56 protein-coding genes and 1 pseudogene (1 of these 57 running past the window's edge) are annotated in these 57671 nt (G+C 45.7%); 53 read left to right on the top strand and 4 right to left on the bottom strand.

From position 1 onward, the window contains the following. The 9 genes and pseudogenes from ACP4IT_RS06630 to rfbB (ACP4IT_RS06670) all read left to right on the top strand — a co-directional run. Positions 1–109, top strand: a pseudogene (locus tag ACP4IT_RS06630) (IS30 family transposase); the annotation flags it as partial. Between the two features lie 298 nt (positions 110–407). Further along, positions 408–1259, top strand: a complete 852-nt coding sequence (locus ACP4IT_RS06635; RefSeq protein ID WP_267160801.1) for a glycosyltransferase — start codon at positions 408–410, stop codon at positions 1257–1259. A gap of 23 nt (positions 1260–1282) precedes the next feature. After that, positions 1283–2152 carry a glucose-1-phosphate thymidylyltransferase RfbA gene (rfbA, locus tag ACP4IT_RS06640; RefSeq protein ID WP_407337159.1) on the top strand — a complete coding sequence of 290 codons (870 nt, stop codon included), beginning with the start codon at positions 1283–1285 and terminating at the stop codon, positions 2150–2152. Positions 2153–2154: 2 nt separating this feature from the next. Further along, positions 2155–2736 carry a dTDP-4-dehydrorhamnose 3,5-epimerase gene (gene rfbC / locus ACP4IT_RS06645; protein WP_015474001.1) on the top strand — a complete coding sequence of 194 codons (582 nt, stop codon included), beginning with the start codon at positions 2155–2157 and terminating at the stop codon, positions 2734–2736. Positions 2737–2745: 9 nt separating this feature from the next. After that, positions 2746–3774 (top strand): dTDP-glucose 4,6-dehydratase, encoded by a 1029-nt coding sequence (gene rfbB, locus ACP4IT_RS06650; RefSeq protein WP_407337158.1) that lies wholly within the window; start codon positions 2746–2748, stop codon positions 3772–3774. Between the two features lie 15 nt (positions 3775–3789). After that, positions 3790–4623 carry a dTDP-4-dehydrorhamnose reductase gene (gene rfbD / locus ACP4IT_RS06655; protein ID WP_407337156.1) on the top strand — a complete coding sequence of 278 codons (834 nt, stop codon included), beginning with the start codon at positions 3790–3792 and terminating at the stop codon, positions 4621–4623. Between the two features lie 37 nt (positions 4624–4660). Then, positions 4661–6082, top strand: a complete 1422-nt coding sequence (locus ACP4IT_RS06660; RefSeq protein WP_267160848.1) for a polysaccharide biosynthesis C-terminal domain-containing protein — start codon at positions 4661–4663, stop codon at positions 6080–6082. Positions 6083–6311: 229 nt separating this feature from the next. After that, the gene (locus ACP4IT_RS06665) at positions 6312–7379 is read left to right on the top strand and encodes an LCP family protein (RefSeq protein WP_407337154.1); all 1068 of its coding nucleotides are present in this window, start codon (positions 6312–6314) and stop codon (positions 7377–7379) included. Between the two features lie 117 nt (positions 7380–7496). Further along, on the top strand, positions 7497–8504 hold the full coding sequence (gene rfbB / locus ACP4IT_RS06670; protein WP_267160898.1) for a dTDP-glucose 4,6-dehydratase: 1008 nt from the start codon (positions 7497–7499) through the stop codon (positions 8502–8504). Positions 8505–8599: 95 nt separating this feature from the next. Here the strand turns inward: rfbB (ACP4IT_RS06670) and ACP4IT_RS06675 are convergent, their stop codons facing one another. Next, positions 8600–9547, bottom strand: a complete 948-nt coding sequence (locus ACP4IT_RS06675; protein WP_024855536.1) for a phosphoglycerate dehydrogenase — start codon at positions 9545–9547, stop codon at positions 8600–8602. A gap of 288 nt (positions 9548–9835) precedes the next feature. Here ACP4IT_RS06675 and ACP4IT_RS06680 point away from each other — a divergent pair, with 288 nt between their 5' ends. The 4 genes from ACP4IT_RS06680 to cydC all read left to right on the top strand — a co-directional run bounded on the left by ACP4IT_RS06680 (position 9836) and on the right by cydC (position 15856). Next, complete coding sequence (locus ACP4IT_RS06680) at positions 9836–11287, top strand: cytochrome ubiquinol oxidase subunit I (RefSeq protein ID WP_139588308.1); 1452 nt, start codon at positions 9836–9838, stop codon at positions 11285–11287. After that, positions 11280–12290 carry a cytochrome d ubiquinol oxidase subunit II gene (gene cydB / locus ACP4IT_RS06685; protein WP_021742718.1) on the top strand — a complete coding sequence of 337 codons (1011 nt, stop codon included), beginning with the start codon at positions 11280–11282 and terminating at the stop codon, positions 12288–12290. Before ACP4IT_RS06680 ends, cydB begins: the two co-directional genes overlap by 8 nt. A 96-nt stretch (positions 12291–12386) precedes the next feature. Continuing rightward, positions 12387–14120: a thiol reductant ABC exporter subunit CydD gene (gene cydD, locus ACP4IT_RS06690; RefSeq protein ID WP_024855538.1), complete on the top strand. Its 1734-nt coding sequence runs from the start codon at positions 12387–12389 to the stop codon at positions 14118–14120. Beyond that, positions 14117–15856 carry a thiol reductant ABC exporter subunit CydC gene (gene cydC / locus ACP4IT_RS06695; RefSeq protein WP_039105295.1) on the top strand — a complete coding sequence of 580 codons (1740 nt, stop codon included), beginning with the start codon at positions 14117–14119 and terminating at the stop codon, positions 15854–15856. The genes cydD and cydC overlap by 4 nt, the downstream gene beginning before the upstream one ends. Positions 15857–16159: 303 nt before the next feature. Here cydC and ACP4IT_RS06700 read toward each other — a convergent pair whose 3' ends face one another. Further along, positions 16160–17137 carry a polyprenyl synthetase family protein gene (locus ACP4IT_RS06700; RefSeq protein ID WP_047021090.1) on the bottom strand — a complete coding sequence of 326 codons (978 nt, stop codon included), beginning with the start codon at positions 17135–17137 and terminating at the stop codon, positions 16160–16162. 108 nt (positions 17138–17245) lie between these two features. Between ACP4IT_RS06700 and ACP4IT_RS06705 the strand changes: the two genes are divergently transcribed. The 13 genes from ACP4IT_RS06705 to ACP4IT_RS06765 all read left to right on the top strand — a co-directional run bounded on the left by ACP4IT_RS06705 (position 17246) and on the right by ACP4IT_RS06765 (position 33642). Beyond that, positions 17246–18154 (top strand): 1,4-dihydroxy-2-naphthoate polyprenyltransferase, encoded by a 909-nt coding sequence (locus tag ACP4IT_RS06705; RefSeq protein ID WP_011668338.1) that lies wholly within the window; start codon positions 17246–17248, stop codon positions 18152–18154. An 86-nt stretch (positions 18155–18240) separates the two neighbouring features. Continuing rightward, a complete protein-coding gene (locus ACP4IT_RS06710) occupies positions 18241–18816 on the top strand; it encodes a xanthine phosphoribosyltransferase (RefSeq protein WP_226769784.1) in 576 nt (191 codons plus the stop codon). A gap of 95 nt (positions 18817–18911) precedes the next feature. Then, entirely contained in the window at positions 18912–20063 is a 1152-nt protein-coding gene (locus ACP4IT_RS06715) for an ATP-grasp domain-containing protein (RefSeq protein ID WP_015473988.1), read from the top strand. A gap of 208 nt (positions 20064–20271) precedes the next feature. Then, entirely contained in the window at positions 20272–22524 is a 2253-nt protein-coding gene (gene pcrA / locus ACP4IT_RS06720) for a DNA helicase PcrA (RefSeq protein WP_011668335.1), read from the top strand. A gap of 25 nt (positions 22525–22549) precedes the next feature. Then, positions 22550–24580, top strand: coding sequence for an NAD-dependent DNA ligase LigA (gene ligA / locus ACP4IT_RS06725; protein ID WP_226769783.1), 2031 nt, complete (start codon positions 22550–22552; stop codon positions 24578–24580). Further along, positions 24567–25748 carry a CamS family sex pheromone protein gene (locus tag ACP4IT_RS06730; protein ID WP_226769782.1) on the top strand — a complete coding sequence of 394 codons (1182 nt, stop codon included), beginning with the start codon at positions 24567–24569 and terminating at the stop codon, positions 25746–25748. Before ligA ends, ACP4IT_RS06730 begins: the two co-directional genes overlap by 14 nt. 639 nt (positions 25749–26387) lie before the next feature. Then, positions 26388–26699, top strand: coding sequence for an Asp-tRNA(Asn)/Glu-tRNA(Gln) amidotransferase subunit GatC (gene gatC, locus ACP4IT_RS06735; protein ID WP_011668332.1), 312 nt, complete (start codon positions 26388–26390; stop codon positions 26697–26699). Continuing rightward, complete coding sequence (gene gatA / locus ACP4IT_RS06740) at positions 26700–28169, top strand: Asp-tRNA(Asn)/Glu-tRNA(Gln) amidotransferase subunit GatA (RefSeq protein ID WP_426855353.1); 1470 nt, start codon at positions 26700–26702, stop codon at positions 28167–28169. Further along, on the top strand, positions 28169–29590 hold the full coding sequence (gatB, locus tag ACP4IT_RS06745) for an Asp-tRNA(Asn)/Glu-tRNA(Gln) amidotransferase subunit GatB (protein WP_011668330.1): 1422 nt from the start codon (positions 28169–28171) through the stop codon (positions 29588–29590). Before gatA ends, gatB begins: the two co-directional genes overlap by 1 nt. Positions 29591–29609: 19 nt before the next feature. Next, the gene (locus ACP4IT_RS06750) at positions 29610–30629 is read left to right on the top strand and encodes a diacylglycerol kinase (RefSeq protein WP_011668329.1); all 1020 of its coding nucleotides are present in this window, start codon (positions 29610–29612) and stop codon (positions 30627–30629) included. Between the two features lie 71 nt (positions 30630–30700). Continuing rightward, positions 30701–32068, top strand: coding sequence for a 23S rRNA (uracil(1939)-C(5))-methyltransferase RlmD (gene rlmD, locus ACP4IT_RS06755; protein WP_015473983.1), 1368 nt, complete (start codon positions 30701–30703; stop codon positions 32066–32068). A 229-nt stretch (positions 32069–32297) separates the two neighbouring features. Continuing rightward, the gene (locus ACP4IT_RS06760; RefSeq protein ID WP_024855541.1) at positions 32298–32729 is read left to right on the top strand and encodes a EutP/PduV family microcompartment system protein; all 432 of its coding nucleotides are present in this window, start codon (positions 32298–32300) and stop codon (positions 32727–32729) included. Between the two features lie 205 nt (positions 32730–32934). Next, positions 32935–33642 carry an MIP/aquaporin family protein gene (locus ACP4IT_RS06765; protein ID WP_011668322.1) on the top strand — a complete coding sequence of 236 codons (708 nt, stop codon included), beginning with the start codon at positions 32935–32937 and terminating at the stop codon, positions 33640–33642. Positions 33643–33694: 52 nt separating this feature from the next. On the opposite strand, the gene ACP4IT_RS06770 is transcribed toward ACP4IT_RS06765, so the two are convergent. Further along, on the bottom strand, positions 33695–34783 hold the full coding sequence (locus ACP4IT_RS06770; RefSeq protein ID WP_021742732.1) for a helix-turn-helix domain-containing protein: 1089 nt from the start codon (positions 34781–34783) through the stop codon (positions 33695–33697). Between the two features lie 311 nt (positions 34784–35094). On the opposite strand from ACP4IT_RS06770, the gene ACP4IT_RS06775 reads away from it, so the two are divergent. The 20 genes from ACP4IT_RS06775 to ACP4IT_RS06870 all read left to right on the top strand — a co-directional run bounded on the left by ACP4IT_RS06775 (position 35095) and on the right by ACP4IT_RS06870 (position 50870). Further along, positions 35095–35373: a BMC domain-containing protein gene (locus ACP4IT_RS06775; protein WP_011668320.1), complete on the top strand. Its 279-nt coding sequence runs from the start codon at positions 35095–35097 to the stop codon at positions 35371–35373. A gap of 20 nt (positions 35374–35393) precedes the next feature. Further along, on the top strand, positions 35394–36209 hold the full coding sequence (gene pduB / locus ACP4IT_RS06780) for a propanediol utilization microcompartment protein PduB (protein WP_015473979.1): 816 nt from the start codon (positions 35394–35396) through the stop codon (positions 36207–36209). 14 nt (positions 36210–36223) lie between these two features. Further along, positions 36224–37900, top strand: a complete 1677-nt coding sequence (locus ACP4IT_RS06785) for a propanediol/glycerol family dehydratase large subunit (protein ID WP_011668318.1) — start codon at positions 36224–36226, stop codon at positions 37898–37900. A gap of 20 nt (positions 37901–37920) precedes the next feature. Continuing rightward, positions 37921–38640, top strand: coding sequence for a propanediol/glycerol family dehydratase medium subunit (locus ACP4IT_RS06790; RefSeq protein WP_011668317.1), 720 nt, complete (start codon positions 37921–37923; stop codon positions 38638–38640). Between the two features lie 12 nt (positions 38641–38652). Beyond that, complete coding sequence (locus tag ACP4IT_RS06795) at positions 38653–39180, top strand: diol dehydratase small subunit (RefSeq protein WP_011668316.1); 528 nt, start codon at positions 38653–38655, stop codon at positions 39178–39180. A 14-nt stretch (positions 39181–39194) separates the two neighbouring features. Next, positions 39195–41045, top strand: a complete 1851-nt coding sequence (locus ACP4IT_RS06800) for a diol dehydratase reactivase subunit alpha (RefSeq protein ID WP_024855543.1) — start codon at positions 39195–39197, stop codon at positions 41043–41045. After that, on the top strand, positions 41026–41379 hold the full coding sequence (locus ACP4IT_RS06805; RefSeq protein ID WP_024855544.1) for a glycerol dehydratase reactivase beta/small subunit family protein: 354 nt from the start codon (positions 41026–41028) through the stop codon (positions 41377–41379). Before ACP4IT_RS06800 ends, ACP4IT_RS06805 begins: the two co-directional genes overlap by 20 nt. A 13-nt stretch (positions 41380–41392) precedes the next feature. Then, positions 41393–41881 carry a BMC domain-containing protein gene (locus ACP4IT_RS06810; protein WP_426855360.1) on the top strand — a complete coding sequence of 163 codons (489 nt, stop codon included), beginning with the start codon at positions 41393–41395 and terminating at the stop codon, positions 41879–41881. Positions 41882–41897: 16 nt separating this feature from the next. Beyond that, positions 41898–42191 (top strand): BMC domain-containing protein, encoded by a 294-nt coding sequence (locus tag ACP4IT_RS06815; protein WP_269218794.1) that lies wholly within the window; start codon positions 41898–41900, stop codon positions 42189–42191. Positions 42192–42219: 28 nt separating this feature from the next. Continuing rightward, a complete protein-coding gene (locus ACP4IT_RS06820) occupies positions 42220–42846 on the top strand; it encodes a phosphate propanoyltransferase (RefSeq protein WP_021742739.1) in 627 nt (208 codons plus the stop codon). A 20-nt stretch (positions 42847–42866) separates the two neighbouring features. After that, a complete protein-coding gene (gene pduM, locus ACP4IT_RS06825) occupies positions 42867–43388 on the top strand; it encodes a PduM family microcompartment protein (protein ID WP_011668310.1) in 522 nt (173 codons plus the stop codon). Next, complete coding sequence (locus tag ACP4IT_RS06830) at positions 43370–43642, top strand: EutN/CcmL family microcompartment protein (protein ID WP_011668309.1); 273 nt, start codon at positions 43370–43372, stop codon at positions 43640–43642. The genes pduM and ACP4IT_RS06830 overlap by 19 nt, the downstream gene beginning before the upstream one ends. A 15-nt stretch (positions 43643–43657) precedes the next feature. Next, a complete protein-coding gene (locus ACP4IT_RS06835; protein ID WP_011668308.1) occupies positions 43658–44233 on the top strand; it encodes a cob(I)yrinic acid a,c-diamide adenosyltransferase in 576 nt (191 codons plus the stop codon). Between the two features lie 3 nt (positions 44234–44236). Beyond that, a complete protein-coding gene (locus tag ACP4IT_RS06840) occupies positions 44237–44716 on the top strand; it encodes a GlcG/HbpS family heme-binding protein (protein ID WP_011668307.1) in 480 nt (159 codons plus the stop codon). A gap of 2 nt (positions 44717–44718) precedes the next feature. Then, positions 44719–46152 (top strand): aldehyde dehydrogenase family protein, encoded by a 1434-nt coding sequence (locus ACP4IT_RS06845; RefSeq protein WP_047021095.1) that lies wholly within the window; start codon positions 44719–44721, stop codon positions 46150–46152. A 3-nt stretch (positions 46153–46155) separates the two neighbouring features. Beyond that, positions 46156–47277, top strand: coding sequence for a 1-propanol dehydrogenase PduQ (locus ACP4IT_RS06850; protein WP_047021096.1), 1122 nt, complete (start codon positions 46156–46158; stop codon positions 47275–47277). Positions 47278–47434: 157 nt separating this feature from the next. Beyond that, the gene (locus ACP4IT_RS06855; protein WP_015473971.1) at positions 47435–48622 is read left to right on the top strand and encodes an acetate/propionate family kinase; all 1188 of its coding nucleotides are present in this window, start codon (positions 47435–47437) and stop codon (positions 48620–48622) included. A gap of 18 nt (positions 48623–48640) precedes the next feature. Next, positions 48641–48985, top strand: a complete 345-nt coding sequence (locus tag ACP4IT_RS06860) for a BMC domain-containing protein (RefSeq protein ID WP_011668303.1) — start codon at positions 48641–48643, stop codon at positions 48983–48985. A gap of 17 nt (positions 48986–49002) precedes the next feature. Then, positions 49003–50067, top strand: coding sequence for an NADH-dependent flavin oxidoreductase yqiG (locus tag ACP4IT_RS06865; protein ID WP_015473970.1), 1065 nt, complete (start codon positions 49003–49005; stop codon positions 50065–50067). A 17-nt stretch (positions 50068–50084) separates the two neighbouring features. Further along, positions 50085–50870: a tyrosine-protein phosphatase gene (locus ACP4IT_RS06870; protein WP_011668301.1), complete on the top strand. Its 786-nt coding sequence runs from the start codon at positions 50085–50087 to the stop codon at positions 50868–50870. A gap of 178 nt (positions 50871–51048) precedes the next feature. Here ACP4IT_RS06870 and ACP4IT_RS06875 read toward each other — a convergent pair whose 3' ends face one another. Beyond that, the gene (locus ACP4IT_RS06875) at positions 51049–51405 is read right to left on the bottom strand and encodes a helix-turn-helix domain-containing protein (protein ID WP_047021097.1); all 357 of its coding nucleotides are present in this window, start codon (positions 51403–51405) and stop codon (positions 51049–51051) included. Between the two features lie 155 nt (positions 51406–51560). On the opposite strand from ACP4IT_RS06875, the gene ACP4IT_RS06880 reads away from it, so the two are divergent. The 7 genes from ACP4IT_RS06880 to ACP4IT_RS06910 all read left to right on the top strand — a co-directional run. Next, positions 51561–51800, top strand: a complete 240-nt coding sequence (locus ACP4IT_RS06880) for a helix-turn-helix domain-containing protein (protein WP_021742746.1) — start codon at positions 51561–51563, stop codon at positions 51798–51800. Between the two features lie 315 nt (positions 51801–52115). Further along, complete coding sequence (deoC, locus tag ACP4IT_RS06885) at positions 52116–52805, top strand: deoxyribose-phosphate aldolase (RefSeq protein WP_011668298.1); 690 nt, start codon at positions 52116–52118, stop codon at positions 52803–52805. A gap of 31 nt (positions 52806–52836) precedes the next feature. Next, entirely contained in the window at positions 52837–54024 is a 1188-nt protein-coding gene (locus ACP4IT_RS06890; protein WP_011668297.1) for a phosphopentomutase, read from the top strand. Positions 54025–54054: 30 nt separating this feature from the next. Further along, positions 54055–54762, top strand: a complete 708-nt coding sequence (gene deoD / locus ACP4IT_RS06895) for a purine-nucleoside phosphorylase (protein ID WP_011668296.1) — start codon at positions 54055–54057, stop codon at positions 54760–54762. A 65-nt stretch (positions 54763–54827) separates the two neighbouring features. Continuing rightward, positions 54828–55787, top strand: a complete 960-nt coding sequence (locus ACP4IT_RS06900) for a sugar-binding transcriptional regulator (protein WP_172757556.1) — start codon at positions 54828–54830, stop codon at positions 55785–55787. 36 nt (positions 55788–55823) lie between these two features. Beyond that, entirely contained in the window at positions 55824–57122 is a 1299-nt protein-coding gene (locus tag ACP4IT_RS06905) for a pyrimidine-nucleoside phosphorylase (RefSeq protein WP_011668294.1), read from the top strand. 159 nt (positions 57123–57281) lie between these two features. Next, on the top strand, positions 57282–57671 hold the 5' end (the start) of the coding sequence (locus tag ACP4IT_RS06910; RefSeq protein ID WP_011668293.1) for a gamma-glutamylcysteine synthetase. Its footprint extends 1128 nt past the window's final position; the window shows 390 of its 1518 coding nt (coding positions 1–390); the start codon lies at positions 57282–57284; the stop codon falls past the right edge of the window.

Genomic DNA, 57671 nt, shown 5'->3' on the forward strand with positions numbered 1-57671 from the left:
AGATTTAACGACGACGTTACTCCAAATTAACCAGCGACCGCTTAAAATACTCGACTGGCAAACACCGTATCAGGTTATGCTGACAAATTTGTCCAAAAATTCGGATTAAATTTGCAATCTACCTTTGATCCAATTTTAGAAATCGATTATTTTTCTAATTTTAAAGCATACTTTGCAGCAGTAAGGTATATTCCACTTATTCGACAAGAATGGAATGACATGAGGGTTATTAATCCGTATGGATTAATAACTAGGCAGTTTTGGAATGAGAAGATTACAGTGAATATTAAACATTATATTAACAGCTCGGAGAGTTTTTTCTTTGTGCTGACATACAAAGAAAAATGGATCAGCGTAATAGATGGAGAAAAAACAGTTCAGCAGTATTTGATTGAGGAGTGTTAGTAGTGAACATTGCAATTGTGCTTAATTATAAAAATTACTCTCAAACAATTGAATGTGCACAGATATTAATTGAAGCGGGTATGGATAGAATTATCATTGTGGATAATGCTTCTCCAAATAATTCTTACTTATTTTTAAAAAAGAATTTCAACAGAAGCCGACAAGTTTTTGTTGTGGAGTCTGAAAAAAATGGTGGATATGCAGAAGGAAACAATTTTGGTTTAGTATTTGCTGAAAAAAAATGGGGAGTCTCGGAAGAGAATGTAGTTTTTATTGTAAATCCGGATGTTGTGGTTAATAGAAAAAGTATCGACAGTATTAGCAATTTTATTTTGGAAAATAAAAAAGCAGCGATAGTTTCTTCTGCTTTAAATGGCACTGTAGATAATGCATGGCACCATATGACACCGATTAGTTCATTTGTGTATAATTTTTGGATACTCAAATGGTTTTTATTAAAATTAGGAATGCGCGAGGGTGGGCACTATACCCTTAACAAGAATAAGGCGTATAGAAGAGTGGACGTAGTTTTAGGAGCTTTTTTTGGAGTGAAACAAGATTTGTTCAAAAACATTGGATATTTCGATAAGGGAACCTTTTTATATTATGAAGAAGAAATCTTATACGCTAAGATGGCAAAAGTTGGTAGGCAGAGTTATATACTCACGGATTCTAATTATAAGCACATTGGAAGAGGTTCTACATCACTGAAAAAAGTTTCCTTTAAAAAAATTAACGATGCTAGTAGGCTATACGTGTTAACGAAGTATTATCATGTTGGAAAAGCTTACCAAATCATAACTAAATTTGTAAATAATTTTGATAATTCTGTTTTGCGAATACTAAATAGGTGAGACGTACTCAAGGAGGTGTTTTTATGAAGGGCATTATATTAGCAGGTGGTTCGGGAACAAGACTTTACCCAATCACCAAAGTCGTATCAAAACAGCTGATACCAGTTTATGATAAGCCAATGATTTATTATCCCTTATCAACGCTTATGTTAGCTGGAATTCAAGATATATTAATCATTTCCACACCAGTAGATACACCACGATTTGAGGACTTGTTTGGCAACGGTCATGACCTGGGGCTAAATATTTCCTATGCTGTCCAAAAGAATCCCAATGGATTAGCTGAAGCTTTCATCATCGGTAAAGAATTTATCGGTGATGATTCAGTCTGTTTAATTCTAGGCGATAATATTTACTATGGTGGTGGCTTGTCGGATATGTTGCAACGTGCTGCAAAAAAAGTTCAAGGAGCTACAGTATTTGGCTATCATGTCAATGATCCTGAACGTTTTGGGGTGGTGGATTTTGATGAGAATATGCATGCCAAGTCTATCGTCGAAAAGCCCAAACATCCTGCAAGTAACTATGCGGTTACTGGCATGTATTTTTATGATAACCAAGTGGTTGACATCGCTCAGGGTATTCGACCATCAGCTCGTGGTGAATTGGAGATCACAGATATTAATCAAGCTTATCTGGCTAAAGATAAACTTGATGTTGAACTGATGGGACGAGGTTTTGCGTGGCTAGATACAGGAACACACGACTCACTTCAGGCTGCTGGTAGTTTCATTGCGACCGTTCAAAAGCGGCAAAACCTAAAGGTGGCGTGTTTGGAAGAAGTTGCTTATCGGATGGGGTATATTGATGCCGATAAAGTTTATGAATTGGCACAGCCACTAAAGAAAAATGATTATGGACAGTATTTATTAAGATTAATCGGGAGGGATTAATTGTGGGCAAACTAAAAATAACGGAAACAAAACTACAGGATGTTAAGATTATTGAACCAGCTATTTTTGGTGATAATCGTGGCTTTTTTACAGAGACTTATTCAGATCGTGATTTTAAGGCTGCGGGTATTAACTTCAACTTCATTCAAGATAACCACTCGTTATCAGCACAGGCAGGGGTTTTGCGAGGCTTGCATTTTCAACGGGGGCAAGCAGCTCAAACAAAATTGATTCGCGTTGTTAGCGGGGCAGTTCTTGATGTGATTGTGGATGTTCGAAAGGGCTCACCTACATATAAGCAATGGGAAGGGTACATCATTTCCGCAAGCAATCATCGTCAGTTATTAGTACCCAAAGGCTATGCTCACGGTTTTGTAACGTTAACAGATAACGTAAATTTCTTATATAAGTGTGACAATTATTACGATGCTGATGCTGATGGCGGTATCACGTTTAAGGACGCTGAGTTAAATATTGACTGGCCGATCGACTTTGATCAAGCAATTACATCTGAAAAGGATGCACAACAGCCAACTTTTGCTGAGTTCGAAAAGGATAATCCATTTGTTTATGGCGAAATTTAGGAGGAAGTCATGAGAAATTTGATTGTGACCGGTGGTGCCGGCTTTATCGGATCTAACTTTGTTCATTATGTTATTGCCAATCATCCGGGAGTGCATGTTACCGTATTAGACAAATTGACATATGCAGGTAACCGGGCTAACCTAGCCGGACTACCGGCCGACCGAGTTGAATTGGTTGTTGGAGATATTTGTGATGCTCAGTTGGTAGATCGGTTGGTTCAGAAGGCTGATGCGGTTGTTCATTATGCGGCCGAAAGTCACAATGATAATTCATTACTAGATCCATCGCCGTTTATCCAAACTAATATTGTTGGCACATATACATTGATTCAGGCCTGTCGTAATCATGATGTTCGGTTCCATCATGTATCAACGGATGAAGTCTATGGAGATTTACCATTACGTGAAGACTTGCCGGGCCACGGTGAGGGTATTGGTGAGAAGTTTACACCGGATAGCCCATATCGACCTAGCAGTCCATACTCGTCTTCAAAGGCTAGCTCCGATCTATTAGTTCGTGCTTGGGTTCGATCGTTTGGTCTGAAAGCTACTATTTCTAACTGTTCAAATAATTATGGCCCATATCAGCACATTGAGAAATTTATTCCTCGGCAAATTACCAATATTCTAAGTGGGATTCGTCCGAAACTATACGGTACGGGTAAGAATGTGCGAGATTGGATTCATACTAATGATCATTCACGAGCTGTCTGGACGATTTTAACCCAAGGTGAAATTGGTGAGACCTATTTGATCGGTGCTAATGGTGAGAAGAATAATCAAGATGTTTTGGAGCTTATCTTGAAGTTAATGGGGCAGCCTAGCGATGCTTATGACCAGGTGAAAGACCGTCCGGGCCACGATTTACGGTATGCGATTGATTCGACTAAGTTACGTGAAGATTTGGGTTGGCAACCTGAATATACTGACTTTGAGACGGGATTACAGCATACGATTAACTGGTACCAGGCGCATGAAGACTGGTGGCGAGCAGAAAAGGCGGAAGTTGAAGCTAAATATGCGCGAAATGGACAATAGGAGTTAACTGATAGTATGAAAATCTTAATCACAGGCGCAAACGGGCAGTTAGGAACAGAACTCCGTCAATTATTAGACAAACGTGGCGTTGACTACATGGCTACGGACTCCAAGCAACTGGATATTACAAAAAAAATGGCAGTTGATACTTACTTTGAAAGCAATCAACCAGATGTAGTGTATGATTGCGCGGCTTATACGGCGGTTGAGGCCGCAGAAGAGGAGCCAGGAAAGACAGCGAATTACGCGGTTAATGTTTCTGGAACACGGAATCTGGCCCAAGCGGCTGAAAAGATCGGGGCGACGTTGGTATATATCAGTACAGATTATGTATTTGACGGGACTAAGTCAGATATGTATTTGGAGACAGATGCCGTTAATCCTAAGAATGAATATGGCTTAGCTAAGTACCAAGGAGAACAAGCAGTTCGAGAAATTATGAGTCACTACTACATTGTTCGAACTTCATGGGTATTTGGCAAGTATGGGAATAATTTTGTATTTACCATGATGAAGCTAGCCCAAACACATGATAAATTGACCGTGGTTAATGACCAGATTGGTCGGCCGACTTGGACAAAGACTTTGGCTGAATTTATGGGTTACGCGGTTGAAGAGAAATTGGCGTATGGGTTATATCAATTGTCCAATGATGACAGTTGTTCTTGGTATGATTTTGCTTGTGAGATTTTAAAGGATACTCAAGTTCAAGTTGAGCCAGTTGATTCTACAGCTTTTCCACAAAAAGCTTATCGACCGAAGCATTCTGTGATGAGTTTGGATAAGGTTAAGGCGACTGGATTTGAGATTCCAACCTGGTCGGAGGCGTTGAAACAGGCAAAATTATAGGACTTACTAGAGTTTCAAAGTAGGGGAGGTAAAGTGCGTGCAAGTCATTAAAAACTATGTATACAATGCGTCCTATCAAGTATTTGTTTTATTAGTTCCGTTAGTTACGATCCCCTACTTAGCAAGAATATTGGGACCTACAGGAGTTGGAATTAATTCTTATACTAATTCTGTTATCCAATATTTTATTCTATTTGGTAGCATCGGTGTGAACTTGTATGGAAACAGGCAAGTCGCTTTTATACGTGATGATAAAGACGCTCTTTCAAGAACTTTTTATGAGATTTTTTTCATGCGTATGTTAACTATACTAATAGCATATCTATTTTTTTTGATTTTCTTGGTGTTAACGAGTCAATACCAGATATATTATCTGGCTCAGTCAATTTCGCTGATTGCAGCGGCATTTGATATTTCTTGGTTTTTTATGGGAGTAGAAAACTTTGCAGTAACGGTGTTGAGAAACTTCATAGTTAAAATCATTACACTATTTTCAATCTTTGTTTTTGTAAGGTCTGAAAGTGATTTGACTAATTATATCCTAATTCTTTCTTTGTCGTTACTCGTGGGGAATTTAACACTATTTCCTAGTCTAAAAAGGTATGTGTATTTGCCAGAACTAAGTAAGTTGCATTTGTGGAAACACTTGTTACCATCTTTAGTCTTATTTATTCCTCAAATGGCGACACAGATTTACCTTATTGTAAATAAAACAATGTTGGGGCTTATGACATCGGTTGAAGCTGCGGGCTATTTCGATCAGTCCGATAAATTGATAAAGATGGTTTTAGCAATTGTAACTGCAACAGGAACTGTTATGTTGCCTCATGTTGCAAATGCGTTTGCAAAAGGTGAGAAAGAAAAAACTAAAATTTACTTATATAGAGGATTTGCATTTGTAAATATTATGGCAGTACCGATGATGTTTGGGCTTGTTGCCGTAACACCCAAACTAGTTCCTCTATTTTTTTCTGACAAGTTCAAAGTAGTTACGTCATTATTGATAATGGAAGCCATTGTTATTTTATTTATCTCTTGGGGAAGTGTAGTTGGTAATCAGTATTTATTACCGACAAAGCAAATGAAAAGTTATACAAGTTCTGTAATACTTGGTGCTTTTGTTAATGTGATAATGAATATACCGTTAATTTATTTTTGGGGAGCACGGGGAGCTGTTATTACAACGGTAATTTCAGAGGCAGTAGTATCAGGATATCAACTGTTTTCTGTCCGAAATCAAGTAAATTTCCATCGAATGTTTGAGGGCTTTGGGAAATGTATGTGTGCTGGCCTGGGAATGTTTATTGTTGTAGAGGTTTTGGATACGACGCTACCAGTTAGTTGGACAATGTTGCTATTAGAAATTATGGCTGGTATATTTACCTACTTAGTGCTACTAATTTTGTTTCGAGTTCAAGCGATAAAATCGATTATTAAATTAGTTAAAGATCGTAAATAAGGAAGACTTGAGTGAGAATATAAAATGGAGACAGGATATATTCACGTATGTGAAACAATCGAAATTATTTTAATCGTTTGTCATATTATTTTACCCAACAATAAATTTCCAAATGATTACTACCAATTTATCAAAGACACTGGTTAATATTCAAAGATTTATGGGAACAGTAAAATAGAGTAACTAAGGTAAGTCAATTCTGACAGTTTTGAAGGGACGCTTAACAAAAATGCAGCATAGAAGAAGAAAACATACAGTTCGTAACACAACTTTTATTGTTGTTCTACTGCTTTTAATTGGTGGTTCAGCGTATGGCATGACACGCTACAGAAGCATTAAGAATGCTGTCAACAGTTCGTTTAATGCATCTGGTATAACTAAAGAACGTGATGTAAATAAACAATTAGCTGGTAAGAAGCCCATCTCAATTCTCCTATTGGGAACTGATACGGGCGCATTGGGTCGGAGCTATAAGGGACGAACCGACAGTATGATGGTTGTGACCTTAAATCCGACTACTAATAAAACCACAATTACGAGTGTTCCGCGGGACACAGCGGTAACGATTCCTGGTTTTGCTAGTCAGTCACCTTCGAAAATTAACGCAGCTTATGCTTGGGGGCAAGCAAAAACCACTATCGGTACGGTTCAAAAAATGTTAAATATTCCTATCGACTTTTATGCGTTAATTAACATGGGTGGTATGGAAAAAGTTATTGATCAGGTTGGTGGTGTTGATGTTACGCCAACGTTAGGCTTTACTTATGAAGGCTACACTTTTAAAAAAGGTGTTAAAGCCCACATGAATGGGAAGAAAGCATTGGCTTATTCTCGGATGCGGTATGATGATCCAGACAATGACTATGGCCGACAGAAGCGGCAACGGGCTGTTCTGATGGCGTTGGTTAAGAAGAGTGGTTCAATCTCAACATTACTTAATCAGAGCTTCATCAGTTCTTTAGCTAAGCAAACACAAACTGATTTAACCTTTGATGATTTAACGAGTTTAGCGCAGAATTATCGGTCAGCCACCAAAAACTTGAAGGAAACACACCTCCAAGGGACTGGTAAGGAACTTAACGACCAGAGCATGGAAGTTATGAAAAAGTCCGAACTCCAACGTGTGACGAACTTTATTCGTAATGGATTGAGCTTATCATATAAGAAGACTGGATCAATTGCGGTTTTTAGTAGTACGAATTCGAAGAGTAAGAGTCGCTCCAGCTCTAGTACGGGGACAAATGCAACAACCGCCAATAGCGGAACAAACAATAGTGATTATGGATACGGTTATTAAGCAGAATAGAGGGTATTTAGAAAGCAGTGGTAAGCTAAGTGCTTCCGCTGTTTTCTTTTACCATCAGATAAGCTAGACTGAAGTCAGATAAGCTTTGAAAGAAGGAGCGGGTGAACGATGCATTTATTAGTTACTGGCGGAGCGGGCTTCATAGGTGCCAACTTTGTGCATGACATTGTCCGAGAGCATCCAACGACTGATGTAACAGTGCTCGACAAGCTAACCTATGCTGGCAATCGTGCTAATTTAGCCGATTTGCCAGCTGAACGAGTTCGATTAGTCGTTGGGGACATCACTGATGCTGGATTAGTTGATCGACTGGTCTCTCAGACCGATGCGGTGGTACATTACGCCGCTGAGAGCCATAACGACCGCTCACTACATAATCCGGATCCATTTGTTCAGACAAATATCGTGGGTACGTATACGTTACTTCAAGCCTGCCACAAATATAATGTGCGGTTTCATCAAATTTCTACGGATGAAGTGTATGGTGATCTTCCATTACGTTCTACCGGGAGTACCGCAATGTTTACGTCTGATAGCCGGTATAATCCTAGCAGTCCTTACGCCGCAACCAAGGCCAGTGCCGACATGTTGGTTCGGGCGTGGGTTCGGTCGTTTGGACTGCGGGCAACAATTTCGAACTGTTCTAACAATTACGGTCCTTACCAATATGTTGAAAAGTTTATCCCACGTCAAATTACCAATATTTTAAGTGGTCGACGGCCTAAGCTATATGGACAGGGGATGAACGTGCGCGATTGGATTCATGTGAGTGATCATTCGCGGGCAGTTTGGGAGATTCTGATGCATGGTGAGATTGGTCAGACGTACTTGATTGGTGCTAATGGTGAACGGAGTAATCGTGATGTTTTAGCCCTTATTTTGAAGCTAATGGGTCGGTCTGCCGATGCTTTCGATTGGGTAGCTGACCGAGCGGGGCATGATCGACGTTATGCGATTGATGCAACAAAGCTTCGCAATGAGCTAGGGTGGCAGCCAGAGGTCACCGACTTTGAAGCCGGCTTACAGCAAACCATTGACTGGTACCGTGCAAATGAGAGTTGGTGGCGGCCGGTAAAAGCTCAGGTTGAGGCCGGGTATCGGGTACATGGGCAGTGAACTGTAAACAAGGTCCGCTGTTTCAATGCGACAAAAAAAGAGATGCGACGATTTCAATCAATAAAATCATCGTATCTCTTTTGCGTTCCTATTAATTAATATCCCCGTGACACATCCGCCACATTAACGTGTAGTGAACCATCCTGCACAAAACTTTCAACGTTATCGCGAAGATAATCGAAGATTGGTAAGGCGTTGTCTGGCGCAAAACCAGTTTGGTGGGGAGTGATTAAGACGTTCGGGTAATTCCACAGTTTAGAGTCCTTAGGTAGTGGTTCATTTTCGAAAACATCTAGGGCTGCATGTAAGACGTTTTGATAGAGTAGGGCGTGCATCAGTGCCTGCTCATCAACTGACTTTCCTCGACCAACATTCACGAAAATTCGGAGTCCGTTCAGTTGGTTAAAGTAAGCTTCATTAAAGTAATGAGTGGTCTCTGCTGTTGCGGGCATCGCATTGATAATAATATCTGCATCCTTGACCAAGTCAGCATCATCTTGCATGGCAACTGCACCTTGGAAACCCGTCACGCCATGCCCAGATCGGTTAACGCCAAATGGGTAGTTGCCAAAGCCGTTTAGCAGGTTGGCAATGGCTTGACCAATACTTCCGGTCCCATAAATAACGACCTTCTGGTTAGCTAACACATCCAAGTCACTCCGAGCCGGTTGTTGCCAGAAGTGACCAGCCTGATTCTTTATGGCTTCATTGAAGCCACGTAAGAAGTATAGCAGGTAGCCCAATGTTGATTCGGCAATTGCGCCCGAGTAAGCACCACTGGCATTGGTAACCTGAATATGGTGTTCGCGAATCCAATCAAGTGGGAGATAATCAATCCCTGCACTGACCGTCTGAATCCACTTCACCTGGTTAGCTGGGTTTTGGAGGACTGCCAAACCATGTTGGCGGCTCCACCCAAAGATGATACTAATCTCTGTGGCACTTTGCCACTCACTAGCGGGGACGACCGTCACGTCTTGATCCGCCAATTCACGGGTCTGAGCGGGCGTTAATGCTTGAAATGCAAGAATTTTTTCTGTCATCACAAAAGGCCTCCTTAACTTCGTTCGGTTACTCTTATTTTAGCACGTGTTTGTTAATTTCTCGCATAAAAATCTTCGGGCGCTAAAGTAACCGGTTACATGATATGCGACACCTTTTCAAATCTGTTACGGAGTTGACCGAACAAAATGCGGTGAAAAATCGCACAAATACCACAAACTTTGCAGATATTCGTAACCAATCATTGAAACTTGACTTATCACTCGATATAATGAAGTCAAGACAGCAATTATTTATTTACACTAACAACGATTGGGGAGGTTAGAACAATGTTCAATCTGGGTCTGGATATCCTTGGGCTTGCCCGTTTCCAGTTCGCCATGACAACGGTGTTTCACTTTTTCTTCGTACCGTTGTCAATCGGTCTGGCGTTTGTCGTGGCCGTGATGGAAACGATGTACGCAATCAAGGGTGATGAGGATTACAAGAAAATGGCGCAGTTCTGGGGCAAAATTTTCCTGTATAGCTTTGCCGTTGGGGTTGTGACCGGGATCATTCAAGAGTTCCAATTTGGGATGAACTGGTCGGAATACTCACGTTTTATGGGGGACATCTTCGGTGCGCCATTAGCCATTGAAGCCCTCGCCGCATTCTTCCTGGAATCCACGTTTATTGGGATGTGGATGTTTACTTGGGATCGATTTAACAAATGGGTTCACACGTTATTTATTTGGTTGGTCATGTTCGGGTCATCACTGTCTGCCTTATGGATCTTGGCTGCCAATAGTTTCATGCAAAATCCATTGGGTTACATCATCAACCAAAAGACTGGACACGTCCAAATGACGAGTTTCGGTCAAGTTGTGGGGAACCCGCAACTGTGGAATGAATTTCCGCACGTAATTTTTGGGGCATTTGTAACCGCTTCGTTTGTGATTGCCGGCTGCTGTGCTTGGCGCTTACTCAAGAAAGACCACGTGTCCTTCTACCGTAAGTCCATGAACGTTGCCTTAGTCATTGGGTTGATTTTCTCACTAGGTTCTATCGCCAGTGGGGACTTCCAAACCCGTTATCTGATTAACAATCAACCAATGAAGTTCGCTGCCATGGAAGGGCTCTATAAGGACTCCACCAACAAGGGTGAATGGTCGGCGGTTTCCACCTTCGACACTAAGCAACACAAGTCGACGTGGTCGATCGACGTGCCATATGTTTTGAACTTATTAAGTTATCACAAGACGACCGGGACCGTTAAAGGCATGAACACCATCAATAAGGAGTTACATGCCAAGTATGACAAGAAGTTTGGTAGCGATATGAATTACTACGTCCCAACCAATACCTTGTTCTGGAGCTTCCGGATTATGGCCGGTGCTGGCGCTTTGTTTGCCTTATTGGCCATTGTTGGATTGATTATGAACCGTAAGAAGTCACAGGCTATCATGAAGCAGCGGTGGTTCTTATACATCATGGGACTATGCCTCTGGTTACCATTCGTCGTTAACACGGCTGGGTGGTTTGTCACTGAGTTTGGTCGCTACCCATGGATTGTTTATGGCCTGTTGACGATCGCTGATGCCGTTTCACCAAATGTTTCCGTAGCCTCGTTACTGACCAGTAACATCGTCTACTTCTTAATGTTTGCTGGGATGGGGCTTGTGATGGTTGTGCTCAGTCATCGAGCTTTGAAGGCTGGTCCAGACGTCGACAACACAGATGGTTATGCCACGAGTGATACCGAGCTTGATCCATATTCGAAGGGGGCGTTCAACCATGACTAGTCTACAATTACTCTGGTTTATTCTGATTGGCGTCTTGTTCAGTGGGTTCTTCTTCCTTGAAGGGTTTGACTTCGGCGTCGGCATGTTGATTAAGAGCTTTGCCAAAAATGATGCTGAACGTGACGTGGTTATCCGTTCCATTGGACCTCACTGGGACGGTAACGAAGTATGGCTGATTACAGCTGGTGGGGCAATGTTTGCCTCATTCCCAATGTGGTATGCCACCCTGTTTTCTGGGTATTACCTCGTCTTATTCTGCATTCTAGCCGCCTTGATTTTCCGGGGAGTCTCCTTTGAATTCCGGGCTAACATGGAAACTCAGCGTTGGCGGACCTTTTGGGAATGGGCTGGTACGATTGGTAGTTTCTGTGCCGCCTTTCTCTTCGGGATGCTATTTACATCCATGATTAAGGGGATGCCTATTGATAAGAACGGCGATATGACAGCGCACTTCTTTGATTACGTGAACCTGTTCTCCATCGTCGGTGGGGTGGCCATTGTGGTCCTCTGTCTGGTTCATGGGTTGAACTTCATTCGGTTGAAGACCACCGGTGAACTGCGTGAACGTGCTTTGTCTTGGAATAAGGTTCTCTATCCGGTACTCTTTGCCGGTGAGGTCGTCTTTGCCATTCTCTTATTCTTCTTTACAGATTTCTTCAGTAAGAAGCCGATGACCACGACGGCCATTGTAGTCGCGTTAGTTGTCTTTACCTGCTTAGCTTACTGGGGCGTCTTAAAGAATCATGAATGGTTGTCCTTTATCGGTAGTGGTCTAGGCTTGATTAGCGTTGTGGTTTTGATCTTTAATGGGTTATTCCCACGGGTCATGGTAGCCAACAATCCGGCTTACTCCTTACTAATCAAGAACTCTTCGAACTCCCCGTACACGTTACACCTGATGACCATCTTGACCTTTAGCATCTTGCCAATCGTCCTGATCTACTTCATCTGGAGCTACTGGGTCTTCTACAAGCGTTTAGCGTCACCGAAACAAAATGCTTAAATAAAATTCAGCGAAAACGCCGCTTCAGCAAGTTCTGACACGCGAAAAATGCTATCATAGCATTAGTGTTATCACTTGTTACGGGGGGGCGTTTTTTTGATTGATCAACGTGTTTTCAAATTTCCGGGTATTAAGCCGGCGATGGTGATTGAGACGATTCTAACCATCGTTCAAGCCATTATGATTATTCTGCAGGCCCAATACTTATCTGTGGCCATCGTCCGGTTATGGCGTCAACAGCCCGTTGGCACCATTGTCACACCCTTGGCGTTATTTGCGGTAGCGTTTTTGGCGCGACATTTATTAACCGTTTTCAAGAACTGGTGTCTCTATCCTTTTGTGGAGAAAAGCACCAAGACCTTACGGCAACAGTTTATGGCGAAGTTATTTGACCTTGGCCCCAGCGTTGTCGCCGAAAAGGGGACCGGGAATGTCGTTACCATGGGGCTAGAGGGCATTGACAAGATTCAGACCTATCTGATGATGATTATCGGTAAGGTGGTGGATCTGTCGATTACGCCGTGGCTAGTCCTGATCTACATTGCAACCATTCAGTGGAAAGAGGCGCTGTTCTTACTGGCTATTTACCCCTTAATTATTCTTTTTATGATTATTCTGGGACTAGCAGCACAAGCCAGAGCCGACCGGCAATATGCCGGATATCAACGGCTCTCCAACCATTTTGTGGATACCCTGCGGGGTCTGCCCACGCTTAAACAGTTGGGGCTAAATGAACAGTATGCCGATAACGTCTATCAAGTCAGTGAAGATTATCGCAAGAAAACGATGGCCACACTGACCATTGCTATGACATCGACCTTTGCGCTCGATTTCTTTACCACGTTATCGATTGCTATTGTGGCGGTCTTTTTAGGTTTTGGGTTAATGGATAGTACGATTCAGCTGTTGCCAGCGCTGGTTATTTTAACGTTGGCACCCGATTATTTTGCCCCTATTCGTAATTTTGCCAATGATTATCATGCGACGTTGAATGGGAAGAATGCCCTAACAGCGGTCTTGGATGTCTTACAGCGGCCAGTGCCGACTGATCGGACGTTATTGCCTGAACGCAATCCGGTTTGGCAAGCAGACGACACGATTCAGTTTGAACACGTCAATGTGAGCTACGGTGATGGGGCACCGACACTTCATGACTTGAATTTTCGCGTTCAAGGGTTTCAAAAGATTGGTATTATTGGTGCTTCTGGTTCAGGGAAGTCGACGCTGATTAATACCTTAGGCGGCTTTCTCAGCCCGCGTGACGGCCAAATCACAGTGAATGATGTGACAGTGCCACATTTGGATCAAACGGCTTGGCAGCACAGTTTTGTCTATATTCCGCAGTCACCCTATTTATTCCATGCCAGCTTACGGGATAATCTGGCTTTCTACGCACCTGATGCCAGTGATGACGCGGTTGCAGCTGCTGCGGATAAAGCCGGATTGCAAGACTGGATTGCCAGTCTACCTGATGGTTTAGCGACGCCGATTGGCGAAGGTGCTCGTGGCGTCAGTGGGGGGCAAGCGCAACGGATTGCGTTAGCCCGGGCCTTCCTGGATGATTCCCGGCGGATTCTATTGTTTGATGAGCCGACTGCCCACTTAGATATTGAAACCGAAGTTGAATTGAAGCAAACGATGCTACCGGTCTTTGAGAATCACGTGGTTTTCTTTGCCACGCACCGGCTTCACTGGATGAACGAAATGGATTATATTTTAGTTCTGGATCACGGCAAAATTGTGGAACAGGGAACACCTGACGACTTACAACGCCGCAATGGGGCTTACGTCCGGCTACGATCAGAGATGGAAGGGGCGACGACCAAATGAAGGGTTTCTTGACAACCTTTAAGCACGACCACTGGGTAATGCCTTATCTGCGACGTTACCGCAAGTTGTTGGTACTCGTGCTGTTCTTAGGTTTTATGACGTTCTTTTGTGGTGGCGCGTTGATGTTTAACTCCGGCTATCTGATTAGTCGAGCAGCGACACACCCTTATAATATTTTGATGATTTATGTCCCGATTGTCCTAGCCCGGGCCTTTGGGATCGGCCGGCCAGCCTTTCGTTACGCGGAACGGTTAACCAGTCATAACTGGGTATTGCGGATTGTCTCGGACTTTCGTAAGCGCCTGTATCAGGCAGTGGAAAAGCAAGCCGTTGCCATTCGGCAAACGCATCAAACGGGGGATGTCCTCAGTATTCTAGCTGATGACATTGATCACATTGAAAACCTCTATTTGCGCACGGTCTTTCCGTTAGTGATTGGTTGGCTATTGTATTTATTTGTCGTTGTTGGGATTGGTTACTTCAATTGGGCCTTTGGGTTACTCATGCTCATCTTATTGGGCGTCATTGTGATTGTTATGCCGTTAGTATCGGTCGCCGCAAATGGTCGCCGTGAATTTCAGGCGCGACAAGTCCAGCGGCAATTCTATACCCAATTGACAGATGCCGTATTGGGGCTCGGGGACTGGTTGATTTCTGGCCGCCGACAAGCTTTTTTGCAGCAACAAGAGCAACCCATCGACCGCATTGCCACCCTGCGGCGGGCTGACCACCATTTCCAGTGGTGGCGGAATTTTGCCATTCAGTTTGTTTTTGGTGCCGCAGTGGTTCTAATTGTGTGGTGGGCTGGCGTGACGTTCACGCATAATCAGGCAGAAGCTAACTGGGTAGCGGCGTTTGGCTTGGCCCTATTTCCGGCCGTGGAACCCTTTGCTGATATGAGTCAAGGCGTTAGTGAATGGCCAGTCTACCAGGATTCAATTCGGCGGGTTAACAGTCTGGATGAGGTCACACCGGAGCAACCAGTCGCACAAACCACCATTGGGCCGCTTACCGATTTGACGCTGGATCATGTGCGATTCACTTATTCGGGGGCCAAACGAGAAGTCCTAAGTGATTTATCGCTTACGTTACATCCCGGAGAAAAACTGGCGCTACTGGGTCCCAGCGGTACCGGTAAAAGTACGCTGCTGAAACTGATTTTAGGGGATGAACAGCCCAACAGCGGGCGGGTTACTTTAAATGGGGTGTCCATTGATCAACTACAGGCGCAACGGGCACAGCTCTTTGGTGTGCTTGACCAACAACCCTATTTATTTAACACGACCGTGATGAACAATGTTCGGCTAGGAAACTTGCAGGCGACGGATGATGACGTTCGGGCGGCGGTCAAGGCGGTTGAACTCGATGAGCTGATTAGCCGATTGCCCGATGGGTATAATACACAGGTTCAAGAGGCCGGTAGCCGCTTTTCTGGCGGTGAACGTCAGCGGTTATCCTTGGCACGGATCTTACTTCAAGATGCACCGATTATCATTTTAGATGAACCTACCGTTAGCTTGGACCCGATTACGGAACAACACTTGTTGGATACCGTCTTTAAGGTTCTACATGATAAGACGATCATCTGGGTAACGCACCATTTGGCGGGGATTAACCATGTCGATCAGGTCCGCTTCATTGAGCATGGTCAGTTCGACATGCAAGGGAGTCCGCAAGATCTGTATCAAAATAATGCTCGTTTTCGGGCTTTGTATGATTTGGATCGCGGCCATTAAAGTCTTAGGAAATTTGGGACGTCAGTCGATTAGGCTGGCGTCTTTTTTTATAGAAAAGAGTGTGTCCAAAAGCGATTAGCTGCTTTTTAGCGCACATTTCGACACCAGATATTCGGAAACGCAAAAAAAGACCTCATCCCCAAAAGGATAAGGTCACAGTGGTCGCTTGCGTGAACAAGACCGCTAAATATCTTTTAACCATGGTGAAAGCCAACCACATGTCTAATTACTTCGAGGTCCAAGAAGATTGATGACGTCTTATAATTCAATTTAGTAATCGCACGTTGTTATCTCAAAGGTCAATTAATGATCGCGGCGTAACAACAGGCGGGTCAGTTGTTCTAATGACTGTTGTGCTGAACCAGCTGGTAACTGCTGAATTAAAGTCAAGGCTCGGTCAGTATAGTCACGAGCCAATTGTTTAGCCGCACCGACCCCGTCATATTGTGCCACTAATGCTTGGACGTGCTTGATGTCCTCTAAAGTCATCGCTTGTTTTTTCTTTAACAACTTATGAAAGTCACGTGGTGCGTGCGATAAGCTCAATAGCAGGGGCAGGGAGTAGACGCCAGAGCGTAAGTCTTCTAGAACGGGCTTCTGGGTTTTTTTAGGATCACCGGCGTAATCTAAAATATCGTCGAGCATTTGATAAGCACACCCAATCGCGATGCCAATCTCACGGGTGTGGTCGATAACGCTTTGCGGCGCACCGGCCAATTGGGCGCCTTGATAGCAGCTCAAGGCAAATAATTCCGCCGTTTTACCCGCAATTTCGTTGAGATAGGCGTCTAGGGTGATGTCTTCGCGATAGTTCAAGTCCATTTGATGCAATTCACCTTGTAAAATACGGCGCATAGCATCGATGTGGTTTTGAATCAGTGACCGATCCGTCGTTGACTGCAACACTTGGTCAAAGTAGACCGTAAACATAAAGTCCCCAGCGTAGATGGCATTGCGTTGTCCATATGTCATCTGAATCGTTCGGACGCCACGTCTAGTCGGTGAATCATCAATCACGTCGTCATGAATCAACGTGCCAACGTGGAGAATCTCAATGGCGGCCGCCCCCGCTTGGAGTTGGGCTGGAGTTGCCGCGTTACCAAACGTTGAGAATAAGTAAAAATAACCGGGACGCAACAACTTGCCGCCGGATTTTAATAGCGCTAATATTTTATGATGAATAGGTTGGTTATCCAGCTGAACCGTACGCAATAAATAATCTTGCAATGCGGTTAGTTGCGGCTCCACTTGAGGAAATTGCCGCCAAAGTTGTCGATCCATTTTGCACCTCACTAATGGTTACATTAAAATTTATCTTACCGACAAGTGGAAACGTTGTCAAATAAAGGTTATCATCAAATCAGAATTCATAATTTTAGGGGGATTACCATGACGTTACCAATTTTTCTGGAACTTGTTGAAATTAAAGCCAAAATTGCCTCGGTCTGGCCGTTTCTATTAGGGGTTATTTTCGTTCAGGCCAACTATGGTCAACTTAACTGGGGACTTACGGGGCTATTCTTTATTGCGATGTTGTTATTTAATATGGCTGTGGACATTAATGATAACTACCAAGATTATACCAAAGCTGGTAGCCAAGCGGCGGAATGGAAGAAAAATACCAACGTTATTGGTGTGAACGGGTTGTCGGTTAAAGGAATCTTTACCCTGATGGCAACGATGGCTGGCGTAGCAGGGGTAATTGGCTTGTATCTTGTTTGGCAGACGGGATGGCCATTGTTAGTCATGGGTATTTTCTGTTTTTTAGTGGGTTACTTGTACGCGGGGGGGCCACGCCCCTTATCGGGAACACCGACGGGTGAATTTTTTGCCGGGTTCACCATGGGTTATATGATTATGCTGATCACAGTGTATCTAAACTTGTATCAAACGGGAAACTTTACTGGCAGTTTGATGTTGCGCGTGTTGTTAGCCTCAGGAATTGCCGTCATGGCCATTGCGGCGTTGTTATTAGCCAATAACATCTGTGATGCCCAAGAAGATCTCGATTTGAATCGCACCACCATTGTCTATTATTTGGGCGTTAACGGGGCGTTGTGGTTGTTTGCTAGCTTCTATGTCATTGGCTACGGCTCACTTATTGCCAGTGTATGGTTAGGCGATTTACCACACTGGTCTTTACTAGCGTTAATCAGTGTGCCCCTCGTTTACCGTAATGTGCGTGGCTTATTCCAAAAACAAGTCAAAAAGGAAACCTTTATTTTAGCTGTTCGTAGTCTTGGTATTTTAGCGCTAACGACCGTTTTAGCAGAGTTGTTGGGGCTTTGGTTAGGTTAAACATTCATAAATGTCGGCCAGACGCGTTGTTTTTTTAAGGTTCAATCGGGTAGAATAGAGAAAATACTTTTTGGAGGGCACACACGATGAAAATTTTAGAAGATCGCATTCGCCAAGACGGGACGGTTCTGACGGGCAACGTCTTAAAGGTTGATAACTTTTTGAACCACCAGGTTGATCCCCAATTGATGAATGAGCTTGGTCAGGAGTTTGCGCGGCGATTCCAAGATGCCCATATTACGAAGATCCTGACGGTGGAATCTTCTGGGATTGCACCAGCAGTTATGGCTGGCTTGCACTTGAATGTGCCGGTTATCTTTGCTCGCAAGCATAAGAGCCTGACCTTAACGGATAATTTGTACACCGCTAAGGTTTATTCCTACACGAAGCAGGTCACCAATGAGATTTCGATTGATCGTCGCTTTTTAGCGGCTGACGACCGTGTGTTAATTATCGATGACTTCTTAGCGAATGGACAAGCCGTGCAAGGGTTACTCGACATTGCCAAGACGGCCCAAATTACGGTTGCCGGCGTTGGTGTCGTGATTGAGAAGCGGTTCCAAAAGGGTCATCAGATGGTGACCGACGCCGGGGTTCAACTCGAAGCGCTGGCTAGCATCGCATCGTTTGAAGCTGGTCAGGTAATTTTTGCTCAAGATTAGGCGATTCTAACTTGTTTAACGACTGATGAAACTTTAAAATAGTTAGTAGAATAATATCATTTAACCTAAGAAAAATTTATGTGAGAAAGTAGGGAATGAATTTGGCGAACACGGTCTTATATCCAGGCGACACAATTGGCGTCATTGGCAATAGTGCTAACGCAGCGATGTTGGTGACGACGGCGCGAAAAATGGGCTTACGTGTTGGTGCTTACGGTGCCGATGAGACGAGTGAAGCGTTACAGTTGGCAGATTTTAAAGCGGTTGGGTCAAATAAGGACCGCGACAAGCTGCAGCACTTTGCGGAAAGCTGTGCGGCGATCGTCTATGATTCCGAACAAGTTAACACGAGCACGGTGAAATTTTTAGCGCAGTATACGCAAATTCCTCAAGGAACCGACATGCTAGAAATGATGCAAGACCGGTTGCTAGAGCGTGCTTTCTTTGAACAACTAAATGTCAATATTGCCCCCTATGCGACGATCATCAATTTGGATGATGTTTATCAATCAGTGAACTCTATCGGGTATCCGTGCGTACTGAAGCCAATCCAAAAAGAATGGTCCAGCGGCCGTGAACTGGTGATTAAGACACAAACCGATATTGCCAAAGCAGCTGGTTTGCTAGATTGGGGAACTTACATTTTAGAATCCCAGATTGCTTATGATCGGGAATACTCGATTCTAGTGGCTCGTGACCAAGAAGGAAATCAACAAGTCTTTCCAATCACGGAAGTTCAGGCTGACGGTGATCAGGTACAACGGACTTGGGTGCCAGCCCAGTTAGATGATGCCGTTGCCGGTGAAATTCACCGAATTGCCGGCGAAGTGGCCAAACACGTGGATTACGTTGGGGTCTTTGAAGTGGCCTTTTACTTGACGAGTAGTGGCGCCATTTATGTGAAGAAGATTGTGCCAGCGCCTAGTGAAGCGGGGTATGTCTTTGATGTCGCTGCTACGGTAGATGAATTTGCGGAGCATTTCCGCGCGATTGCGGGCATGCCACTAGCTGAACCTCAATTATTAACGCCAGCTGTTACGGCGTCATTCACCGCCAATCAATTGGATGCGATGCGGACGCAGTGGCAAATTAAGGATAATTGGCACTTTACTTTCTATCACTTGCGGCAACAAGCCGATGATGAAGTCATGGGGCACATTTCAGTTCAGGGTAGTGCCATCAAGCCAATCTTGGATCAGTTAGACGATACGGCGATTTGGACCAATCAAACGACCGACAATCAGTAACCATTAAGAAGTTTAGGGACCAGCCTAAACTTCTTTTTCTTTTACAGCCAAGCGATGTGACGCGGGCTGTTGACAGGTGACGTACTCCGCCGATTAAGCGAGCAAGTTTAATCAGGATTTAATCAAAATAACCGCAAGACTTCCAGCAGAACATACGTTTTTTTGGTATACTATTCAAGACTAATCGACAGAGAGGACTGTGTTCAGGGTGGCAGGAGAAGAATTATTAACTGGCATGAACGATAAGCAAACGGAGGCCGTACTCCAAACGGAGGGGCCATTATTAGTATTGGCAGGTGCCGGTAGTGGGAAGACCCGGGTGTTAACGCACCGGGTCGCCTACCTAATTGAACATAACAACGTGATGCCGTGGCGGATTTTAGCCATTACCTTTACCAATAAGGCGGCCAAGGAAATGCGCGAACGGGTGATTAAGTTACTAGGACCAGATGGTAATGATGTCTGGGTTTCAACATTCCATGCCCTGTGTGTTCGAATCTTGCGCCGGGATGCAGATAAATTAGGGTATAACCGGGCGTTTACTATTGCCGACCCCGGGGAACAACGCACCTTAATTAAACGTGTTTTACAGCAACAAAATTTAGATATCAAGAAGTTTGATCCCCGCTCAGTATTGGGAGCAATTTCTAATGCCAAGAACGCCCTGCAGACGCCAGCCATGATGCGCGAGGCAGCCGGTAATCCATTTGAAACGACGGTTGCGACGGTGTATGAAAGTTATCAACGAGAATTACAGGCGAACCAGGCTATGGATTTTGATGATTTGATTATGCTGACCATTAAGCTATTCAATCAGGATGCCGATGTGCTGGGGTACTATCAAGATAAATTCCAATATATTCACGTGGACGAGTATCAAGATACCAATGATGCGCAATACACCTTGGTGAACTTACTAGCGAAAAAGCATGGCAATCTATGTGTGGTTGGTGATGGTGACCAGAGTATTTATGGTTGGCGTGGCGCGAACATGGAAAATATTTTGAACTTTGAGCACGACTATCCGGATGCGCACGTCACCTTATTGGAGCAGAACTATCGCTCAACGAAGACGATTTTACGAGCCGCTAACGATGTGATCCAGCGAAACGTTAATCGTAAGAAAAAAGATTTGTGGACTGATAATGCCGAAGGTGAACCCATCTCCTATTACCGGGGGCAAAACGAAAATGATGAGGCCCATTATGTGGTGGCCAAGATTCAAGAAGAACGGGAACAAAATCACCATGATTATGGTGATTTTGCCATTCTTTATCGAACAAATGCCCAGTCTCGGGTGATTGAAGAAACACTAGTTAAGGCCAACATTCCCTACACCATGGTTGGTGGGCATAAGTTTTATGACCGAAAGGAAATTCGGGATGTTTTAGCTTACTTGACTCTGGTGGCCAATCCGGCTGACTCAATGAGTTTGGAACGGATTATTAATGAGCCCAAACGAGGTATTGGGGCCACGAGTGTTGAAAAGTTGCGGGACTTTGCTGAAATGAACGATTGGACGGAACTGGAAGCCACTCAAAACATTTCACTAGCCACGACGCTGAGTGCTCGTGTGCGCACGGCGATGGAGAAGTTTGGGCTAACCCTCAAACATGTTCAAGACCGCGCGGCAACCATGAGTGTTTCCGATATGACGAGTGAGTTATTGGATCAAACGGGGTACATGGCATCGTTGAAGGCCTCAAAGAATCTAGAGGCCGAAACGCGAATCGAAAACATTGAGGAATTTCTATCAGTCACGCAAAAGTTCGATGATGACTGGGACAACGCCGATCATGATGAAACGGAAGACCGGTTGGTTGAGTTCTTAGCAGATTTGGCGTTAGTTTCAGCCCAAGATGACGTTGAAGAAGAACCCGCCGAGGTGACCTTAATGACCTTGCATGCGGCGAAAGGCCTTGAATTTCCGGTGATCTTCTTAATGGGGCTGGAAGAAGGTATCTTCCCTCTGTCACGGGCAATGCTTGAAGATGATGAATTGGAAGAAGAACGGCGGTTAGCCTATGTCGGGATTACGCGGGCGCAAGAAAAGCTCTACTTGACCAACGCTTATTCGCGGATGTTGTATGGTCGGCGGCAAACGAATCCCCAATCCCGATTTGTGACAGAAATTGCACCGGAATTGCTGCACTTGGACTACAGTGAAACTAAATCCGGTTTGACACCGAGCCGCCGGGATGTGCCATTTGCTCGGCGAACGGCCAGTGCGGTTGCGAAGCCATACGCTGGTAAGACTGGGCGGGTGAGTGAACCAACCGGAACGGGTGCTGGTAAGGTTAGCTGGACGATTGGTGATAAAGCCAGTCATAAAAAGTGGGGCGTGGGTACCGTGGTCAAAGTTAATGGTACTGGCGAAGATGCCGAACTCGATATTGCATTCCCAGAACAAGGGATTAAGCGTTTATTGGCGGCCTTTGCCCCAATCAAACGCGTAGACTAAGCATTTAAAGTTTGGGAGGAATTAGATGACTGATAAGCCCATTAAGACGCTAACCGCGGAGCAGGCTGCCGAGGAGGCCGCTGACTTACGCCCACAATTGTTAGAGTGGGGGAAGCAGTACTACGAAGCGGATGCCCCATCTGTCGAAGACGACGTGTATGATCGCGTGTATGCTCGATTGGTGGCCTTAGAAACGGCCTTTCCAGAAATTGTTACGCCAGACTCACCAACGCAGCGAGTTGGCGGTAGTTCGCGAAGTGATTTGCCTAAGGTCACTCACGATATTCCAATGCTGTCATTAGGCGATGTTTTCTCACTCGATGAACTAACAGAATTTGATGAACGACTACGAGGCAACGTGGATACACCATTTGATTATAATTGTGAATTAAAAATCGATGGCTTAGCGATTTCGTTGAGGTATGAGAATGGTAAGTTTGTCCAAGGCTCAACCCGAGGCAACGGGCAAATTGGAGAAGATATTACGGCTAATCTGAAGACGATTAAGTCTATTCCCCAAACGCTTAGTCGGCCACTGACAATCGAAGTGCGCGGTGAATGTTATATGCCTAAGGCCGCCTTTCTGGCGTTAAATGAGCGACGAGAGGCAGCGGGGCAGGCCCCATTTGCTAATCCGCGAAATGCGGCGGCCGGGAGCCTACGCCAACTCGATACGCGTGTGACAGCTGATCGGCAATTAGCCACGTTTATGTATAACGTGGCCGACTATGAGCCACTGACCACGCGGACGCAAAGTGGTTTGTTGGATGAATTGGCCGAACTCGGGTTTACGACTAATGCCACTTATCGAGTAGCCCATGATATGGCGGACGTGGCTGCTTATATCGAAACGTATCAAGCACAGCGAACGGAATTGGCCTACGGAATTGATGGTATTGTGATTAAGGCAAATGATTTGCCCTTACAGCGTTCCCTGGGAGCGACCGTGAAAGTTCCGCGGTGGGCAATTGCGTATAAATTTCCGCCGGAAGAAGTGCAGACCCGGGTGTTAGACATTGAATGGACCATTGGCCGAACGGGTGTGGTTACGCCCACGGCCATTATGGAACCCGTGGCATTAGCTGGGAGTACGGTGGCTCGCGCATCGTTGCATAATCCAGATTATTTGATTGCTAAGGATATTCGCATCGGGGATACGGTGTTGTTGCATAAAGCAGGCGACATTATCCCGGAAATTTCGCAATATGTGGCGGCAAAGCGTCCGGCTGAAGCGAAAGCCTATGTTATTCCGACGACTTGCCCATCCTGTGGAGCTGAATTGGTTCATTTAGATGACGAAGTGGCCTTACGCTGTATTAATCCCCGCTGTCCAGCCCAGTTGGCCGAAGGGATGAACCACTTTGCTTCCCGAAATGCGATGAACATTGCGGGACTGGGTCCACAAATTGTGGCCCAGCTCTTCGATCGAAATTTGGTTCAGGATGTGGCTGATTTGTATCGGCTAACGACCGATCAATTATTAACTTTAGATAAATTTGGGGAGAAGTCGGCCCAAAACCTCTTGACAGCCATTGATAATAGTCGCAATAATTCATTAGAACGTTTGCTATTTGGTTTGGGCATTCGCCATGTGGGAGCTAAAGCTGCCCGATCATTGGCAGCAGCGTTTGGTGATATGGCGAGTTTAATGGCCGCTGACAGTGAGCAGATCTCCGCGATTGATACAGTGGGGGGCATCATTGCTGATAGTGTGGTCACCTACTTTGCTAATACGCAGGTCCATGAACTGGTTGCTAAACTACAAGCCGTTGGGGTCAATATGACTTATACCAGTGGGACACCCGCCACCAATTCGACGAGTGAATTTACGGGTAAGCGGGTGGTTCTAACGGGAAAGTTACAAGAGTTGACGCGTCCACAAGCAACTGAATGGTTAGAACAACACGGTGCGACAGTGACCGGCAGTGTGTCTAAGAAGACTGATCTGCTGATTGCTGGTGAAGCGGCCGGTAGTAAGCTAGCCAAAGCTCAGTCACTCGACGTTCCCGTGTGGAATGAAGCGCAATTGCAAGCAGCCATGGATGAAACGAAATGATGACTTTAGGAGGAAACAAGTCGTGAAACGGTTACGAACCTTTATTGCGTTAGCCGCGGTGCCATTATTTTTGGCCGCGTGTGGCAATTTAAGCAGTTCCAGCATTTCTGGAACGTCTGGGACCAGCAAATCAAGTAAGACCCAATTGACGGGGCAAAGCTCGGATGGTGACTATGAAGGGGTTATTAAGAGTGGTCATTACCAGACGAGCAAGTCGCGTGGGGTAACCAATAGTCAGGATTCTGGCAATACCTACAACGTGAAGAGTTTTGAAAATGGTATGTTAGACGTTTCTAAGAAAGTCTTCTCTACGAAGAGCTACGTTTTCCAAGAAGGCCAGTATTTAAGCTCATCAACTGTTCAAAATTGGTTGGATCGAAAGACCAAATCAAATCCAACTGGATTGAATCCGAAGAGTAACGGCTCAACATCACCAACGAAGCGAAATCCAGTTTACATTCAAGCGTTGGAAGAACAAGACTATATGACCCAAAAGAATAATAAGCTTTCTTTAGGTGGTGTAACGATTGGGATTGCCGTCAATTCGGTGGATTATTATAAGAAGACCCAGTACGGTGCCACTTATGAGACCAAGATTACCAAAGCTGAGGGTGAAGCTTACGCGAAGAAGGCGGCTAATACGGTCTTAAAACGGCTCCGTAAGAAGTCGGCGTTAAAGAACGTGCCAATCGTGATTGCAATCTATCGGCAGGCCTCCAATGATAGTCTGGTCGGTGGTAACTTCATCGCTTATTCTGAGAATAAGGGAAGTGCAACGACCGTTTCTAAGTGGAACGCTTTGAGTGAAAAGAACTACGTGTTCCCAATTGAAAGTGGGTCTAGTAGCCCGAACAGTAACGATGAAACCTCCTTTACTAACTTCAAGTCGCAAGTGGAAAACTTCTTCCCGAACTTGAGTGGTGTGACGGCGCAAGCCCATTACAGTGGAAATACATTGACTGGGATGCACGTCAATATTACGACCCAATTCTACAGCCAAACAGAAATCATTAGCTTCACGCAATATCTGCAAACGGCGGCACAGAAGTACTTACCATCAAGTGTGCCCATTGACATTACCGTCTCATCGACGGATAGTGTGCAAAGTTTCCTTTCCCGTTCTAGTGGGGCAAAGAAATTCACGAGTCACGTCTTTAACAGTTATTAAATCTAATTTCGAAGGTGTGTGGGCTACGGCGTGCACGCCTTTTTGGTTTATAGATTGTTATCCTAAATATGCAAAAAAACACGCGCAAAAAGATAATGACGGTAGAAAATTCCTGTGTTTTAAACTGGGTGGTGATTGTCCGCCCCCTGGTCGCGACAAATGGGCTGGAACGTACCGGACACGACTTTAAGCCAAGCAGGGCACTTGTCTTAAAGGTCGGTCTTATCCTAAGCACGCTAAAAACACGCGCTAAGGATAACGACGGTACTGGGCCCATTTGCCGCTTCCCGCCGAGCTACCGTGGTGTGACAGGGTAATCTGGTTAAGTGCCAAGTTCAGCTAGAACAATTCTGACTTGCTAGAAATAGTAATCTAATTATTGATGAACGTTAGTATTGGCGTTGCCTGCTACTACTCATGGTTGTACTTATCCCAATAAGGTGCTGTCTATATCTCCGTGTTAATGGCCGCTTAACCCAGTGTTATCACCAATAAGTAGCCATTTTACCGTGAGACAAGATTCTTTTTGTCATAATCTTTGGCGTACAGCGGATATATGGTAGAATGGCAGTGTATGTTTATTCTCAGAAACTGCGGGTAAACGCTGAATTGTGGATAAATCAGAAAGAGGGATAATTGATGGCTAATCGAATCAATCGAGAACAAGTTCAACACGTTGCCAGTTTGGCAAAACTTGAATTTACGGATGCCCAGTTGGATGCTTTTACACCCCAACTTGACGACATTATCGGTCTGTTTGAAACGCTGAGTGAAGTCGATACTGACGGCGTTGAAGCCACGAGCAGTGTCACGGACCAACTCAATGTGATGCGCGAAGACGTTGCCGATAACTGGGGTCAAAGCCAGTCATTACTGAAAAACGCGCCAGAAGCTGCCCGGGGCTTTATTAAAGTGCCGGCCATCATTGACGAAAGCGAGGATAACGACTAAATGGATTACTTTAAAACAGATCTCGCTAGTCTCCACGCTGATTTGGTTGCTAAAAAGATCAGCGCCCGAGAATTGACGCAAGCAACTTTTGACAATATCAAGACGACCGATGCTCAGGTCGATGCGTTTTTAACGCTGAACGAAGATGCCGCTTTAAAACAAGCCACTAAGATTGACGAACAAGGTGTGGCAACCGATCAACCACTGGCAGGAATTCCAGTGGCATTAAAAGATAACATTGTGACGAAGGGCCTAAAGACGACCGCTGCTTCTAAAATGCTAGCGAACTTCAACCCCGTCTATGATGCCACGGTTACTGAAAAATTAGCCCAGGCTCAGATGATTACGGTTGGGAAAACGAACTTGGATGAATTTGCCATGGGTGGTTCAACCGAAAACTCTGCTTTTAAGACAACCAAGAATGCTTGGGATTACACCAAGGTTCCTGGTGGGTCCTCAGGTGGTTCGGCGGCGGCCGTTGCTTCCGGTCAAGTTTTGGCTGCTTTGGGCTCAGATACCGGTGGTTCTATCCGACAACCAGCCGCATTTAACGGCATTGTTGGCCTAAAGCCAACCTATGGCCGCGTTTCTCGGTGGGGCTTAATTGCCTTTGGTTCTAGTCTGGACCAAATTGGCCCAATGACGCGCAGCGTGAAGGATAATGCCACTATGCTAAGCGCCATTGCTGGGCATGATGAGCATGATTTGACGAGTTCGACACAACCAGTCCCTGACTTTGCGGCAGACTTAACCGACGCAACGAGTGTCAAGGGGATGCGCATTGGCTTACCCAAGGAGTTTTTGGCAGATGGTGTCGCTGATGATGTTAAACAGGCGATCTTAGCTGGTGCTGATACGTACCGGCAATTGGGTGCTACGGTGGATGAAGTTTCCTTACCACATAACAAGTATGGTGTCGCAGCTTACTACATTATTGGCTCGTCTGAAGCATCATCTAACTTGCAACGGTTTGACGGGATTCGGTATGGTCACCGGGCCGACGATGTGAAGAATTTGGAAGATGTTTACGTGAAGTCACGTTCTGAAGGTTTTGGTGACGAAGTTAAGCGCCGGATTATGTTAGGGACATTCTCCTTATCAGCTGGTTTTTATGATGCTTACTTCTTGAAAGCAGCCAAGGTGCGGACGGTTATCATGAATGATTTCAAGGCTGTCTTGAAGGATCATGACTTTATCATGGGCCCCGTTGCGCCAACACCAGCCTTTGGCATTGGCGACGAAATCAAAGACCCAATTACGATGTATATGAATGATGTCTTGACGATTCCAGTTAACTTAGCTGGGCTACCAGGCTTGTCCTTGCCAGCTGGCTTCAGTCAAGGCTTACCGGTTGGTATGCAACTTATCGGCCGGCCATTTGATGAAAGCACGTTGTATAAGGCGGGTTACGCCTTTGAGCAAAATACGGACTTTCATTTACAAGTTCCCACGTTAGGAGGTCAACACTAATGAACTTTGAAACCACGATTGGGCTGGAAGTCCACATTGAGTTGAAGACCCATTCAAAGATCTTTAGCCCATCACCAGTTGCCTACGGGGCTGACCCTAACGCCAATACGAACGTGATTGACTGGGGGTACCCAGGGGTATTGCCAACTACCAACAAAGGGGTCGTTGCCGACGGGATCATTGCAGCCTTAGCGTTGCATGCGACGGTTGAACAACACACCCATTTTGACCGAAAGAACTACTTTTATCCCGATAACCCGAAGGCTTACCAGATTACGCAATCTGACAAGCCCATTGGTCACGATGGTTGGGTTGAAATTGACGTCGATGGCGTTAAGAAAAAAATCGGGATTGCTGAAATGCATATCGAAGAAGATGCCGGTAAGAACACCCATGAACGGGATTACTCTTATGTCGATTTGAACCGACAAGGCACACCGTTGATTGAAATTGTGTCGAAGCCAGATATTGCGTCACCGGCTGAAGCCTACGCTTATTTGGAAGCATTGCGGCAACGGATTCAATTTACCGGGATTTCTGATGTGAAGATGGAAGAAGGGTCTATGCGGGTTGATGTCAACATTTCTGTTCGGCCAGTTGGTCAACAGAAATTTGGGACTAAGACCGAGTTAAAGAACCTGAACTCCTTCAATTACGTCCAACGCGGGTTGGAATACGAAGAAAAACGGCAGCAACAAGTCTTAATGTCAGGTGGCGCGGTTCAACAAGAGACGCGTCGGTTTGACGAAAAGACCGGTGAAACGATTCTGATGCGGGTGAAGGCTGGTGCCGATGATTACCGGTACTTCCCAGAACCTGACCTGCCAGCACTGAACATCAGTGATGACTGGATCAAGGAACTAGATGCCGCCATGCCAGAAATGCCAGGGAAGCGGCGCGAACGATACGTTAACGAGTTAGGTTTGACGGATTATGACGCTATGGTCATTACCCAAACTAAGGAAATGTCTGACTTCTTTAACGCAACAGTTGCGTTGAAAGCTGATCCGAAGATGGCAGCCAATTACTTGCAAGGGGACGTTAATGCCTACCTGAATGATAAGCAAGTCGACCTGCAGGCAACCAAGCTAACACCAGAACATTTGGCTGGTATGATCAATTTGATTACTGACGGGACCATCTCTAGCAAGATGGCCAAGAAGGTCTTCAAGGCGATTACCGAGGGTGAAGATCCCAAGGCCTTTGTTGAGGCCAATGGGCTGGTTCAACTATCCGATCCAGCTAAATTACAACCGATTATCGATGACGTCTTGAGTGCTAACCCGCAGTCGATTGAAGACTTCAATAACGGGAAAAAACGGGCGGTCGGTTTCCTAGTGGGTCAGATTATGAAGCAGACTCACGGACAGGCCAACCCACAAGTCGTCAACAAGCTGTTGATGGCAGCATTACAGCAATAAGAACAAATGGAGGCGCAGCATGCGTAAACGGGCACGGGTGATTTACAACCCGACTTCAGGGCGCGAGGCGTTGAAGAAAGACTTGATCGATATTTTAGCGGTGTTTGAACAGGCCGGGTACGAAACAAGTGCCTATGCCACAACGCCAGCCCCTAATTCGGCACGCGACGAAGCAACTCGCGCCGCTAAGGCCGGGTTTGAACTCATTGTTGCAGCGGGTGGTGACGGGACCATCAATCAAGTTGTGAACGGACTAGCTGGCTTGGCACATCGACCAAAGATGGCCATTATTCCAGCTGGGACCACGAACGATTATGCCCGGGCACTGCACATTCCACGGGAAGATCCGCTGGCAGCCGCTAAAGTGGTTTTAAAGAACCAAATGATTAAGATGGACATTGGTCAGGCTGGTGATAGTTATTTCATTAATATTGCCGGTGGTGGGTTACTAACAGAATTAACCTATGATGTTCCATCGAATTTGAAGTCGATCTTTGGCTATCTAGCGTACTTGGTAAAAGGGGCCGAACTGTTGCCCCGAATCAAACCGATTGAAATGGACTTAACCTACGATGGTGGGCATTTCCGTGGTCAAGCGTCCATGTTTTTACTGGCACTGACGAATTCAATTGGTGGATTTGAACAAATTGTACCGGATGCGGCTCTAGATGATGGTAAATTTACCATGATTATTGTCAAAACGGCCAGCATGCCGGAAATTTTGCGGTTGATGGGGTTAGTGCTCAACGGTGGCAAACATATCAATGACCCCCACATTATTTACGAGAAAACCAGTAAGGTGATCGCGCGGCCAGTTAAGGACCGGATGATGATTAATCTGGACGGTGAATATGGTGGCGATGCCCCGATGAAATTCCATAATCTACGGCAACACATTGAAATGTATGCTAATTTGGATGCTATTCCGGATTCGGCGGTAACAAGTGAGTCGGCAGAGCTGTTAGAAGCTGAAGAGAAGTTCGTTAAGCAGGTGGAAGAGTTGCCGGCAACAGCGGACGCGACTACGAAAGATAAATGAAACTGATGAGGGATTTTGCACGACACGACAGTAGCAAAATCCCTCTTCTCATCTAAGAAATTGAGGTAATTATGAAAAGTAAAGCACCAGTTAGTAAAAATGAACGGCTTGATGTAACTATTACCGACCTAACTTATCAAGGGTTAGGCGTGGCTAAGGTTGAAGATTTTCCTTTGTTTATTGAAAACACCTTACCAGGTGAAGAAGTAACGATTCAAGTAACCAAAGTACAGAGCCATTATGGCTTTGCCCGGGCGGTTGCTTGGACGCAGGAATCACCTGATCGGGTGAAGGATGTGGATAAGACTTACCGGCAAACGGGGATTGCGCCACTTCAACACTTGGCTTATCCCGCTCAATTAAAGTTCAAGCAACACCAGATTGCGGAACTTTTCAGTAAGTCCCATCAAGACGTTGAGGTTGCACCAACGATGGGGATGGACAATCCTACCCAATACCGAAATAAGGCTCAAGTCCCGGTACGGATGATTAAGGGACAATTGGAGACCGGCTTTTACCGACAACACAGTCATGAACTGATCCCACTGACGGATTTCTATATCCAAGACCCAGCGATTGATGCAGCCATCATCAAGGTCCGGGATTTACTGCGTCAGTTTGAGATTCCAGCCTATAATGAGGTGAGTGATAAGGGAGTCATTCGAAACATCATGGTACGTCGGGGCTACTACAGTCACGAAATGATGATTGTTTTGATTAGCCGAACCCAAAAAATTCCTAGTCAGGCGCAATTAGTCGATCAAATTCATCAGGCTTTGCCAGAAGTGACGAGCATTGTGTTAAACGTCAATGCCAAGAAAACTAATGTGATTATGGGTAATGTGACGCGGGTGCTTTACGGTAAGCCAACTATCGAGGATACGTTGATGGGCTTGACCTTTGCTATTTCAGCACGGTCCTTCTATCAGGTTAATCCCCAACAGACGGAAAAGCTTTACCAGATGGCGATTGATAAGGCTGGACTGACTGGTGCAGAAACCGTGATTGATGCTTACTGTGGGATTGGTACGATTTCTTTGGCGCTAGCTAAGCACGCTAAGCAAGTGTATGGAGTCGAAATTGTCCCAGAAGCCATTGAAGATGCCAAGGTGAATGCGCAAAAGAATCATTTGAGTAACGTGACTTTTGCTGTGAATAAAGCCGAAGACCAGATGGCTGAGTGGCAAGCAGCCGGTATTAAGCCCGATGTCATTGTGGTAGATCCACCGCGTAAAGGCTTGGCTGAAAGCTTGATTGACAGTGCCGCTAAGATGGCGCCTAAGAAGATTGTTTACGTGAGCTGTAACCCGGCTACGTTGGTTCGTGATGTGGCCCGGTTTACTGAGTTGGGCTACCACGTTGATGGTCCCGTGCAACCAGTCGATCAGTTCCCTCAAACGCCACATGTGGAAAGTGTCACGGTATTAGTGAAAGACTAAATACACGTCTAAGATGCTTAGCACCAACCATTTTCTTGAAAAAATGGTTGGTGCTTTTTTACTGTGGTCGGACATGGCTAATAGCCGTTGTGGAGAAATGGACATTACTTTTTTAATAATAGTCGGTTTCTAATACCACAAACGTACCAGATTAACCAGCCTTTCTTTTAATTTATTTTGACTTAGAATTAAACATGTAAGCGTTTCTAATTGAAAGGGGCGTGGTTTGATGAAACGGGCCATGTTTGTCGGTGCAATCGGCTGTGGGAAGACCACGCTGTTGCAGCAATTAAAGCACCAGACGATTGCTTATGATAAGACGCAATCGGTTGAATTTTTCCAAAACATTATCGATACACCGGGAGAATACATTGAGCATCGGCAGATGTATACTTTTTTGGCTACTACGGCGATGGATGCTAACGTCGTGGTTCTCATTCAGAGTGCAACAGATCAACGGTTAATTTTTCCAGAAGCTTTTGCGACGATGTTTGGTTGCCCGGTAGTGGGGGTGGTCACCAAATTAGACTTAGTGACCACCGATAAGGATATTGCATGGGCGCAGCGGCAGCTCCGTCAGGCTGGGGCCACACAAGTTTTTCAGGTATCTGGACTGACGGGAGCTAATGTCGATCAGTTACGAGCTTATTTAGACGACTGATCCGTGGTATTAAGATTATTTTGTAGTCGTGGTGAAGCAGTGGCAGAATAATCATAAAATAGCTGACTAACTGGGGCTAAAATGGATTAATAATGATACCGCTTACAAATAAAGCAAAAATTTCCATTTAGCTGAAAAAAATACGGGGGTCGTTTATGCTAAACTACGATTGTTTCATCAATATGATAAGGGCAGGTGTTTTACGATGAGTGGTTTTATCGGTGAGTTTTTTGGTACGATGATTCTGATTGTTCTAGGTGCCGGAACTGGCGCAAGTGCTAATTTGAAGAAAACCTATGGTCACGGTAGTAATTGGACCTTTATTAGTATTGCCTGGGGATTAGCGGTAACAATGGGAGTCTACGTAGCTGGAGCCCTGGGTTCTGATGGTCATTTGAATCCGGCGGTGACAATTGGGTTTGCGGTCTTTGGTTTCTTCCCATGGTCCAGTGTGGTGCCATACTTATTGGGGCAATTTTTGGGAGCCTTTGTGGGTGCCGTAATAGTTATTATTCAATTTTATCCCCACTTCAAGGCGACTCCGTCCGTTGAAGAAGGCAACACGGTAGGAATCTTTGCCACACGACCAGCAATTGCCAACCCATTGTTCAACTTCCTATCAGAAGTGATTGCAACCTGGGCATTCATTTTTATTTTGCTGAACTTAGGTGACTTTACGCAAGGTCTGAAACCCTTTATTGTCGGAATGTTAATCGCAATTATTGGGATGGGACTTGGAACCACGACTGGTTTTGCTTTGAATCCAGCCCGTGATTGGGGGCCACGGTTGGCGCATTCATTAATGCCAATTCCCCACAAGGGTTCTAGTGAATGGAGCTATGCTTGGGTGCCAATGTGTGGCCCGATTGTCGGTGGCATTTTGGCTGCTGGCTTACAGGTTTTAGTGAAATAATTGATCAAAATTAAAGAGCGATAACCGGATAAATTCTGGCTATCGCTCTTTTTTAATTGGAGTAGTCGGTATAGACCCACTGAATGACTGATTTATCATGTGTGGCGATTTCATCAGCAGATTGCGTTGGCTGTTGGCCATCAACGGTGTAAATCCAACCGCGGTTTCCCTTAGCATCGTTTAATTCGCCGATACTATTAACGTACGTCGCACCTTCTTCTGAATCGGTGTGATAGGTAATGTGATGAGACTTGAAGTAATTCTTGGTGACATCAATGACCGAGTCATTCGTGTCCCAATTGAGTTCACGTGGAATGGTATAGATTTTTTGAATTGTATGATTGCGCTGGCGAAATTCGGATGGGGTGATCCCCGTTTTCTTTTTAAAAATTTTCGTGAAGTAACTGGTTTGTGTAAAGCCAATTTGATTCGAGATTTGATTGATGGGGGTCAGGGTTAAGGATAGTTTTTCTTGGGCCAAGGCAATCTTTTGGTTATTCACGTACTCGATGAAGTTGACGTGAAGGTATTTTTTGAATAAACGACTGAGGTAAGACGGTGATAAGTAAGCGCGCTGAGCCACTTCGTTAAGCGAAATCGGTCGTTGGATGTTCTTTTGGATATAGTCAATCGCCAGTGAGATACTGCGGAACGCCTCATCGTTATCAATCGTGTGACCAGCAATGACGGCATTGGGCGCCAAGACAGCTTGTAGTGGATCAGTATCACCAGTCGGATGGAAAAGTGCATGGAGATTATTGATTTGCCCTACCTGATCAGAGGTGAGGGGTTCCCAGACACTCACCTTACCCAACGTATCTTCATCAAAAATTTGCGTCATCAAATTCTCTAGATAAGAGCGGGACAAAAATAGCCGCTTCTTAGAAACATTCACGCTTTCGCAAAGAACGGCGCCCCACATCTGGATGTTGCGACTAACCGGAAAAATAGCATAATCCGAGAAAGTTAATTGGGCAAGGTTATCTTCAATAGCTGAGTGATTAATGTAAACAAAGTCATCCTTTAAGAGGATTCCCGTAAAATCGTAAAAGATGGTCTTGATCTGTGTCAGACTGGTAAATCGTGCTAAAAGATGTGCCAACTCACGGTAATTTTCTTGACTTGGTGAATAAGTGGTCATAGTAACAGCCCCCAGATTGAGTGGAATTTGAATTAGATAATTAAATGACTTTTTATGGGATTCACTGACAAAATAGTAATGAATCCGGTATCACGAATTAATTGTAAGTTAAACAGATTACCATATCAAGCGCAATTTGTCTAACTGCTTGTAAAATATTGAGCTTTTAGTAGCTGAATTCGGTAATTTTGATTATTTTGTAATTAAATGTGCTATTTCGGTTGAAATAGTGCTAAACCATTCAAATATAATGAAAGCGTTTTAGAAGAAGGGCAGCGTGGGTTGCCCAGCCAATAAATGGAGGTTTTATCATGGAACAAGAAGCACTCGGATTAATCGAAACAAAGGGTTTAGTTGCTGCAATTGAAGCCGCCGATGCAATGGTCAAGGCCGCTAACGTTGATTTAGTGGGACAAGAAAAGATCGGTCATGGTTTGGTAACGACAATGGTTCGTGGTGACGTTGGTGCTGTGAAGGCCGCTGTTGATGCTGGTGTTGCTGGCGCTGAAAACATTGGTGAAGTTCTATCTAGCTACGTTATTCCACGTCCACACACCGATGTTGAAAAGATTTTACCTCAAAAGAAATAGCATCTTAGATGTGTAAATAAATGATGACCAATCAGCAGTTAATGAATCAAATCATGGAAGAACTTCTGCGTCACGGGGTCACGGTTAAACCGGCCTCGCAGTCATCGGGAGGAAAAATAATGGATAACTTCTTAAATTCAACGAGCACCGTTCCAGAATTTGTCGGAGCGAGTGAAATTGGCGACACGATTGGTATGTGTATTCCTAGTGTTGATGCTTTATTGCTCGATCATTTGCATGTGCAAAAACGCTTTACAGTGATTGGCATTCTTAGTTCCCGCACGGGTGCTGGTCCTCAAATTATGGCGATGGATGAAGCCGTTAAGGCCACCAATACCGAGGTTATTGATATTGAAATGCCACGGGATACTAAAGGTGGTGCTGGTCACGGCGTTTTAATCTTAGTTGGTGGGTATGATCCATCTGATGTGCGGTCAGCCATTCAAGTGGCCCTAGATAACTTAAGTCGTACCTTCGGCGATGTGTATAATTCCGCCGCCGGGCATTTGGAACTGCAATTCACGGCCCGGGCTGCCGGTGCTTGCCACATGGCCTTTGGTGCTCCAGAGGGTAAAGCTTACGGTTTAATCTGTGGGGCACCTTCAGGAATTGGGGTTGTGATGGCTGATACCGCTATTAAGACAGCCGGCGTCAACGTCTTGACCTTTGCTTCTCCAGGTCATGGAACCAGCTTCTCTAACGAAGGCATTGTCCACATCAGTGGAGATTCCGGTGCCGTTCGTCAAGCCGTGATTGCCGGTCGTGAAGTTGGTCTGAAACTGTTAGCGCAATTAGGTGAAAATCCAGTTAATGATTTTCCATCCTACATTCGTTAAAGGGGGATTTTTAATTGAAACGTCAAAAACGATTTGAAGAATTAGAGAAACGCCCGATCCATTTAGACGGTTTCGTTAAGGAATGGCCTGAAGAAGGCTTCGTTGCCATGATGGGGCCTAATGACCCAAAGCCAAGCATCAAGATTGAAAACGGCAAGGTTACTGAAATGGATAGTAAACCAGCTGCTGACTTCGATCTGATTGATCTCTACATCGCAAAATATGGCATTAAGCTTGAAAATGCTGAGAAAGTAATGGCGATGGATTCCACTAAGATCGCCAATATGCTCTGTGACCCCAATGTGCCACGTAAAGACATCATTGAGATTACAACGGCGATGACGCCGGCCAAAGCTGAAGAAGTTATCAGCAAATTGAACTTTGCCGAAATGATTATGGCAACGCAAAAAATGCGGCCACGGCGGACACCAGCAACGCAATGTCACGTTACCAATATTCGGGATAATCCCGTTCAAATTGCTGCTGACGCTGCCGATGCTGCCTTACGGGGTTTCCCGGAACAAGAAACCACGACGGCCGTTGCCCGGTACGCCCCATTGAATGCCATCTCGCTGATGGTGGGGGCGCAAACCGGTCGTCCTGGTGTTATCACCCAATGCTCGGTTGAAGAAGCAGAAGAATTGAGTTTAGGGATGCGGGGCTTCACTGGCTACGCCGAAACCATTTCTGTTTACGGTACCGATAAGGTCTTCACTGATGGTGATGATACACCATGGTCCAAAGGCTTCTTAGCTTCCTGCTATGCTTCGCGGGGGTTGAAGATGCGGTTTACGTCTGGTTCTGGTTCCGAAGTTATGATGGGTTATACCGAAGGTAAGTCCATGTTATACCTCGAATCACGTTGTATCTTCATTACCAAAGCGTCCGGTGTTCAAGGCCTCCAAAACGGTGGGGTTAGTTGTATTGGGATTCCAGGGTCTGTTCCTTCTGGGATTCGCTCCGTCTTGGGTGAAAACCTATTGTGCATGATGCTTGACCTTGAATGTGCGTCTGCTAATGACCAAGCGTTCTCCCATTCTGATATGCGGCGGACAGAACGGTTATTAGGCCAATTCATTGCCGGAACCGATTACATTTCTTCTGGTTACTCCTCAACACCTAACTATGACAACACGTTTGCGGGGTCAAACACCGATGGCTTGGACTACGATGATTACTACGTTATGGAACGCGACTTGGCCATCAACGGTGGGATTCACCCAGTTGATGAACAAACAATCATCAAAGCCCGCAACAAGGCTGCACGGGCCCTTCAAGGTGTCTTTGAAGATCTAGGTTTGCCTAAGATTACCGATGAAGAAGTGGAAGCGGCAACTTACGCCAACACCTCTAAGGATATGCCAGAACGGAACATGGTTGAAGATATGAAGGCCGCCCAAGATCTGATGGATCGCGGCATTACCGGGGTCGATATTGTTAAAGCCTTGTTCAACCACGGATTTAAGGATGTTGCCCAAGCCGTTTTAGATTTGCAAAAGCAAAAGGTTTGTGGGGACTTCTTACAGACATCCGCTATTTTCGACAGCAAGTGGCATGTCATTTCCGCCGTCAACGATGCCAATGACTATCAAGGTCCTGGTACGGGTTACCGGTTGGAAGAAGATACGGAAGAATGGGAACGCATCAAGAACTTACCGTTTGCCATTGATCCACAAAACATGCAGCTTTAGTCGAAAAGGGGGTTAACACTGTGGCTCAAGAAATTGATGAAAACTTATTGCGGAATATTATCCGTGATGTGATTGCGGAAACCCAAACGGGGGACACGCCAATCTCATTTAAAGCTGATGCACCAGCAGCGTCATCAGCTACGACGGCAACGGCTGCACCAGTTAATGGTGACGGCCCAGAACCGGAAAAACCAGTTGACTGGTTCAAACACGTTGGGGTTGCCAAGCCCGGCTATTCACGTGATGAAGTCGTGATTGCTGTGGCACCAGCCTTTGCAGAAGTGATGGACCATAACTTGACCGGAATCAGTCATAAAGAAATTTTACGACAGATGGTTGCTGGTATTGAAGAAGAAGGACTGAAGGCCCGAATTGTGAAAGTCTACCGGACTTCTGACGTTTCCTTCTGTGGTGCCGAAGGGGATCATTTATCAGGTTCTGGCATCGCCATTGCCATTCAATCCAAGGGGACGACGATCATTCACCAAAAGGACCAAGAACCATTGTCCAACTTGGAATTATTCCCACAAGCACCTGTCTTGGATGGTGATACCTACCGGGCTATCGGCAAGAATGCAGCCGAATACGCTAAAGGAATGTCACCAAGCCCCGTTCCAACGGTTAATGACCAAATGGCTCGGGTTCAATACCAGGCCTTGTCTGCCTTGATGCATATCAAGGAAACGAAGCAGGTCGTTATGGGGAAACCCGCTGAACAAATCGAAGTCAACTTTAACTAGGAGGAATGGGTCATGAGTGAAATTGATGACTTAGTAGCAAAAATCGTCCAACAAATTGGTGGCACTGAGGCCGCTGATCAGACGACTGCCACGCCTACGTCAACGGCGACGCAGACGCAGCATGCAGCATTATCGAAACAAGATTATCCACTGTACTCTAAGCACCCAGAGCTCGTACATTCACCGTCTGGGAAAGCTTTGAACGATATCACTTTGGATAATGTTCTCAACGATGATATTAAGGCCAATGATTTACGAATTACGCCGGATACCTTACGGATGCAAGGTGAAGTGGCCAACGATGCTGGTCGGGATGCGGTTCAACGTAACTTCCAGCGGGCGTCAGAATTGACCTCTATTCCGGATGATCGGTTACTGGAAATGTACAACGCCTTACGACCATACCGGTCTACTAAAGCGGAATTATTAGCGATTTCAGCCGAGTTAAAGGATAAATATCATGCCCCAGTGAACGCCGGATGGTTTGCGGAAGCGGCCGACTACTACGAATCCCGTAAGAAGCTGAAGGGTGATAACTAGTTAGGAGTCTTCGTATGCAAAAGGTGATAGGTGTAGATATTGGTAATTCCTCAACGGAAGTTGCTTTGGCTGATATTTCAGATCAAGGTGCGGTTGATTTTATCAATTCTGACATTGCAGAGACCACGGGGATCAAAGGAACTAAGCAAAACCTCATTGGGATCAAAAAAGCCATTACGCAGGTGTTAAATAAAAGTCATTTAGCCTTGAGTGATATTGACCTGATTCGGATTAACGAAGCAACACCGGTTATTGGGGATGTGGCGATGGAAACCATCACGGAAACAGTGATTACTGAATCTACGATGATTGGGCACAACCCGAACACACCAGGTGGCGTCGGTATTGGTTCTGGCTATACGGTGAGTTTGCTACAACTGCTTCAAGAAACCGATAAGACACGTCCGTATATTGTTCTGGTACCGGCTGAAGTTGATTTCGAAGATGCGGCTAAGCTGATCAATCTGTACCAGCAAAGTGGTTATCAAATAAATGCGGCCATCTTGCAAAATGATGATGGGGTGTTAATTGATAACCGGCTGGAACACAAAATTCCGATTGTAGATGAAGTGGCGCGGATTGATAAGGTTCCCATGGGGATGATGGCTGGCGTTGAGGTTGCTGGTAAAGGGCAAGTTATTTCGCAGTTATCTAATCCGTATGGGATCGCCACACTCTTTGATTTGACAGCCGACGAAACCAAAAACATCGTGCCGGTTTCTCGGGCGTTAATTGGCAACCGGTCTGCGGTGGTCATCAAGACGCCTAAGGGGGATGTGAAGGCCCGGGTTATTCCGGCCGGGAGCATCCAAATCGAAGGTGATCGAGATTCTGACAAGGTTAACGTGGCCGCTGGTGCTGAAGCAATTATGAAGAAGGTCAATCAGTTTGACCGGATTCAAGATATTACAGGTGAAGCGGGAACCAATGTTGGTGGGATGTTGGAAAAGGTTCGGCAGACGATGGCGGACCTCACCAACAAACAGAACAGAGATATCGCTATTCAAGATCTGTTAGCCGTCAACACGGCGGTTCCAGTCAAGGTACAAGGTGGACTGGCTGGCGAGTTCTCAACCGAACAAGCCGTCGGGATTGCCGCAATGGTAAAATCTGACCACCTCCAGATGCAACAGATTGCTGATTTGATTCAAGACGAGCTTCACATTTCCGTTGAGATTGGCGGAGCTGAAGCTGAGGCCGCAATCTTGGGAGCTTTGACGACACCAGGAACAACCAAGCCCATTGCGATTCTTGACTTGGGTGCCGGTTCAACAGATGCCTCGATTATCAATCAGCAAGATGATATTGTGGCGATTCACTTGGCTGGTGCCGGGGACATGGTCACCATGATTATCAATTCTGAGTTAGGCCTAGACGATGTGTACTTGGCCGAGGATATTAAGAAATATCCGCTGGCCCGAGTTGAAAATCTATTCCAAATTCGGCATGAAGATGGCACGGTTCAGTTTTTTGAAGACCCACTGCCAGCAGACATTTTTGCCCGCACAGTGGTCATTAAGCCGGACGGTTACGTCCCATTACCAGGGAATATGAACATTGAAAAGGTTAAGCAGATTCGCCAGACCGCTAAGAAGCGGGTGTTTGTGGAAAATGCACGGCGGGCCTTACAACACGTGAGTCCCACTGGTAATATCCGTGACATTCCGTTTGTCGTGATCGTTGGGGGATCGGCGCTGGATTTTGAAATCCCACAATTGGTCACGGATGAGTTGTCTCACTATAACCTTGTTGCCGGACGGGGAAATATTCGGGCCGTGGAAGGACCGCGAAATGCGGTTGCTACGGGATTGATCCTGTCTTATGCCCAGGAGAGAAGGGACGCCTATGGCCAACACAATGGATAAGCCGGCAATTTTTATTGCCGTGCCGACAGCGGCGTCCGATTTACCGGCGACTTTGAAACCGTTACTTAATGGGATTGAAGAAGAAGCCATTCCGGTACAGACCAAGGTGATTGCAGAAGACGATGTCACTATGCGCGCTTATCAGGCGGCTTTGGCTTCACGGTTGTCCGTGGGCATTGGTTTTGACGATCAGCAAGTGGTTGTTCACTACAAGAACCTGCATGCCGAGCAGCCGTTATTCACGGTGACCCGTGATTCGGCGGACCGCCTGCGCCGGTTAGGTGCTAATGCAGCTCGCTTGGTGAAGGGCGTGCCCTTTAAGACATTAGATTAGGTGGTTAGAAAAGATGGACGCAATTGGATATCTAGAAACTACCGGGTTGCCAGGTGCCATTGTTGTGGCGGATAAGATGCTCAAGACGGCAGCGGTTAACCTAGTAGGGTTAGAAAACACCAAGGGTGGTGGCTGGGTAACAGTCATCATCAGTGGTGATGTAGCGGCCGTTTCGGTGGCGATAGAAACGGGGAAGCAAACGGTTGGAACGGATTATGTCAGTTCAACTGTCTTAGCTAACCCAGCACCGGGAATTAGCGATTTAAGCCAAAATCCGATCTTCGCGCCAGTACCAGAAACGTCCACAAATGAAGAAACACCGCAACAACCGCAGGTCACTGACGTCGCCCCTGAGGCGCCAGCAGAGCCCACGGTAACCAAGGATGAAGCTGAGTCCACTTGTAACTTATGTGGAGATCCTAAGTGTCCACGGAAGTTAGGCGAGCCACGGAAGAAATGCCTGCATTATCAAGAACTATTTGGCAAAAATAAACAGAGCTAACTATTAGGAGGAAATTATTATGAATAACGCATTAGGTATGATCGAAACCAAGGGTTTAGTTGCCTCAATCGAAGCGGCAGATGCCATGGTTAAAGCAGCAAACGTTGAAATGATGGGTCAAGAAAAGATCGGTAGTGGTTTGGTAACGGTCATGGTTCGTGGTGATGTTGGTGCCGTCAAAGCCGCCGTTGATGCTGGGGTTGCTGCCGCTGAAAACATTGGGGAAGTCCAAAGCTCATTCGTTATTCCTCGTCCACACGCAGAAGTTGAAAACATCTTACCTAAGACGAGCAAACCAGCTGCAAAATAATTTTTAATGAATAAGGGTGGCACTAACTATGGATGAAACAGCTTTACGAGCGTTAGTTCAACGTATTATCAAAGAAGAATTGGATCCTGATCGTATTCCAATCGGTGTTTCCAACCACCACATTCACTTGACAGAGGCGGATTTTAATACGCTGTTTCCCAATCAAGAAATGACGGTTTTGAAGCCGTTGAAACAGCCTAAGGAATTTGCGTCAAAGCAAACGGTGGATATTGTCGGACCCAAGGGAACGATTAAACATGTGCGGGTCTTAGGACCTTGTCGGGCACACTCACAAGTTGAAATTGCCCGTTCAGAAGCTCTGAACATTGGTGTACCAGCCCCAATCCGTCTATCTGGTCATTTGGATGGGGCGCCATCGGTTAAGCTGGTGACACCAGATGGTGAGGTCACGGTTCAAGGCGTTATCATTGCCAAGCGGCATATCCACATGAGTAATGAAGATGCTAAACGTTTCGGCGTTAAGTTGGGCGATACGGTTTCCGTTGAAGTTCAGTCACAAGATCGGCGGACTATCTACAATGACGTTATTTGTCGGCCACGAGAAGATTTTGTGTTGGAAATGCACATTGATACGGACGAAGCGAATGCCGCTAATGTTGATGGCAACACGTTCGGTAAAATTGTGAAAGCGTAAGGCGTTAAGCAAAATTTTAGATGAAGTTGGTGATCGAAGTGGAACCGTTAGTGGCGCAAGTCCTAAATAAACTTAAGCGACGCGAGCAGCAGACGTACCACTGTACCTATGATCGCACGGCGGCAGCGCCCTCAACACAAGTCTTTTTGGACAACGCAACCGTTACGGTGGCCAATGTCTCGATTGAACTGATTCATGCGCTGTATGGCATGAACGTTGATAATCAATGGGTTGCCTGGGTGTTACAAGGGATTGATTATCAGGTGGATTTTCAATTCACTATCAACGAGTTAGCCATTAACTTTATTCCCCGAAGCATGTTGTTAGACTGGCCGTTACTTTTTGTAACTCCCCAGGCACAACCGATTAAGGCGGTGTATCCGCGCTTGATTTCCCGTTCAGTGTTGGCAGCTTTACCGGATAAAACGATTGTGGTGGTTACGCCGCAACAGCGATTAACGGATGAGGCCAGTACTGTACGTGCGGTGAAGCAGATGAAACTACAAATGAGGACTGATGAAGAATGTATATGGCAAAAGTAATTGGTAGCGTCGTGTCGACGCAAAAGGATCCGTCCTTAGTAGGCCGGAAGCTGATGATTGTCCAACCCGTTAATTCCGATGGGCAAGCCGTTCGTCATCAGGAAGTTGCAGCTGATTCTGTTGGTGCTGGGGTTGGCGAGTACGTGTTACTCGTTCGTGGCGCTGGTGCCCGTCGTGCTAATCGCAACGAAGAGGCGACGCGTGATGTCAATGATTGTTCGATCGTTGGGATCATTGATCGCTTTGATAAGTAGAGGGGAGATAGCAAGATGCCAATTTACACAAAAGGCGGAGACAAAGGTTCAACGAGTTTATATGACGGTACACGGGTGAGAAAAGACTCCTTACGAGTTGACACTTACGGGACGTTTGATGAGCTCAATGCCAATGTTAGCCTGGCAGATAAGTTCTGTGTGAAAGCCGAGAATAAAGCCATTCTACAGAAGATTGAGTACAAGATGTTCTTTCTTCAAGGTGAAATTGCCACACAGACTGCTGGTAAATTTAATGCCAACAGTCGGGTGATTACCGATGATGATGTGACTATGTTAGAACAGGTGATTGACCGCTACACGGCTGAATTACCTAAAGTCACCAGTTTTATTTTACCGGGTGCCAGTTTGGCTGGAGCACAGTTGCATATTTGCCGAACGGTTTGTCGACGAGCGGAGCGGATGTTTGTCCGATTTTCGACGGATGTTGAGGTTCGTCCCGTCCTTGAGCGCTACGTGAACCGTTTATCCGATTTCTTTTACATCATGGCCCGTTCAGAGGACTATGAGTATCAAGTCAATGAGCTAACTGATCAGGTGATGAAACGGTATGCTCAAGCAGTGGGGCGATAAAAAATGAATGAAGAACAATTGAGTCAGATTATTCGCGATGTAATTGCCAAACAAGGAGGCACAACGATGAACTTATTTGATCGTCATATGATGGAAAAGGTAATTGATGCTGCGGTAGCCCGTGCTGATGAATTAAAGGTTGGGGTCACGATTTGCATCATGGACCAGGCAACGGTACCACAGATGTTATATCACATGCCAAATGCAAACTTGGTCAGCTCCACACTAGCCCCTAAGAAGGCTTGGTCGGCAATCGCTATGAAGGAACCAACTAAAGAAATTAGCAAAGACATCCAACCAGGTGCGCCATTGTACCAAATGGAAACCATGTTAGATGGTAAGTTGGTCTCATTCCCTGGTGGTATTCCATTAGTCATCAATGGCACGGCCATTGGTGCTATTGGGGTCAGCGGTGGTCTGATCGAAGAGGATCAATCAATTTGTGAGGCAGCCGTCGCCGCCTTTTTAAAGGAGAGTAAATAGGCATGAACACAGAAAACATTGAACAAGCCATTCGTAAAATTTTGAGTGAAGAACTTAGCAATCCTCAGTCAGCAACGGCCACCAATGCGACCGTTCCCGGCAAAAATGGGATCTTTAAGACGGTCAATGAAGCCATTGCGGCCACAAAAGCGGCGCAAGAAAACTACGCCGACCAACCAATCTCAGTTCGGAACAAAGTGATTGATGCGATCCGTGAGGGTTTCCGGCCATACATTGAGGATATGGCTAAGCGGATTCATGATGAAACTGGCATGGGAACGGTTAGCGCGAAAATTGCCAAACTCAATAACGCCCTTTATAACACACCCGGTCCAGAAATTCTGCAGCCAGAAGCCGAAACCGGTGACGGTGGACTGGTTATGTATGAATACGCGCCATTTGGTGTCATTGGTGCCGTTGGTCCTAGTACCAACCCCTCTGAAACGGTGATTGCCAATGCCATCATGATGTTGGCTGGTGGGAATACGTTGTTCTTTGGTGCCCATCCAGGTGCTAAGAACATTACCCGTTGGACGATCGAAAAATTAAACGAATTGGTGGCTGATGCAACTGGGTTACATAACTTAGTCGTTTCACTGGAAACGCCTTCAATTGAATCCGTGCAAGAAGTTATGCAACATCCTGACGTTGCCATGCTGTCAATCACTGGAGGGCCTGCTGTTGTCCACCAAGCGCTTATCAGTGGTAAGAAGGCGGTCGGTGCCGGTGCTGGTAACCCGCCTGCAATGGTGGATGCGACTGCCAATATTGCTTTAGCAGCCCACAACATTGTTGATTCAGCAGCCTTTGATAATAACATTCTCTGCACGGCCGAAAAGGAAGTTGTCGTTGAAGCCGCTGTCAAGGATGAACTCATCATGCGGATGCAACAAGAAGGGGCCTTCTTGGTTACCGATTCTGCCGATATTGAAAAATTAGCGCAAATGACCATTGGGCCTAAGGGCGCACCAGATCGGAAGTTTGTTGGTAAAGATGCCACCTACATTTTGGATCAAGCAGGAATCTCTTACACCGGGACACCAACACTGATTATTCTTGAAGCAGCTAAGGATCATCCGTTAGTAACGACAGAAATGTTGATGCCAATTTTGCCAGTCGTTTGTTGCCCTGACTTTGATAGCGTTTTAGCAACGGCTACAGAAGTTGAAGGTGGGTTACACCACACGGCTTCCATTCATTCCGAGAATTTACCACACATCAATAAGGCAGCGCACCGGTTGAATACGTCAATCTTCGTGGTTAATGGCCCAACTTATTGTGGGACTGGTGTTGCAACGAATGGTGCGCATAGTGGGGCTTCAGCCTTAACGATTGCCACACCAACGGGTGAAGGAACGGCAACGTCTAAGACTTACACGCGCCGGCGCCGGCTTAACTCGCCAGAAGGGTTCTCATTACGGACTTGGGAGGCTTAGAGTATGGAAAAATTTTCACTCGCAACAACCATCTATTCGGGTAATGATAGCCTAGAACGGTTACGGTTGCTAAAAAAAGAAACTATTTTTATGGTATGCGATGCATTTTTGCCGGATACGCCCACGTTGAAGCGGATCTTGTCAGAAATCGGTGATACTAATCAAGTGACCATCTTCTCTGATGTGAAGCCTGATCCACCATTGGCTAACATCATTGAAGGGGTCAAACAATTTGTCCCACTCAAGCCAACTATTGTGATTGGGATTGGTGGCGGCTCAGCTATTGATACCGCCAAGGGAATTCGCTTCTTTGGTGAAAAGTTGTTGAAACAAGACATCCACAAGTTTATTGCCATTCCAACGACGAGTGGAACTGGATCAGAAATTACGCAACACTGTGTGCTGTCGGATCCGGAACACCAACAAAAGTACCCCATTATGGAAGACTTTTTGCGGCCAGACGAAGCATTGTTAGATCCACAATTGGTGATGACGGCGCCTAAGAGTGTGACGGCATACTCTGGCTTGGATGTGTTGACACATTCGCTGGAATCACTAGTTGCGGTTGATGCCAACACGATTACGGATGGCTTGGCCGAAAAGGGTGTCGATGTTATAACGCATGATTTGGTAACTTGTTACCGGCATGGTGATGATGAGGCAGCTCGTAAGCGCGTGCACGAGATTTCTTGTGCCGCCGGAATTTCTTTCAGTAATGCCGGCCTAGGTATCTGTCATTCGATTGCTCACCAACTTGGGGCAAACTTCCATGTGCCTCATGGGTTAGCTAATGCGATGCTCTTGCCATACGTGGTGAGCTACAATGCTAGCAAGTCTAAGGTCGCTTGTGCTAAGTACGCACAGGCCGCCCGTAAAGCTGGATTGGCCTCTCAAGGTATGGGTGACCGAGTTGCGGTTCGACGCTTAATCAGTTGCATTCGGCAAATGATGTTACAGATGGATTGTCCTCGGACCCTGCAAGCCTTTGGCATTGATGTCAAAGACGCTGCAGCTAAGGTCGATGTGATTGTGGCTAATGCCAAAAAGGATGCCACCTTCCCTGGTAATCCAGTTATGCCATCTGATGATGATTTAGCTGAAATTTACCAACACGTGATTAAGTAGGACGACCTAACTTAAACGTTTAAATAAGAACCGTCATCAATCGGGGAGTTACAATGCCAGGTACTTTGGGTATTGTGGCTGCCCGCTTGGTGTAACGGTGGGTGATAGACGACTGATTCGTCGTCAAATACGTCAGTTTAGAGAGGAATAGGACCTTATGTCAGAGAAAATTCTAGCCATCAATTCCGGAAGTTCATCCCTGAAGTTTAAGCTATATATTATGCCAGCTGAGACGGTACTGGTTAGTGGTCAAATCGAACGGATTGGTCAGCCTTCAAGTGAATTTTCCTACACGATTGCGGGTAAGAAAAGTAAGCTTGCACAACCGATGAAAGATTATGAGACAGCTATTCAGACGGTCATTGAGACGTTGTTAGCGAGTCATGTAATTGAGAGTAAGCATGAGATTATTGGCGTTGGTCACCGAATCTCGCATGGTGGACGGTATTACACCAAGCCAGTTATCGTTGATGAGGATGTTAAAGCCAAAATTGATGAACTAGCAGTTTTATCACCATTGCATAATCCGGTAAATTTATTGGGGATTAAAGCCTTTGAAAAGCTGTTGCCGGACGCTACAGAAGTAGCGGTATTTGATACCTCATTTCACCATACCATTCCTGCGAAAGCGTATATGTATGCCTTGCCGTACAGCTATTATAAAGATCATGGTATTCGGCGTTATGGATTTCATGGGCCATCTCATGAGTATATTGCCGAAAAGGCTGCTGAATTGTTTGGTAAGCAGCAAACCCATCGATTGATTTCGTGTCATTTAGGCAATGGTGGTAGTTTAACGGCGATTCTCGATGGTCAGTCAGTGAACAGTTCTATGGGCTTTACACCACTGGCTGGTATTGTGATGGGCACCCGCTCTGGGGATATTGATCCGGAAATCATTCCATTTATTGAAGAAGAATTCCAGATGGATTCCCATGCCGTTCGGGAAATGTTAAACCATGACTCTGGCTTACAAGGACTTTCCGGTATCTCAAACGACATTCGGGACCTAGATGAGGCGGCCAAACAGGGTAATCAACGCGCGCAACTGGCCCTTGATGTATATGCTCATCAGATTCAACAGTATATTGGTGCCTACACGACTGATCTAGAGGGACTGGACACACTGATCTTTACAGCGGGTATCGGTGAACATTCTGCATTGGTTCGTCAGATGGTCTGTGAGCGACTGGGCTATTTGGGAATCAAATTGGATCCAGAAAAGAATGCGGCTAACGCATTAAGCATTGAGGCGGCAGACAGTCGGGTCAAAGTGGCCGTTATTCCAACTGATGAGGAAATTGTGATTGCTCGCGATGTTATGGCCTTACTTAAAGAAGCATGAAAGAAGGAGGCGCGCCAGATGACGAGACAAATTGATCGAACGATTCAAGAATACGTGCCGGGGAAGCAGGTGACGTTAGCTCATATCGTTGCCAACCCCACGGCGGATATTTACGAGAAATTGGGAATTCAGACGCCTAAAAACGCGTTGGGAATTTTAACCATTACGCCTAGTGAGGCGGCGATTATTGCTGGTGATGTGGCAACTAAATCAAGTAACGTTAAGCTGGGATTTATTGATCGGTTTAGTGGATCCGTCGTCGTTGTTGGTGAGGTGTCAGAGGTAGAAGCGGCCTTGCGCGACGTGGTTGAGACTTTGCATAGTCTATTAAACTTTGATGTTCCTGAAATAACGCGGACGTAAATTTAGGAAGTGAAACGATGCATAGACAACAAGATTATGACCATCCGGTCCAATTGGGACAGCAATTAACTCTGCGAAATGGCTATTGCTTAGCACCATTGTCGACGCAAACAGCGCTGTTTAATGGTGAAGTTAGCCGAAACGATTGTTATTTCCATCAGCAACACGCCAAGTACGTGGGGCTTGATATTGTGGGGTCAGCCTACGTTGCCGTTAATGGATCCACTGCAATGGGCTCAATTAGTGTGGCCGATGATCAAAAGATTCCAGGACTGCGGCAACTCGCAACGACGATCCAGCGAACAGGGGCCAAAGCTATTCTACAGTTAGTGCATGCTGGACGAATGACTAATCCGGTCATAACTCAAGGCACCGCCGTTGTTGCGCCCAGCACTATCCAAGCCACACATGGGGCCGGTGGGCTTCCTGAAACGCTCACTGCTCAAGCGATTGACACCATTGTGGATCAATTTGGCGCAGCAACGCAACGGGCGATCTTGGCCGGATTTGATGGTGTTGAGTTGCATGGGGCTAATGGATTTCTGCTACAACAGTTTTTATCGCCCTTATCCAACCGGCGAACGGATGCGTTTGGTGGTACTCTAGAAAACCGGTTGCGAGTGCCTTTGATGGTGGTTAAACGCGTTTTACAGGTGGCTAAGCAAGCATCGAAGCCCTTTGTCGTGGGCTACCGTTTCTCACCGGAAGAGGTGGAATCTGGGGGGCTCAGTTTAGTGGACAGTCTGGTATTAACCCATCTATTGAGTCACTTACCACTGAGCTATTTAAGTCTGTCGTTGCGGCGTTACAATCAGCAACCAGTTACGATTAAGTCAACGAAAACGGTGGTTGATCTCATTGCGGCTGAAACAACGTTACCATTAATGGTGGCCGGCCATATTCGGACGGCTTCAGACGTCCAAACAGTTGCAGCGGTAGCAAGATTAGTCGCGATTGGGCGACCATTAATGGTTGATCCACACTGGCCACTCTTCTTTCGGCAGCCCGAACGGTTGAAAACTACGCGTGAAGTTACGGCGGCTGAGGTGGGGATCACCCAGCAGTTGTTTCACTACCTTTGACGGAAGGAGGAACCCACGTGCCTAGAAAAGTTTTACAATTAGATGGCGGTTTTAATTTTCGGGACTTAGGTGGGTATCCAAGTGCCCAGCAGACAACGGTAAAATGGCATCGATTAATGCGGGCAGCTCACTTGGCAAACTTAACGGCCGCTGATTGCCAGCAACTGGAAGATCTTGGTTTTAAGCTAGTGGTTGATTTACGATCGACCGCCGAGGCCCAACAATTTCCCGACCAATTGGGACCCCAAATGCGACGAATCCATCTGCCTGTATTTGATAATGATGAGACGGAGAGTGCTGCTTCAACGGCGCAAATTCAGCGCTTATTTGCGCGTGATCCGTTGGGGGGGTATCATCGCATGCTGCGCGTCTATCGTCGCTTAGTGACGTCACCACAAGCCCAGCAGGCCTATCACGAGCTATTTGCCTTGTTACTGGCAACTCAGGGAAAAACGGGGGTTGTCTTTCATTGTTCGGCAGGCAAAGATCGTACCGGGATGGCAGCGATGTTAATTCTACGAGCACTGGGTGTGCCACCGCAACGAGTTATAGCTGATTATTTATTGACAAATTCAGCGTCAACGGCACATATCGCCCAACGAGTTGCGGCGGTAGCACCGGGTCCACGACAACAGAATTTTCAGCAATCGGTTCGTGATTTGGCGAGTGTCCAACTGGATTATTACCAGCAAGCTATGGGCTTAATCGATTATGAATACGGCGGTATGACCGCCTATTTACGTGATACGCTTAAGTTAACTGCGACAGATGAACAAAAATTACGGCACTGGTACTTAGCTTAAATGAAAAAGAAGCGACACATTGTCATGATGATTGACTGTGTGTCGCTTCTTTTTCGATAGACGGAAACGATATTCCTTATAAATGGTTTAAGCAGGATCGATATTTATCAATTGGCAACTTGATGTTCAAACCCAACACCTTAACGGGCAGAACCGATTGCGTTTAAAATGAGAGACGTTAAGACTGTCGTCGTTGTTCGGTTAATTGTTCTTGCGCCACGTGTAAGACAATCTGTTGTCGGTTAGGGGATAACTGTTTGTATAAATCCTCAATGCCAGGCTGTTTTTCAAACAGATGATCATCAAATCGGGGATCAATCGCGGACTTGGGCATGTTCAAAGCGTCGGCTGGGCGTTGGACGTTTCCCGGGCTTGGTGTTGAACGTTGCGCAAAATACCCCGAAATGGTGGAGGTTGGAATTCCTGATTTGGCCCCTAACTCAGCTTGTGTCATGCCCCAACTTGCGGATTTTAAATTCTGAGCGATGATGCGGCGGATATGTTTTTCAAATGCTGATAATTCATGGCGGGGCACAATGGTTCACTCCTTTTTCTTGAAATAGTGTAAAAGATCAATATCGTCATTATAACGAATCACAGTCAGACAAGCAAATTAGATGTACAGTAAATCATTGACAAAACGAATAAACTCGTTTATGATATAAAAGTGTTTGTAAGGAGGCGTTTGTGATGGATAAGGTGCAAATTACACTGGAGGCCGCACGCCATAATGCGGGCTACTCACAGAAACAGGCTGCTGCACATCTGGGAATCCACTACCAGACGCTGGCTGCTTGGGAGCGAGACAGTTCGAATGTGGGCATTAAAACCATCGAGCGACTATCGCAGCTTTATCAAATCCCGAAAGATTACCTTTTTTTTGGTAATAAAAACGAATTTATTCGTTCTTTGCGGCAACAGGCTAATTGATTAATGGCAACGATTTACCGCAAGAAAGCGGCGGGACTTCGGTAAACTACGGAAGATATGGGGATCGACTCATATCTTTTTTTGTGAATAAAATAAAAATTATCGGGTTAATCATTGGCAATAGATATTAAACTGGCATTGAACTAAACCATTATTGACGGGAAAAGAATGAATAGTTTTAGGGAAAGATGACCAGGGACTTACGGATATTTGCTTGTGAAAAAACAATCAGTTGAACAAAAATTCATAATAACGCTTTACATTTGTGCGAAGATTCGGTATGCTGATGTTGATAAATGAAAGGGGTTTCATATTATGACATTAACCACAGAACAATTAGCGAAGTACATTGATCACACTAATTTAAAGGCAGATGCAACTGAAGCAGATATCAAGCAAACTTGTGACGAAGCTAAGAAATTTAACACGGCTTCGGTCTGCGTAAACTCCTATTGGATTCCGTTTGTAACTGAGCAATTAAAGGGAACTGATGTTAATCCAATCGCTGTCGTTGGTTTTCCACTAGGGGCCATGGCAACGGAAAGTGAAATCTTTGAAGCCACGACAGCCATCGATCAAGGGGCCGAAGAAATCGATATGGTTTTGAACGTAGGTGAATTAAAAGGCGGTAATGATGAGAAGGTCTTGGCAGACATTCAGGGTCTAGCTGATGCAGTCCACGCTAAGGGTAAAATTCTAAAAGTTATCTTGGAAAATGCGTTGTTAACGAAGGATGAAATTGTCCGGGCTTGTCAGTTGAGCGAAAAAGCAGGTGCTGACTTTGTTAAGACGTCCACTGGGTTCTCAACATCAGGTGCTAAGGTTGAAGACGTTAAGTTGATGCGTGAAACAGTTGGCGATCGCTTAGGCGTCAAGGCTTCCGGTGGTATCCACAGTCGTGAAGAAGCCTTAGCTATGATCGATGCTGGTGCCAGTCGGATGGGTGTCAGTGCAACCGTAGCCATCTTAACGGGTGACGACAGTCATGCTAAAGCTGGTTACTAGAATCTAATTTGTGAAAGCGGGGAATACGGATATGAAGTTCAAGCGTGTTTTTGGTTTAGTTATGGATTCAGTTGGTGCAGGAGCAGCACCGGATGCAAATAAGTTTGGCGATGAGGGTGCTGATACTTTAGGGCACGTTGGTCACCATTTTGCTGGAAAACTGGCGTTACCTAATCTAGCCAAAATCGGTTTATCTAACTTGCGGGAAACACCAATCGAGGGTGTACCGGTGGCTGATGATCCTCATGCCTATTATGGCAAGATGCGGGAGATTTCAGCTGGTAAGGATTCAATGGATGGTCACTGGGAAATGATGGGGTTACCTGTTCGTAAGGCATTGAGTACATTCCCTAACGGCTTCCCCGCTGACATCATTACAAAATTGGAAACGTTTTCTGGACGTAAAGTGATCGGTAACCGACCAGAATCAGGGACCAAAATCATTGCTGAGCTGGGCGAACAACAGATGAAGACCGGCGACTTGATTGTCTACACGTCCGGGGATTCTGTGTTACAGATTGCGGCACACGAAGACGTGATTCCATTGGCGGAACTCTATAAGATCTGTGAATATGCGCGTTCATTAGTCAATGGACCGGAATACTTGGTTGGCCGGATCATTGCTCGGCCATACGTTGGGCCAGATGCAGACCACTTTACGCGAACAGCAAACCGGCGTGATTTCACGTTGGAACCAACTGGTGAGACTGATTTGGATCGGTTACAAGCAGCCGGTGTTCGGGTAGTTGCTGTTGGTAAGACCAACGACATCTTCTCTGGTCATGGGATTGATGAAGCTTACCACAATGAAAGTAACATGGATGGTATGGATCACGTTGATCACGTCATGACTGAAGACTTTACCGGTTTTTGTTTCATTAACTTAGTTGACTTTGATGCGATGTATGGTCACCGGCGGAATCCCGATGGGTTTGGTCAAGCATTGATGGACTTTGACCAACGCTTGGGAACGGTATTGGCGAACATGCATGATGATGACTTGTTAATGATTACTGCCGATCACGGGAACGATCCAACTTATACGGGGACGGATCACACCAGAGAACAAGTGCCATTATTAGTGTACTCACCAAGCTTCAAGCAAGGTGGTAGCTTAGGTGTTCGTTCGCCATTTGCTGACTTTGGTGCGACCGTTTTGGATAATTTCGGTGTTGCCGGTAACCATGAAGGACACAGTTTCTTAGCAGAATTGAAGTAGTCGAGACAACCACTTTAGGAGGAACAAATTATGAGTAATCATTTGGAAGCCAAAATGGGCGATATTGCAGACACGGTCTTACTGCCAGGTGATCCACTGCGGGCTAAGTATATTGCAGAAACCTTCTTAGAAAATCCAGTTTGCTACAACACAGTTCGAAATGCCTTTGGGTATACCGGAACGTACAAGGGCAAACGAATCTCGGTTCAAGGAACCGGGATGGGGATTCCATCGATTTCAATTTATACCAATGAGTTGATTAGTGAATATGGTGTTAAGACCTTATTCCGGGTGGGAACCTCCGGTGGGATGAGTCCCGATGTTCATGTTCGTGACGTTGTTCTAGCGCAAGCAGCCTCAACCGACTCCTCAATTATTCATAACACGTTCGGTGGTGGTATCTACTACGCAGCTATTAGTGATTTTGGTTTGTTAGATACAGCCTATCATGTTGCACAGGATCTGAAGATTTCAGTTCGAGTTGGGAATGTGCTGGCCGAAGACCGGTTCTATAACGATGAAATGGATCGTCAAAAGCTGGTCGATTACGGGGTTATTGCGACAGAAATGGAATCAACAGCCCTCTTTATGTTAGCAGCGAAGTACCATGTTCGGGCATTATCGGTGTTGACAATTAGTAATCACCTGATGACAGGCGAATCAACAACGCCAGAAGAACGAGAAAAGTCATTTAACGATATGATTAGGGTTGCCTTAGATACGGCTGCTAAAGCGTAATGAAAACGCGGGAACGGGGACCCCGCGACCGCGTTTTTTAATGAGATGTTTAAGGAGAGATGATAATGGCGGAGACCACGGCTGAACGGTTGGGACAAGCCCTGACCGTGGCAAAGATGTACTATCAGGCTGACCAAAGTCAAAGCCAGATTGCCCAACAAATGGGAATTTCACGGCCAACGGTCTCTCGGTTACTACAGTTTGCCCGAGAACAAGGATTGGTTCGTATCCAAATTGTTGATCCCGTACAAGACGTTCAAACCTTGGAGCGGGCATTGACGCGGGCCTATGATGTTGAGGTTCATGTTGTGGCGACGCAATTGACGCCCGTCAATGATGTACTAACGACGGTGGGTGAATACGCCGCACACTACTTGGAACAGATTGTTCATGAGCATGATGTGATTGGTATCGGTTGGGGGAAAACAATCTATGCGATTGGTTCGAGCCTACAACCAGATACGTTAACCGGGGTAGAAGTCATCCAACTGAAGGGTAGTGTGAGCTACTCGACGGAACAGACCTATGCGTATGAAAGCATTGACGCCTTTGCCAATGCCTTTCATGCAGTGCCACAGTATTTGCCGTTACCCGTGATCTTTGACCACCAACAAACTAAGGAATTGGTGGAAGCGGAACGACATATTCAGTATTTGCTAGCACTTGGCGAGAAAGCCAACATTGCGATTTACTCTGTGGGAACGGTCCGCAGTAATGCACTGGTTTTTCAGTTGGGGTATTTACAGGAAGCAGAAAAAGAAGCGTTGCAACAGCAGGCTGTCGGAGATATCTTTTCTCGCTATATTGACGAGCAGGGCCAAATTGTTAATCCAGAATTGAACGAACGGACGATTGGCATTGACCTGGATAGTCTAAAGCAAAAGGAACATTCGATTTTAGTGGCGGCTGGTGATGCCAAAGTGCCGGCTGTTAGAGCAGCGTTGCTTGGCGGTTACCCTAATTGTCTCATTATCGATCAACATGCAGCGGCACAACTACTAAAGGTCACAACGCCAGACCAATAGGCAATAGAGCGGTTTAAGAAATGGAGCGATCTAACGATGAGAATGGTTGATATTATTGATAAGAAACGTAATGGTGGCGAGCTAACCCAAGAAGAAATTCAGACGTTTGTGGATGGCGTCGTTTCAGGAGAAATTCCAGATTACCAAACGAGTGCGTTCTTAATGGCCACGTATTTTAAAGACATGACGGATGCTGAACGCTCCGAGTTGACCATGGCAATGATGAAGTCGGGCGATCATTTAGATTTATCGAGCATTCCCGGATTGAAAGTTGATAAGCATTCAACCGGTGGTGTCGGAGACAAAACCAGTATTCCATTAGCACCAATCGTTGCGGCCTTAGGAATTCCAGTGCCGATGATCTCTGGTCGGGGCTTGGGGCATACTGGTGGAACGTTGGACAAATTGGAAGCGATTCCAGGCTATCAAGTTGAAATCAGTGAGAGTGACTTCTTAAAACAAGTTCGCGATCAAGGTTTGGCAATCGTTGGGGCAACCGGAAATATTGCCCCCGCTGATAAGAAGATTTATGCCTTACGGGATGTGACGGACACCGTTGATTCAATTCCATTGATTGCCAGTTCAATTATGAGTAAGAAGATTGCCTCAGGTACCGATGCGTTAGTGATTGATGTGAAGACTGGTGCCGGTGCGTTCATGAAGACGCTGGACGATTCACGGAAGTTAGCTAAAGCGTTAGTGGGGATTGGTAAGGGCGTTGGAATGGATTGCATGGCCATCATCTCCGATATGAACCAACCACTAGGTAACGCGATTGGCAATGCTCTGGAAATTAAAGAATCCATTGACTTACTGAAGGGCCAAGCCCCTGCTGATATCACTGAATTGGTCATGACCTTAGGTGCCCACATGGTTGTCATGTCCGGCAAGGCTGATGACTTGGAGACGGCCCGTGCGATGTGTGAAAAGACCATCACTGACGGTTCTGCCTTACAGAAGTTTGGTGATATGGTCGCAGCACAGGGCGGTGATCGGAACGTGATCGATCATCCTGAAATCATGCCACAAGCGAAATTCAAGATTGAGCTGCCAGCGAAGACGAGTGGTGTCGTTAGCAAGGTTGAGGCTGATGAAATGGGAATTGCTAGCATGTTGCTCGGTGGTGGTCGGCAAAAAGCTGATGACCAATTGGATTACGCAGTTGGTATCATGATGAACAAGAAGGTTGGCGACCCGGTTAAGGCGGGCGAATCTCTGTTGACCATCTACAGTAATCGTGAGGATGTTGCTGATATTAAACAACGACTCTATGACAATATTGAAGTGCGTGACACGGCGGAACCATTTACGTTAATTCACGAAACGATTCGGTAATGTTTCAATGAGGGCATGCCCAGACTGTAAAAGTCCGGCATGCCTTTTGGTATTTCCCCATCGTAAAAAAAGGCGGACAATATCAGTGACAATTACGGTAATTTTGTTTACACTTTAAAGTAAAAATAGGTGCAGTAAAGTTCCGGGGAGGTCATGGCTATGTTGGATCACTTGTTAACGGTCATTCGTGAGGAACATTTAGCAGAGCAACTGTATCACAGCCTTGTGGGGTTAGAAATAGAGGAGCATCGCATTGATCAGCATGGGCGCTTGAGTCAACGCCCGCACCCGCGCCAATTGGGATCACGGACGATTCATCCGTACTTACAAACGGACTTTACAGAAAGCCAGTTAGAGGTGATTACTGATCCCAACCCCAATATCGGGGGGACATTAGATCAATTAGACACATTACAAACAGTGGCTTATCGCTCGTTGGCTGGGGATGATCGAATCTGGCCACTGAGCATGCCGCCTAAATTAGATGAGACAGATTTGCAATTTGTTCGGAATCATTTTGAACGACCGGCAATCAAGCCCTATCGGGAA

The organism is Levilactobacillus sp. LN180102 (genome assembly GCF_050106635.1).
GTDB classification, from domain to species: Bacteria; Bacillota; Bacilli; order Lactobacillales; family Lactobacillaceae; genus Levilactobacillus; species Levilactobacillus brevis.

Bases quoted from the DNA above. Each gene is read 5' to 3' on its own strand.
- rfbA (WP_407337159.1), top strand. From the start codon at position 1,283: ATGAAGGGCATTATATTAGCAGGTGGTTCGGGAACAAGACTTTACCCA.
- rfbB (WP_407337158.1), top strand. From the start codon at position 2,746: ATGAGAAATTTGATTGTGACCGGTGGTGCCGGCTTTATCGGATCTAAC.
- rfbD (WP_407337156.1), top strand. From the start codon at position 3,790: ATGAAAATCTTAATCACAGGCGCAAACGGGCAGTTAGGAACAGAACTC.
- ACP4IT_RS06665 (WP_407337154.1), top strand. From the start codon at position 6,312: ATGCAGCATAGAAGAAGAAAACATACAGTTCGTAACACAACTTTTATT.
- rfbB (WP_267160898.1), top strand. From the start codon at position 7,497: ATGCATTTATTAGTTACTGGCGGAGCGGGCTTCATAGGTGCCAACTTT.
- ACP4IT_RS06675 (WP_024855536.1), bottom strand. From the start codon at position 9,547: ATGACAGAAAAAATTCTTGCATTTCAAGCATTAACGCCCGCTCAGACC.
- ACP4IT_RS06680 (WP_139588308.1), top strand. From the start codon at position 9,836: ATGTTCAATCTGGGTCTGGATATCCTTGGGCTTGCCCGTTTCCAGTTC.
- cydB (WP_021742718.1), top strand. From the start codon at position 11,280: ATGACTAGTCTACAATTACTCTGGTTTATTCTGATTGGCGTCTTGTTC.
- cydC (WP_039105295.1), top strand. From the start codon at position 14,117: ATGAAGGGTTTCTTGACAACCTTTAAGCACGACCACTGGGTAATGCCT.
- ACP4IT_RS06700 (WP_047021090.1), bottom strand. From the start codon at position 17,137: ATGGATCGACAACTTTGGCGGCAATTTCCTCAAGTGGAGCCGCAACTA.
- ACP4IT_RS06705 (WP_011668338.1), top strand. From the start codon at position 17,246: ATGACGTTACCAATTTTTCTGGAACTTGTTGAAATTAAAGCCAAAATT.
- ACP4IT_RS06710 (WP_226769784.1), top strand. From the start codon at position 18,241: ATGAAAATTTTAGAAGATCGCATTCGCCAAGACGGGACGGTTCTGACG.
- ACP4IT_RS06715 (WP_015473988.1), top strand. From the start codon at position 18,912: ATGAATTTGGCGAACACGGTCTTATATCCAGGCGACACAATTGGCGTC.
- ligA (WP_226769783.1), top strand. From the start codon at position 22,550: ATGACTGATAAGCCCATTAAGACGCTAACCGCGGAGCAGGCTGCCGAG.
- ACP4IT_RS06730 (WP_226769782.1), top strand. From the start codon at position 24,567: ATGAAACGAAATGATGACTTTAGGAGGAAACAAGTCGTGAAACGGTTA.
- gatC (WP_011668332.1), top strand. From the start codon at position 26,388: ATGGCTAATCGAATCAATCGAGAACAAGTTCAACACGTTGCCAGTTTG.
- gatA (WP_426855353.1), top strand. From the start codon at position 26,700: ATGGATTACTTTAAAACAGATCTCGCTAGTCTCCACGCTGATTTGGTT.
- gatB (WP_011668330.1), top strand. From the start codon at position 28,169: ATGAACTTTGAAACCACGATTGGGCTGGAAGTCCACATTGAGTTGAAG.
- ACP4IT_RS06750 (WP_011668329.1), top strand. From the start codon at position 29,610: ATGCGTAAACGGGCACGGGTGATTTACAACCCGACTTCAGGGCGCGAG.
- rlmD (WP_015473983.1), top strand. From the start codon at position 30,701: ATGAAAAGTAAAGCACCAGTTAGTAAAAATGAACGGCTTGATGTAACT.
- ACP4IT_RS06760 (WP_024855541.1), top strand. From the start codon at position 32,298: ATGAAACGGGCCATGTTTGTCGGTGCAATCGGCTGTGGGAAGACCACG.
- ACP4IT_RS06765 (WP_011668322.1), top strand. From the start codon at position 32,935: ATGAGTGGTTTTATCGGTGAGTTTTTTGGTACGATGATTCTGATTGTT.
- ACP4IT_RS06770 (WP_021742732.1), bottom strand. From the start codon at position 34,783: ATGACCACTTATTCACCAAGTCAAGAAAATTACCGTGAGTTGGCACAT.
- ACP4IT_RS06775 (WP_011668320.1), top strand. From the start codon at position 35,095: ATGGAACAAGAAGCACTCGGATTAATCGAAACAAAGGGTTTAGTTGCT.
- pduB (WP_015473979.1), top strand. From the start codon at position 35,394: ATGATGACCAATCAGCAGTTAATGAATCAAATCATGGAAGAACTTCTG.
- ACP4IT_RS06795 (WP_011668316.1), top strand. From the start codon at position 38,653: ATGAGTGAAATTGATGACTTAGTAGCAAAAATCGTCCAACAAATTGGT.
- ACP4IT_RS06800 (WP_024855543.1), top strand. From the start codon at position 39,195: ATGCAAAAGGTGATAGGTGTAGATATTGGTAATTCCTCAACGGAAGTT.
- ACP4IT_RS06805 (WP_024855544.1), top strand. From the start codon at position 41,026: ATGGCCAACACAATGGATAAGCCGGCAATTTTTATTGCCGTGCCGACA.
- ACP4IT_RS06810 (WP_426855360.1), top strand. From the start codon at position 41,393: ATGGACGCAATTGGATATCTAGAAACTACCGGGTTGCCAGGTGCCATT.
- ACP4IT_RS06820 (WP_021742739.1), top strand. From the start codon at position 42,220: ATGGATGAAACAGCTTTACGAGCGTTAGTTCAACGTATTATCAAAGAA.
- pduM (WP_011668310.1), top strand. From the start codon at position 42,867: ATGAAGTTGGTGATCGAAGTGGAACCGTTAGTGGCGCAAGTCCTAAAT.
- ACP4IT_RS06830 (WP_011668309.1), top strand. From the start codon at position 43,370: ATGTATATGGCAAAAGTAATTGGTAGCGTCGTGTCGACGCAAAAGGAT.
- ACP4IT_RS06835 (WP_011668308.1), top strand. From the start codon at position 43,658: ATGCCAATTTACACAAAAGGCGGAGACAAAGGTTCAACGAGTTTATAT.
- ACP4IT_RS06840 (WP_011668307.1), top strand. From the start codon at position 44,237: ATGAATGAAGAACAATTGAGTCAGATTATTCGCGATGTAATTGCCAAA.
- ACP4IT_RS06845 (WP_047021095.1), top strand. From the start codon at position 44,719: ATGAACACAGAAAACATTGAACAAGCCATTCGTAAAATTTTGAGTGAA.
- ACP4IT_RS06850 (WP_047021096.1), top strand. From the start codon at position 46,156: ATGGAAAAATTTTCACTCGCAACAACCATCTATTCGGGTAATGATAGC.
- ACP4IT_RS06855 (WP_015473971.1), top strand. From the start codon at position 47,435: ATGTCAGAGAAAATTCTAGCCATCAATTCCGGAAGTTCATCCCTGAAG.
- ACP4IT_RS06860 (WP_011668303.1), top strand. From the start codon at position 48,641: ATGACGAGACAAATTGATCGAACGATTCAAGAATACGTGCCGGGGAAG.
- ACP4IT_RS06865 (WP_015473970.1), top strand. From the start codon at position 49,003: ATGCATAGACAACAAGATTATGACCATCCGGTCCAATTGGGACAGCAA.
- ACP4IT_RS06880 (WP_021742746.1), top strand. From the start codon at position 51,561: ATGGATAAGGTGCAAATTACACTGGAGGCCGCACGCCATAATGCGGGC.
- deoC (WP_011668298.1), top strand. From the start codon at position 52,116: ATGACATTAACCACAGAACAATTAGCGAAGTACATTGATCACACTAAT.
- ACP4IT_RS06890 (WP_011668297.1), top strand. From the start codon at position 52,837: ATGAAGTTCAAGCGTGTTTTTGGTTTAGTTATGGATTCAGTTGGTGCA.
- deoD (WP_011668296.1), top strand. From the start codon at position 54,055: ATGAGTAATCATTTGGAAGCCAAAATGGGCGATATTGCAGACACGGTC.
- ACP4IT_RS06900 (WP_172757556.1), top strand. From the start codon at position 54,828: ATGGCGGAGACCACGGCTGAACGGTTGGGACAAGCCCTGACCGTGGCA.
- ACP4IT_RS06905 (WP_011668294.1), top strand. From the start codon at position 55,824: ATGAGAATGGTTGATATTATTGATAAGAAACGTAATGGTGGCGAGCTA.